The 57,671-nt window shown below is 63.2% G+C and carries 51 protein-coding genes and 1 tRNA gene (2 of these 52 only partly in view); 39 read left to right on the forward strand and 13 right to left on the reverse strand.

Annotated features, from left to right (window positions below; all coding sequences use genetic code 11):
- A protein-coding gene (locus SB659_RS06295; RefSeq protein WP_284978516.1) for a TetR/AcrR family transcriptional regulator crosses the window boundary here: on the reverse strand, positions 1-473 show its 5' portion. It extends 163 nt beyond the left edge of the window; only the first 473 of its 636 coding nucleotides appear in the window; the start codon lies at positions 471-473; its stop codon lies beyond the left edge, outside the window.
- 131 nt (positions 474-604) lie between these two features.
- Here SB659_RS06295 and SB659_RS06300 point away from each other — a divergent pair, with 131 nt between their 5' ends.
- The 4 genes from SB659_RS06300 to SB659_RS06315 all read left to right on the forward strand — a co-directional run bounded on the left by SB659_RS06300 (position 605) and on the right by SB659_RS06315 (position 5,889).
- Positions 605-1,957, forward strand: a complete 1,353-nt coding sequence (locus SB659_RS06300; protein WP_410549819.1) for an acetyl-CoA C-acetyltransferase — start codon at positions 605-607, stop codon at positions 1,955-1,957.
- Between the two features lie 8 nt (positions 1,958-1,965).
- Entirely contained in the window at positions 1,966-3,306 is a 1,341-nt protein-coding gene (locus SB659_RS06305) for a 3-oxoacyl-ACP reductase (protein WP_410549820.1), read from the forward strand.
- A complete protein-coding gene (locus SB659_RS06310) occupies positions 3,303-4,226 on the forward strand; it encodes a MaoC family dehydratase (protein WP_410549821.1) in 924 nt (307 codons plus the stop codon). Before SB659_RS06305 ends, SB659_RS06310 begins: the two co-directional genes overlap by 4 nt.
- 100 nt (positions 4,227-4,326) lie before the next feature.
- The gene (locus tag SB659_RS06315; protein ID WP_410549822.1) at positions 4,327-5,889 is read left to right on the forward strand and encodes a CehA/McbA family metallohydrolase; all 1,563 of its coding nucleotides are present in this window, start codon (positions 4,327-4,329) and stop codon (positions 5,887-5,889) included.
- 46 nt (positions 5,890-5,935) lie between these two features.
- On the opposite strand, the gene SB659_RS06320 is transcribed toward SB659_RS06315, so the two are convergent.
- The 5 genes from SB659_RS06320 to SB659_RS06340 all read right to left on the reverse strand — a co-directional run bounded on the left by SB659_RS06320 (position 5,936) and on the right by SB659_RS06340 (position 10,832).
- Positions 5,936-6,703 carry a glucosamine-6-phosphate deaminase gene (locus SB659_RS06320; RefSeq protein ID WP_284978344.1) on the reverse strand — a complete coding sequence of 256 codons (768 nt, stop codon included), beginning with the start codon at positions 6,701-6,703 and terminating at the stop codon, positions 5,936-5,938.
- A gap of 6 nt (positions 6,704-6,709) precedes the next feature.
- A complete protein-coding gene (locus SB659_RS06325) occupies positions 6,710-7,744 on the reverse strand; it encodes an ROK family protein (protein WP_410549823.1) in 1,035 nt (344 codons plus the stop codon).
- Complete coding sequence (locus SB659_RS06330) at positions 7,741-9,186, reverse strand: APC family permease (protein ID WP_410549824.1); 1,446 nt, start codon at positions 9,184-9,186, stop codon at positions 7,741-7,743. The genes SB659_RS06325 and SB659_RS06330 overlap by 4 nt, the downstream gene beginning before the upstream one ends.
- Positions 9,187-9,336: 150 nt before the next feature.
- The gene (locus SB659_RS06335; protein WP_410549825.1) at positions 9,337-10,512 is read right to left on the reverse strand and encodes an ROK family transcriptional regulator; all 1,176 of its coding nucleotides are present in this window, start codon (positions 10,510-10,512) and stop codon (positions 9,337-9,339) included.
- Positions 10,513-10,749: 237 nt separating this feature from the next.
- A tRNA-Leu gene (locus SB659_RS06340) sits at positions 10,750-10,832 on the reverse strand.
- A 256-nt stretch (positions 10,833-11,088) separates the two neighbouring features.
- Here SB659_RS06340 and SB659_RS06345 point away from each other — a divergent pair.
- Both SB659_RS06345 and SB659_RS06350 read left to right on the forward strand, forming a co-directional pair.
- The gene (locus SB659_RS06345; protein ID WP_410549826.1) at positions 11,089-12,393 is read left to right on the forward strand and encodes a M20/M25/M40 family metallo-hydrolase; all 1,305 of its coding nucleotides are present in this window, start codon (positions 11,089-11,091) and stop codon (positions 12,391-12,393) included.
- Between the two features lie 60 nt (positions 12,394-12,453).
- Positions 12,454-13,614 (forward strand): acyl-CoA dehydrogenase family protein, encoded by a 1,161-nt coding sequence (locus SB659_RS06350; RefSeq protein ID WP_284978339.1) that lies wholly within the window; start codon positions 12,454-12,456, stop codon positions 13,612-13,614.
- 20 nt (positions 13,615-13,634) lie between these two features.
- On the opposite strand, the gene SB659_RS06355 is transcribed toward SB659_RS06350, so the two are convergent.
- Positions 13,635-13,868, reverse strand: a complete 234-nt coding sequence (locus SB659_RS06355; protein WP_284974678.1) for a DUF5703 family protein — start codon at positions 13,866-13,868, stop codon at positions 13,635-13,637.
- A gap of 39 nt (positions 13,869-13,907) precedes the next feature.
- Here SB659_RS06355 and SB659_RS06360 point away from each other — a divergent pair, with 39 nt between their 5' ends.
- From SB659_RS06360 to SB659_RS06420, 13 genes are all read left to right on the forward strand, one after another.
- Positions 13,908-14,162, forward strand: a complete 255-nt coding sequence (locus SB659_RS06360) for a hypothetical protein (protein ID WP_284978338.1) — start codon at positions 13,908-13,910, stop codon at positions 14,160-14,162.
- 213 nt (positions 14,163-14,375) lie between these two features.
- Positions 14,376-16,058, forward strand: coding sequence for a sugar transferase (locus SB659_RS06365; RefSeq protein ID WP_410549827.1), 1,683 nt, complete (start codon positions 14,376-14,378; stop codon positions 16,056-16,058).
- 97 nt (positions 16,059-16,155) lie between these two features.
- Positions 16,156-17,265 (forward strand): Gfo/Idh/MocA family protein, encoded by a 1,110-nt coding sequence (locus tag SB659_RS06370; RefSeq protein ID WP_284978336.1) that lies wholly within the window; start codon positions 16,156-16,158, stop codon positions 17,263-17,265.
- The gene (locus SB659_RS06375) at positions 17,262-18,281 is read left to right on the forward strand and encodes an NAD-dependent epimerase/dehydratase family protein (RefSeq protein ID WP_410549828.1); all 1,020 of its coding nucleotides are present in this window, start codon (positions 17,262-17,264) and stop codon (positions 18,279-18,281) included. Before SB659_RS06370 ends, SB659_RS06375 begins: the two co-directional genes overlap by 4 nt.
- Positions 18,278-19,498, forward strand: coding sequence for a DegT/DnrJ/EryC1/StrS family aminotransferase (locus SB659_RS06380; protein ID WP_410549829.1), 1,221 nt, complete (start codon positions 18,278-18,280; stop codon positions 19,496-19,498). Before SB659_RS06375 ends, SB659_RS06380 begins: the two co-directional genes overlap by 4 nt.
- On the forward strand, positions 19,495-20,157 hold the full coding sequence (locus SB659_RS06385; RefSeq protein WP_284978333.1) for an acetyltransferase: 663 nt from the start codon (positions 19,495-19,497) through the stop codon (positions 20,155-20,157). Before SB659_RS06380 ends, SB659_RS06385 begins: the two co-directional genes overlap by 4 nt.
- Positions 20,158-20,162: 5 nt before the next feature.
- Entirely contained in the window at positions 20,163-21,203 is a 1,041-nt protein-coding gene (locus SB659_RS06390) for a glycosyltransferase family 2 protein (protein WP_410549872.1), read from the forward strand.
- The gene (locus SB659_RS06395) at positions 21,200-22,726 is read left to right on the forward strand and encodes an oligosaccharide flippase family protein (RefSeq protein WP_410549830.1); all 1,527 of its coding nucleotides are present in this window, start codon (positions 21,200-21,202) and stop codon (positions 22,724-22,726) included. The genes SB659_RS06390 and SB659_RS06395 overlap by 4 nt, the downstream gene beginning before the upstream one ends.
- Positions 22,723-23,628 carry a DUF6492 family protein gene (locus tag SB659_RS06400; RefSeq protein ID WP_410549831.1) on the forward strand — a complete coding sequence of 302 codons (906 nt, stop codon included), beginning with the start codon at positions 22,723-22,725 and terminating at the stop codon, positions 23,626-23,628. The genes SB659_RS06395 and SB659_RS06400 overlap by 4 nt, the downstream gene beginning before the upstream one ends.
- Positions 23,625-24,881, forward strand: a complete 1,257-nt coding sequence (locus tag SB659_RS06405; RefSeq protein WP_410549832.1) for a glycosyltransferase family 1 protein — start codon at positions 23,625-23,627, stop codon at positions 24,879-24,881. The genes SB659_RS06400 and SB659_RS06405 overlap by 4 nt, the downstream gene beginning before the upstream one ends.
- Complete coding sequence (locus tag SB659_RS06410; RefSeq protein ID WP_284978329.1) at positions 24,878-26,383, forward strand: O-antigen ligase family protein; 1,506 nt, start codon at positions 24,878-24,880, stop codon at positions 26,381-26,383. The genes SB659_RS06405 and SB659_RS06410 overlap by 4 nt, the downstream gene beginning before the upstream one ends.
- The gene (locus tag SB659_RS06415; RefSeq protein ID WP_410549833.1) at positions 26,371-27,267 is read left to right on the forward strand and encodes a chain-length determining protein; all 897 of its coding nucleotides are present in this window, start codon (positions 26,371-26,373) and stop codon (positions 27,265-27,267) included. Before SB659_RS06410 ends, SB659_RS06415 begins: the two co-directional genes overlap by 13 nt.
- Entirely contained in the window at positions 27,264-28,613 is a 1,350-nt protein-coding gene (locus tag SB659_RS06420) for a hypothetical protein (RefSeq protein ID WP_410549834.1), read from the forward strand. Before SB659_RS06415 ends, SB659_RS06420 begins: the two co-directional genes overlap by 4 nt.
- Here SB659_RS06420 and SB659_RS06425 read toward each other — a convergent pair whose 3' ends face one another.
- The 4 genes from SB659_RS06425 to rfbB form a co-directional block, all read right to left on the reverse strand.
- The gene (locus SB659_RS06425) at positions 28,614-29,504 is read right to left on the reverse strand and encodes a glycosyltransferase family 2 protein (protein ID WP_410549835.1); all 891 of its coding nucleotides are present in this window, start codon (positions 29,502-29,504) and stop codon (positions 28,614-28,616) included.
- Complete coding sequence (locus SB659_RS06430; protein WP_410549836.1) at positions 29,501-31,330, reverse strand: WecB/TagA/CpsF family glycosyltransferase; 1,830 nt, start codon at positions 31,328-31,330, stop codon at positions 29,501-29,503. The genes SB659_RS06425 and SB659_RS06430 overlap by 4 nt, the downstream gene beginning before the upstream one ends.
- A gap of 215 nt (positions 31,331-31,545) precedes the next feature.
- Positions 31,546-32,952 carry a sugar nucleotide-binding protein gene (locus tag SB659_RS06435; protein ID WP_410549837.1) on the reverse strand — a complete coding sequence of 469 codons (1,407 nt, stop codon included), beginning with the start codon at positions 32,950-32,952 and terminating at the stop codon, positions 31,546-31,548.
- 3 nt (positions 32,953-32,955) lie between these two features.
- A complete protein-coding gene (gene rfbB, locus SB659_RS06440) occupies positions 32,956-33,954 on the reverse strand; it encodes a dTDP-glucose 4,6-dehydratase (RefSeq protein ID WP_284978323.1) in 999 nt (332 codons plus the stop codon).
- A 53-nt stretch (positions 33,955-34,007) separates the two neighbouring features.
- On the opposite strand from rfbB, the gene rfbA reads away from it, so the two are divergent.
- Positions 34,008-34,874, forward strand: a complete 867-nt coding sequence (gene rfbA / locus SB659_RS06445) for a glucose-1-phosphate thymidylyltransferase RfbA (protein WP_284978322.1) — start codon at positions 34,008-34,010, stop codon at positions 34,872-34,874.
- Positions 34,875-34,920: 46 nt separating this feature from the next.
- On the opposite strand, the gene SB659_RS06450 is transcribed toward rfbA, so the two are convergent.
- Positions 34,921-35,853: an aldo/keto reductase gene (locus SB659_RS06450; RefSeq protein WP_410549838.1), complete on the reverse strand. Its 933-nt coding sequence runs from the start codon at positions 35,851-35,853 to the stop codon at positions 34,921-34,923.
- Positions 35,854-35,905: 52 nt separating this feature from the next.
- Here SB659_RS06450 and SB659_RS06455 point away from each other — a divergent pair, with 52 nt between their 5' ends.
- Positions 35,906-36,739: an undecaprenyl-diphosphate phosphatase gene (locus tag SB659_RS06455; RefSeq protein WP_410549839.1), complete on the forward strand. Its 834-nt coding sequence runs from the start codon at positions 35,906-35,908 to the stop codon at positions 36,737-36,739.
- Between the two features lie 15 nt (positions 36,740-36,754).
- A complete protein-coding gene (gene mshC / locus SB659_RS06460) occupies positions 36,755-38,080 on the forward strand; it encodes a cysteine--1-D-myo-inosityl 2-amino-2-deoxy-alpha-D-glucopyranoside ligase (protein WP_410549840.1) in 1,326 nt (441 codons plus the stop codon).
- Between the two features lie 14 nt (positions 38,081-38,094).
- Here the strand turns inward: mshC and SB659_RS06465 are convergent, their stop codons facing one another.
- Entirely contained in the window at positions 38,095-39,000 is a 906-nt protein-coding gene (locus SB659_RS06465; protein ID WP_410549841.1) for a PAC2 family protein, read from the reverse strand.
- Positions 39,001-39,030: 30 nt separating this feature from the next.
- On the opposite strand from SB659_RS06465, the gene SB659_RS06470 reads away from it, so the two are divergent.
- The 17 genes from SB659_RS06470 to SB659_RS06550 all read left to right on the forward strand — a co-directional run.
- On the forward strand, positions 39,031-39,870 hold the full coding sequence (locus SB659_RS06470) for an HAD family hydrolase (protein ID WP_410549842.1): 840 nt from the start codon (positions 39,031-39,033) through the stop codon (positions 39,868-39,870).
- Entirely contained in the window at positions 39,871-41,034 is a 1,164-nt protein-coding gene (locus SB659_RS06475; protein WP_410549843.1) for a site-2 protease family protein, read from the forward strand.
- Positions 41,035-41,148: 114 nt separating this feature from the next.
- Positions 41,149-42,222, forward strand: coding sequence for a tRNA (adenine-N1)-methyltransferase (locus SB659_RS06480; RefSeq protein ID WP_410549844.1), 1,074 nt, complete (start codon positions 41,149-41,151; stop codon positions 42,220-42,222).
- A 97-nt stretch (positions 42,223-42,319) separates the two neighbouring features.
- Positions 42,320-44,128, forward strand: coding sequence for a proteasome ATPase (gene arc, locus SB659_RS06485; RefSeq protein WP_284974653.1), 1,809 nt, complete (start codon positions 42,320-42,322; stop codon positions 44,126-44,128).
- A 50-nt stretch (positions 44,129-44,178) separates the two neighbouring features.
- Positions 44,179-45,816, forward strand: a complete 1,638-nt coding sequence (dop, locus tag SB659_RS06490; protein ID WP_410549873.1) for a depupylase/deamidase Dop — start codon at positions 44,179-44,181, stop codon at positions 45,814-45,816.
- Positions 45,817-45,917: 101 nt separating this feature from the next.
- Positions 45,918-46,121, forward strand: a complete 204-nt coding sequence (locus SB659_RS06495; protein ID WP_284974652.1) for a ubiquitin-like protein Pup — start codon at positions 45,918-45,920, stop codon at positions 46,119-46,121.
- 80 nt (positions 46,122-46,201) lie between these two features.
- Positions 46,202-47,011: a proteasome subunit beta gene (gene prcB, locus SB659_RS06500; RefSeq protein ID WP_284978314.1), complete on the forward strand. Its 810-nt coding sequence runs from the start codon at positions 46,202-46,204 to the stop codon at positions 47,009-47,011.
- 1 nt (position 47,012) lies between these two features.
- Complete coding sequence (gene prcA, locus SB659_RS06505) at positions 47,013-47,720, forward strand: proteasome subunit alpha (RefSeq protein ID WP_284978313.1); 708 nt, start codon at positions 47,013-47,015, stop codon at positions 47,718-47,720.
- Between the two features lies 1 nt (position 47,721).
- Positions 47,722-49,086 (forward strand): Pup--protein ligase, encoded by a 1,365-nt coding sequence (pafA, locus tag SB659_RS06510; RefSeq protein WP_284974649.1) that lies wholly within the window; start codon positions 47,722-47,724, stop codon positions 49,084-49,086.
- A 109-nt stretch (positions 49,087-49,195) separates the two neighbouring features.
- A complete protein-coding gene (locus SB659_RS06515; protein WP_410549845.1) occupies positions 49,196-50,125 on the forward strand; it encodes an FKBP-type peptidyl-prolyl cis-trans isomerase in 930 nt (309 codons plus the stop codon).
- A gap of 84 nt (positions 50,126-50,209) precedes the next feature.
- The gene (locus SB659_RS06520) at positions 50,210-50,605 is read left to right on the forward strand and encodes an FKBP-type peptidyl-prolyl cis-trans isomerase (protein ID WP_026540707.1); all 396 of its coding nucleotides are present in this window, start codon (positions 50,210-50,212) and stop codon (positions 50,603-50,605) included.
- 118 nt (positions 50,606-50,723) lie between these two features.
- Positions 50,724-52,745 (forward strand): helix-turn-helix transcriptional regulator, encoded by a 2,022-nt coding sequence (locus SB659_RS06525; protein WP_410549846.1) that lies wholly within the window; start codon positions 50,724-50,726, stop codon positions 52,743-52,745.
- 9 nt (positions 52,746-52,754) lie between these two features.
- Positions 52,755-53,114 (forward strand): hypothetical protein, encoded by a 360-nt coding sequence (locus SB659_RS06530; RefSeq protein ID WP_410549847.1) that lies wholly within the window; start codon positions 52,755-52,757, stop codon positions 53,112-53,114.
- Between the two features lie 36 nt (positions 53,115-53,150).
- The gene (tatA, locus tag SB659_RS06535; RefSeq protein ID WP_284974645.1) at positions 53,151-53,420 is read left to right on the forward strand and encodes a Sec-independent protein translocase subunit TatA; all 270 of its coding nucleotides are present in this window, start codon (positions 53,151-53,153) and stop codon (positions 53,418-53,420) included.
- Positions 53,421-53,426: 6 nt separating this feature from the next.
- A complete protein-coding gene (gene tatC, locus SB659_RS06540; protein ID WP_410549848.1) occupies positions 53,427-54,263 on the forward strand; it encodes a twin-arginine translocase subunit TatC in 837 nt (278 codons plus the stop codon).
- A 24-nt stretch (positions 54,264-54,287) separates the two neighbouring features.
- A complete protein-coding gene (locus SB659_RS06545; RefSeq protein ID WP_410549849.1) occupies positions 54,288-57,272 on the forward strand; it encodes a DEAD/DEAH box helicase in 2,985 nt (994 codons plus the stop codon).
- Positions 57,273-57,329: 57 nt separating this feature from the next.
- Positions 57,330-57,671: the 5' end (the start) of an amidohydrolase gene (locus tag SB659_RS06550; RefSeq protein WP_410549850.1), read on the forward strand. Its footprint extends 1,353 nt past the window's final position; the window shows 342 of its 1,695 coding nt (coding positions 1-342); its start codon is at positions 57,330-57,332; the stop codon falls past the right edge of the window.

Consider the following 57,671-nt stretch of genomic DNA (forward strand, 5'->3'; position numbering starts at 1 on the left):
ATGACGGCTTCCTTCTCTGGTCCGAGAAATTCCCGCATGGGCGTGGCGATCATGTCGCTGACCTGCTCAAAGAAGTTGCCCAGGGCCCCGGATGCGGCAATGGCGTCTTGGCTGGACGCGTCTCCCGGGCTGGGCCGGGTAATGAACGCGTAGACGTTGGGGCTCGAATCGGCCATTTGGAGGTACGCGGAGACCATGGCGAACAAGCCTTCGCGTGGCGTTTGCGCAAGCTGGGCGGCTTCCTGCATGCGGCGCTGCATCTGGCCCAGGACGAGCTCGCCCATAGCTTGCTGCAGCCCGGCTTTGTCCCCGAAATAACGATAGAAGACCGACTTGGACGTCCCTGCGGCTCCAGCGATGTCCTCCATGGAGGCATCGCTGCCGAACCGGTGCACCGCTTTCCGTGCTGCCTTAATGAGTTCCCTGCGCCGCTCTTCACGATGGGATTGCCAGCGCACGGACCGGCCATCCATTCCGGGGATTGGCTCATTGGTGTCCGCACGGTTCGGCAGGGTGTCGGCTTCCGGGGATTGGCTGTTCACGATACCCAGCGTATCAGGTACGCTGGGTATCAGTAACTGGCATTCGATCGAAGGAGACATCCATGGCTGCAGCGGACATGACCACCGGAGGAGATCGACAGGCACAGCAGGCGCCAGGAACAACTCGCAGGGCGTTCATCGTGGGTGGCAACAGGATTCCCTTTGCCCGCACGGGAGGTGCCTACGTGAAGTCCTCCAACCAGGACATGCTCACGGCTGCCCTTGAAGGCTTGATCGCACGGTTCGGGCTCCAGGATGAGCGGATCGGAGAGGTTGCCGCCGGCGCCGTCTTGAAGCATTCCCGCGACTTCAATCTCACCCGCGAGGCTGTGCTGGGCTCCTCACTGGCCCCGGAAACTCCCGCCTATGATCTTCAGCAGGCGTGCGCCACGGGACTTGAAACAGTGCTGGGCCTGTCCAACAAGATCAGGCTCGGGCAGATCGACTCCGGAATTGCCGGTGGCGTGGACTCGGCCTCCGATGCTCCCATTGCCGTCAGCGAAGGCCTCCGGGAAATCCTCCTTGACCTCAACCGCGCCAAGACGCCCGCGCAAAAGCTCAAGGTCATCAGCCGGATCCGTCCCAAGGATCTCGCTCCCGATGCGCCCAATACCGGCGAGCCGCGGACCGGGTTATCCATGGGTGAACACCAGGCGCTGACCACCGCCCAGTGGAAAGTCACCCGCGAGGCCCAGGATGAGCTCGCCTACAACAGCCACCGCCACCTCGCAGCCGCCTACCAGAGGGGGTTCTTCGATGACCTCCTCACCCCGTACCGGGGCCTGAACCGCGACTCCAACCTCCGCGCCGACACCTCGCTGGAAAAGCTGGCCTCCTTGAAGCCCGTATTCGGTAAGACCCTCGGCTCCGAGGCCACTATGACAGCAGGAAACTCAACGCCGCTCACTGACGGTGCCGCCACCGTCCTGCTGGCGTCTGAAGAGTGGGCAAACAGCCGCGGCTTGCCCACGCTTGCCACCGTGGTGGATGGTGAGGCGGCCGCCGTCGACTTCGTCCACGGTAAGGATGGCCTCCTCATGGCACCCGTGTTCGCGGTGCCACGCCTGCTGGCGCGCCAAGGACTCACCTTCGAGGACATCGACTTCTTCGAAATCCACGAAGCCTTCGCTGGAACGGTGCTCAGTACCTTGGCTGCCTGGGAAGACGAAGAGTTCGGCCGTACCCGGCTAGGCCTGCCGGGCGCGTTGGGGAAGGTGGACCGGGCCAAGCTCAACGTCAACGGTTCCTCCCTTGCCGCCGGACACCCCTTTGCCGCCACCGGTGGCAGGATCGTGGCTTCATTGGCAAAGATGCTGCATGAAAAAGCGCTCACTGAAGGCAGGCCAACGCGGGGGCTAATCTCAGTCTGCGCTGCGGGCGGCCAAGGCGTCGTTGCCATCTTGGAATCAGCGTAGGGGGGACAGTGACAGACAAATACACGCAGATGGTCAGCCGTGGACTGGGTAAGGATGTTGCGAAACGGCTGGGCCTGCCGCAGCCTGTGGTCCTCCGGCGCTACGAACCCGGGGCTCCGCTTATCACCGGTCCGGTCCTCGTCAGTGGTGACAGTGCAGGCGCCGACGACGTCGCTACCGCCCTTCTCGGTTGGGGCCTCGATGTACGCCGCAACGCATTGCCGAGGGAAAAGCTCGGCGCCATAATCCTCGTGCTCGATGCCTTGCAGCACCCGGGTGATCTGGGCAAGCCAGTGCTCACGGCGGGGGGATCTCTGCGGGATCTTGCGGCCAACGCACGCGTGATCACCATGTCCAGAACGCTGCTGTCAGCGTCGTCGCCGTCGGTCGCGGCAGCTCGCCAGGGCGTGGACGGGATGCTCCGCTCGCTAGCAAAAGAGTTGCGGGCGGGTGCCACCGCCAACGGCGTCCTCCTCGCGGAGGAATTGGCAACGACCAGCCCCTCGGCTTTGGGTGCCTTGCGGTTCTTCCTCTCGGGACGATCTGCTTATGTGGATGGGCAGTTCCTGACCGTTGCGTCCGCGTCGGGGAGCATGCCTGCGGACACGGACAAGCCGCTGGCCGGCAAGGTGGCCGTGGTGACAGGTGCTGCCCGTGGAATCGGTGCGGCGATCGCCCGGACCCTCCACCGCGACGGCGCGAAGATCGTGGCCGTGGACATCCCAGCTGCGGGGGACCATCTTGCCGCTGTGGCCAATGAGGTCCGGGGGACGGCGCTCCAGCTGGACATCAGCAATGACGACGCCGGACACCGGATTATCGAGCACGCGGTGGAACGACATGGGCGCTTGGACATTGTGGTGCACAATGCCGGCATCACCCGTGACAGGCTCCTGGCCAACATGGACGAGGCGCGATGGAATTCAGTTATCGCCGTAAACATCGCTGCCCAGCTGCGCATCAATGAAGCACTGCTCCGATCGGAGCATTTCCGGGACTCTCCGCGAATTGTTTCCGTGGCGTCCACGAGCGGCATCGCAGGGAACCGTGGGCAGACAAACTACGGAGCGTCCAAGGGCGGCGTGATCGGCATGGTCAGGTGCACGGCGGCGTTGATGCAGCCGTTCCACGGGACCATTAATGCTGTGGCCCCGGGCTTCATCGAAACCGAGATGACGGCCCGGATGCCATTGGCCATCCGTGAAGCAGCCCGTCGGCTGAACTCGCTCAAGCAAGGTGGTCAGCCGCAGGACGTGGCGGAGGCCATCGCCTTTCTGGCAAGCGACGCCGCCGGTGGCATCTCCGGGGAAGTGCTGCGCGTTTGCGGGCAACAACTGGTGGGAGCATGAGCAACCTGCAGGAAATCGGCCTCACCGAACTGCCCTCATTGTCCAAGTTGTACCTCAACGCTGCAGCCACGGCTGCCAGGCGGAGGATTCTCGGGGGATCGGCGGGTGAGCCCGCGCTGCCGGCAGTGAGCTACCACGTCCGGAACATTCGGGCCGACGTCGACAACTTGACCGCCTACCAACACCTGGTGGGGGAGTCGGCCAGCGATACCTTGCCGGCGGGTTTTGTCCATGCCCTGGCGTTTCCGGTGTCCATGAGCGTCATGAACCGGGATGACTTCCCGCTACCTCTTCTTGGGATGATTCATCTGCGGAACCGGATAGAGCAGAGGAGCCCGATCCACTTCGCGGAGGCCTTGGACGTTTGCGCTTGGTCGGAGAATCTCACCGGGCATAGGGCCGGCACGCAAGTCGACGTCGTGGCGGAGGTGACGCTGCACGCCACTGGGGAGACTGTGTGGCGGGGAGTGTCCACGTACCTTGCCAAGGGTGTCTTCCTTCCGGGAATCGACAAATCCGGAAACCACCATGCCGCCACCGGGCGGGAGGATTTCACCCCACCAGACCCCACGGCCCTGTGGCGGATCGGGCCGGATATCGGGCGAAGCTACGCTGCTGTTTCCGGGGACTTCAACCCAATCCATCTCAGTGTCCTGTCCGCCAAAGCGCTTGGCCTGCGAGGATCCATCGCGCACGGAATGTACTTAGCCTCCCGCGCCCTCGCCGACGTCGGGCCCGCCAAGGGTGACACGTTCAACTGGGACGTCGCGTTTGAGGCCCCGGTCTTCCTGCCGGCACGGGTGGCGCTTGATATCTCGACGACGCCATCAGGAAGCGGGGCATGGTCCTCTGACTACACCGCGTGGAACCCACGGAGCGGCCGGCGGCACTTCACGGGCAGGGTGGCGGCGCGGGGCTGAAAGCATAACTGCTACGCGGCTCCCAACTGATCACCACGGTTCAAGTGATATTTCCCATCACGTAGCCTGCCGTTCAGGGAGCGTGGTGAAACTCGGGCGAGTGAGTTCACCATGTAAAGCCCACGAGGCTGAGAGTGTTTTCCCGTCCCCTTCCCGCCGCGGATTCCTCGCCGCCGCGCTTGCCGGCGCCGCAGTGACCCTGGCACCGATGTCCTTCGCCGCTGCCGACACAGGCACCAGCAAGACCAAGACCATCACCGGCCACTTGGATCCGGGTGCCGCCGACTTTGTATACCTGCCGGTTGAGGTTCCTGCCGGCGTCAACAAGATCAGCGTGTCCTACAGTTACAGCAAGCCAACGGTCACGCCGGGCCTGCTCTCCAACGCCTGCGACATCGGCGTCTTCGATCAGAACGGCACCGACCTCGCCGGGAAGGGTTTCCGCGGCTGGTCCGGCGGATTCCGCACGGAGTTTTTCATCAGCGCCGCCGAAGCCACCCCCGGCTACTTGCCGGGTCCGGTCGGTAAGGGCACCTGGAACATTGCCTTGGGGCCCTACCAAGTGGCGGAACAGGGCATGGACTACACCGTCAACGTCACCCTCGACTACGGGCCCGACGGCACCCCGTTCTCCCCGCAGTACCCGCCAAAGCAGGTCAACGGCAGGGGCGCTGGCTGGTACCGGGGCGACGCGCACCTGCACACCATCTACTCCGACGGCAAACGCACCCCGGCCGAGGTTGCCGCCGGTGCGCGGGCCGCGAAGCTCGATTTCATGATCAGTACCGACCACAACACCCCTGCCTCCCACGGAGCCTGGGGCCCGCTGGCCGGGAATGACCTGCTGATCCTCACGGGCGAGGAAGTCACCACCCGGAACGGACACTACCTGGCACTGGGAATCGAACCGGGGGACTGGATCGACTGGCGCTACCGTGCCCGCGATAAGGGTTTCGAACAGGAGGCGCAGCACATCCACGCTTCCGGCGGCCTTGTAGTCCCGGCCCACCCCTACTGCCCTTACGTCGCGTGCCGTTGGAAGTTCGGCTACGACGATGCCGACGCCGTGGAGGTTTGGACCGGCCCCTGGACCGCGGACGACGAGTACGCCATCAACACCTGGGACTCCATGCTCGCAACGTCGATCCGCAACGGTGGCCGATGGATACCAGCCATGGGCAACAGTGACGCCCACAGTGAGCCACAGGTCATAGGCTTGCCGCACAATGTGGTCAACGCGACAGCGCTCTCCCATGACGCCATCCTGGAAGGCATCCGGAAGGGCCGCACCTGGATCGCGGAGTCCGCCGACATCTCCTTGGACCTCACCGTGGCCGGCGGCGGCGGGAAGGCAACCGTCGGGGAGCGGCTCGACGTCAAGGCCGACACCCCCGTGACCGTGACCATCAACATCAGCGGTGTCCCCAACGGCGTCATCCGGATCATCACCGACGAGGGCCAGACCCAGCAGGTCACGCTCCCGGCTTCCGGCCAAGGCACCCACACCTGGGTCACCACGCCGCAGCTCTCCGCCTATGTCCGGGCCGAAGTACGCCACCCCATGGTCGATGGCACCCCCAACAACGGAACCAACATGGGCACTACACTGCTGCTCGGGCCCATGGCCGCGTTGACCAACCCGATCTTCCTCGGGGCCAAGTAGGCCAACTCGCGCCGGACGACACACGCATGGAAGTCCTGGACGTGGACTAGCGGGCGGCAGCGGACGCTTGTGGTGCGTATTTCGTCAGGACCTCAAGCGGAAGCATGCCGGCCGCCGCCCGGTCCAGGACGAGGGTGACCTTAGGGTGCAGCTGCAGGAGGGACGCCGGCATTTCTTCAGTGACGGGTCCCAAGAGCGCACGGTTTACCGCCTGCGCCTTGTCCTGACCTGTTGCGACGAGCAGGAGGTGCCCCGCCTCTTGTATGGTTCCCAGTCCTTGGGTGATGGCGTGGGTCGGCACGTCGTCAAGGGAAGGGAAGAAACGGGAGTTCGCTTCGCGGCTGTCTTGGGTCAAGGCGACCACGCGGGTCCGCGAGTGAAAGCTGGACCCTGGTTCGTTGAACGCCAGGTGTCCGTTCCGCCCGATCCCCAGGATCTGGAGGTCGATTCCGCCAGCGGCCCGGATCCTGGCTTCGTATTCCGCGCTGGCGGTTCCGGCGTCGTCCATGGTCGCTTGTGGCACGTGGACGCGTGCGGAAGGAATAGCCAGGGGTTCACTGATGTGCTTGCGGACAAAGCCGGCATAGCTCTGTTCGTGGCCCGCCGGGAGACCCAGGTACTCGTCAAGGGCAAAACATGTGACTGCGCCGAAGTCCGGGCCAGGGTGGTCGGCCAGGTATTGATAGAGCGGAAGCGGCGATGATCCGGTTGCCACGCCCAGGACGGTGTGCGGCTCCGCCTGGACATGAGCCCAGACGTGCATAGCTGCTGCACGCCCGAGTGCGGCTGCTGATTCAGCGACAGTTATTCGCACGGTCTTTTACACTCCGGCTTCGACTGGCTGTGATGTGACAGAAGCGACGACGTCGGCCTCGCCTAGGGCGGTGGCCGGTACCTGCACGGTCGGGACCGGGATCTGGAGGCTGTTGTAAGCGAGAAGGAGCGCGCCCAACATCGACAGGTCATTTGCGGCCGGAGACACTGTGACCGCAGGGGGGTAGGGTACGAATTCGTTGAGGGCATCGCGCAGGCGCGGCATGAAGACGTCACCGGCCGCGGATACTCCGCCGCCGATCGAGATAACGTCAGGGTCCAGGGCGATCGCCAGGTTGCAGACAGCGTGGGTGATCTGATCGATGAATTCCTCGGCCAGCCCCGCTAGGGCGGGCTGCCCGTGATCGCCTGCGGATGCAATGACCGTGGAGGCCGGGAGGTGTTGGCCGGTTGCTTCCAGTGCCCGGGCACTGAGTGCCCGCCCGGAAACTGCATCTTCCAAGGGTGCGATTCCGCTGCGGTGTCCGCGGTGGTGCGTGGCTGTTGACGGGATCAAGTAACCAATTTCCAGCGCTGCGCCGTTGGCACCCAGCAGGGGCTTGCCATCGATGACGGCCCCCGCCGAAATGCCGGTCCCGACGTTGATGTAGAGGCCGCAGCGGGCGCCCTGCATCTCACCCCATTGGTAATCGGCCATTGCGGCGGCCTTGACGTCGTTCGCCCATGCGACGCTCCCGACCCCGAGCTGCGAGCTGATGGTCTTGGACGGAACGGCTGCGTCCAACCCAGGATTGTTGGGCGTAAGTTCGATGCCGTTTTCGCCCACCACGCCCGGGGTGACGAGCCCCACAGCGCTGGCGCACACCTCATCTCCAAGGAGTTGGGCCGAGACCTCCAACGCCGCGCCGAAGCATGCTTTGACATCCCTGATGACGTCCGAAGCGGCACGACCGGCGGGACCGCTGGCTTCGGCAATATGCAGGATAGTGCCGTCAAGGGTGGCCGCGCAGACTTTGACCTTGGTGCCGCCGATGTCGATGCCCACGGCCAAGGGCACTGGGCTGCTTCCATGGGCACTCATGCGCTGATCCCCGAACGGATTTCTTCGTCGACGTCGTTCTTTTCCACCGGCAGCGGACCGAAGGGCCAGGTCTTTTCACGCTTGGCCCAGATGAAGAAGCTGATCGCACCGACCGCCACCCATGCGAGGGACAGCTCGATGGGGTGCAGGCCGGGAGCGTTGATGTCGGAGTAGAAGTAAATGACCAGCCACCCAAGCCCTGCGACGATCAGCGGCGCCGGGTAGAGCCACATCTTGTAAGGCCGGACGACGTCGGTTCGGCGGCGGAGGACGGCGACCGCAGCTACTTGCCCGAGGGCCTGAACCAGAACCATGACCGCCGTAAGGAGTTGAATGAGCGCACCAATGTTGGTGGCCCGGCCGATGAGGAAGCCGACGGCGGTCATGACGCCCATGGCGACGAGACCCGCCACGGGAAATTCCTTGGTGGGGTGCAGCTTGGCAAAGACCTTGAAGAAGACTCCGTCCCGCGCCGCGTCGTAAGGAACGCGTGAGCCGGCGAGGAGGCCGACCATGAGGGAGGCGAAAGCCGTGATGAGAATGAAGGCAGTGACAACGAGGGCAACTTCACTTCCCCAGGTCCGCTGCAGGACCAGCGAAACGAGCGATTGGTAGGCCATGGAGTTGGTATCGAGCATTTCCTGCCACCGCACGACGCCCAGGACGCCGATCTGCATGAAGAGGTAGATGACCATGATTCCCACCACCGAGAAGACGACCGAACGGGGAATGGTCCGGCCTGCGTTTTTGACCTCAGCGCCCATGTACGAGGACGTGTTGTAACCGAGGTAGTCGTAGATGCCGATGGTCAGGCCTGCGACGAAGGAAACCCAGAAACCGCCGGAGGTGATATCGAAGGCTCCGGCCGGGAAATCCATCACCTGGGCAAGGTTGAAATGCGTGAGGCAAGCGGCGATGACGGTGAGGACCGTCAAGATCATGACCGCCCACAGAACCACGGTGAGTTTGCCCAGGGACTCGATGCGGCGCCAGAGGACCACCGTGATGAACACGATGAGGGCCAACCCGATGAGGGTCCCCGTCCCGTCATCCATGCCCGGTGCCAAGTACCCGAGGTACTGCACGAACCCGATCACGCCGGTGGACATCACGAGCGGTATGAAGAGCACGGCCGACCATACGAAGAGGAAGGGCATTAGGCGTCCGGTTCGGTACTTGAAGGCTTCCCGCAGGTAAACGTACGTTCCGCCGGAGCCTGGCATTGCGGCTCCCAGCTCAGCCCAGATGAGCCCGTCGGCCAAGGCCAAAACGGCTCCGGCGATCCAGCCAACCACGGCCTGGGGACCGCCGAAAGCAACGATCATGGCAGGAATTGTGATGAAGGGGCCGATCCCCACCATCTGTGACATGTTGAGCGCGGTTGCTTGGAAGGAACCGATACGACGGCGCAGCTGGGGTGCGCGCGCAGGAATAGACGCCATTGTGAATCCTTAGGAAAGGGGCTGGATCCGTGCCGGAGCGAGGGACGGAGAGAGCCGTAGAAGATTCATCAATCGTAAAACAGTTTTCCAATCATGGTCAAGGGTCAGTCCGGATTAAATTTCCAGCCCAAAATCTTCAGTTCCTGAGTGCTACAGGCCGGCGGCAAGTGTGTCCCACGCCAACTCGATGCCCTTCGTTTCCGCCCCGTGCAGGGTGGCTGCCTCACCCGCGGTGCTCACCTCCACCGGAGGGATGTTTACTGTGAGCAGCCGAGTGAGGTCGTTGCGAACGGCGTCCGCCAGTTCCGGGCCTCCTTGGAGGCCGATGCTGCCGGTCAGGACCACCAGCGGGGGATCGACGACGAGGATGAGGGCCGTGAGGGCGTAGGCAATGAGCCGCGATTCGGCGGCCAGGGCTTGTGTGGCAGCCGGGTCACCGAGTTTCGTCGCCTGCACCACTTCGTGGACCCCGGCGAATCGGTGACCAGCGTCTGCAGCAGAGAGCAATGCATCAACGGACGCGGCTTCTTCCAGTGGTCCGCGCGGGGATGGGTCGCCCGACTCGACCGGGTCCACGCGCAACGGCAGGAACGCGATTTCCCCGGCAAGCCCGTGAGCGCCCGGCATGGGTTGGCCCCCGAGTACCACCGCCGCGCCCACCCCGGCTCCCACCGAGAGCAGCACGAAGTCTTTAGTCCCGCTCCCAGCCCTCGCCTGGCCCTCTCCGAGCGCGGCCAGATAGACATCTTTCATGATCAGCAAATGGGGACCGAAAAGCTCCTGGAGGGCGGCTAACGTCGAGGGGGCATCCCACCCGGGAAGGTTGGACGCGTGCCTCAGCCGGCCCGACACCGGGTCCACCACGCCCGGACTGCCGAGCACGGAGTAGACCACCGAATCCCGTTCGGCGCCTGCTTCTTTCAGCAGGCGGCTCATGGCCCTGTCCAGGGCACGAAGGACGTCTTCGGCCGATCCCGACTCGGACCGCTCCCGGACGGCTCCGCGTGGGCGCCCGCTCAGGGTGCACAGCCCCAAACGGACCCATTGCGTTCCAATGTCCCCGGAGAGGACCAGGCCTGCGTGTTCGTCCACTGCCCAAAGGAGGGGTGCTTGACCGGACCGCCCTTCCTTAAAGCCTTGGGGGCTCACGAAGCCCGCAGCCTGGAGCGTCCGCAGGGCGGCGCCAACGGTCGGCTTGGATAGGCCGGTCCTTTTACCGATCTCAGGCGCCGTGGTCAGTCCCGCGATCCGTACGTCATCGAGGACGACTCGTTCGTTAGTGCGCTTCAGGTCCGTTGCCCGCACACCCTGGACCAATGAGTTCACCTGGACATCCTTATTATTTTCGACGGCGAAGTACGCGCGGGGAGCTGATCATTGGCCCCACCGGGTGCCCCGTTGGGGCCGCATTGTCGCTCGATGGGATTTTCCCGCCCTGCTCGACAATAACAGCGGACCTCGGTGCTGGAGCCAGCGACGCAGTCACTACCGTCTTGTGCCGCATCTTTGGGCGGAAACAGGAAAAACCCCTGGAATCCTTGAATTCCAGGGGTTTTTCGTTTGTGCGCGGAGGGGGACTTGAACCCCCACCCCCTTTCGAGGACTAGCACCTCAAGCTAGCGCGTCTGCCATTCCGCCACCCGCGCAGGTGGTATTCAAAGGGCTGTTCACACCTCGCGGTGCTTCACTTTCCTTCGAAGCAGCGAGAAAAACTCTAACACGCTTTCGGGTAGCTGAAAAATCGCGGATGATCACGGGTATAGGCAGTCATGATGCGACTCGTGGCCGCACGTTTCCGCGCGTCGAAGGCCAGTGGGTGAGTAGGCTGATGGGATACGGGCGGGCCGCCGAAAGGTGCCTGGCCTGTCGCCGCACCTGAACCCCAGCCGCGAGGAGAGCTCCATGTCTGTCATCCGCCCCGAAGACGAAGTTATCCGGATTTGCCAGGAGCTGATCCGCATCGACTCATCCAATTTCGGTGACGACACCGGGCCGGGGGAGCGCGCCGCAGCGGAGTACACGGCGGCGCTCATCACCGACGTCGGGCTTGAAGCGGAGATCTTCGAATCGGCTCCTGGCCGGGCCAACGTGGTGACCCGCCTGGCAGGTGAAGACCCTTCCGCTGACGCCTTGGTGGTTCATGGCCACTTGGACGTTGTTCCCGCGCTCAAGGATCAGTGGACGGTGGACCCGTTCAGTGGCGAGCTCAAGGACGGACTGATCTGGGGCCGCGGGGCTGTGGATATGAAGGACATGGACGCCATGATCCTTTCGGTCATGAGGGATTTTGCCCGGACTGGCCGCAAACCCAAGCGTGACATCATCTTTGCCTTCTTCGCCGATGAGGAAGCCGGGGGTAACTACGGCGCACGCTACGCTGTGGAGCACCGACGCGAGCTTTTCGACGGCGCCACCGAGGCGATCTCCGAAGTTGGCGGTTTCTCAGCGACAATCGGTGGTCAGCGGACATACCTGCTGCAGACCGCCGAAAAGGGCCTTTCGTGGCTTCGGCTGTTGGCCCATGGCCGTGCTGGTCACGGCTCGCAGATCAACACCGACAACGCGATCACCCGGCTTGCAGCTGCTGTGACCCGTATTGGCGAGTACAAATGGCCCGTCGAACTGACCCCAACCACCCGCCAGTTCCTCGACGGCGTCACTGAACTCACCGGCGTCGAGTTCGACGCCGACAACCCGGAGATCCTGCTCAAGGAGCTCGGCACCGTGGCCAGATTTGTGGGCGCGACGTTGCAGAACACCTCCAATCCCACGCTGTTGCGCTCGGGCTACAAGCACAACGTGATTCCCGAGTCAGCCGAGGCATTTGTTGATTGCCGGACCCTGCCCGGCCAACAGGAGCAGGTGCTGGAGACCATCAAGGAGCTCGCCGGGGACGGAATCGAGATCAGTTACGTCAATAAGGACGTCTCCTTGGAAGTACCTTTCGCCGGTAACCTCGTGGACGCCATGATTGACGCCCTGCACTCCGAGGACCCGGGCGCCAAGGTTCTTCCCTACACGCTCTCAGGCGGAACGGACAACAAGTCCTTGAGTCGAATCGGCATTACGGGTTATGGGTTCGCGCCCTTGATGCTGCCTGAGGAGCTTGACTTCACCGGAATGTTCCACGGAGTGGATGAGCGCGTGCCGGCAGCGTCCCTCCAGTTCGGCGCACGGGTGCTGAATAAGCTCCTGACCAACTACTAAAGGGCACTCGCGCTGATACGGGACTCACGCTTCTAACCATTCACCAAGGAGGTCTTGCCCATGACGCCCGAAGAGATCCTGCCTGATGCCCTGCTCGAACGCCTGCGCGCACGCGCAGCCGAGTACGACCTCAAGAATGAGTTCTTCCACGAGGACCTGGCGGACTTGGCTGCCGCGGGATACCTCAAGTTGTTTGTCCCAGCCGACGACGGCGGCTTGGGGCTTGGCTTGGAAGCGGTAGCTGCGTTGCAGCAGCGTCTCGCCACGGCGGCCCCAGCCACTTCGTTGGCTATTAACATGCACCTGGTGTGGACCGGCGTCGCCCGTATCATGGCGGCGCATGGAGACGATTCGCTGGCCTTTGTCCTGAGGGAAGCGGGTCAGGGGGAGGTCTTTGCCTTCGGGATTTCCGAGGCCGGCAATGACTCCATGCTCTTCGATTCTGGAACAATCGCTGAACCGCTGGCTGGTGGAGGCTATAGCTTCACCGGCCGGAAGATTTTTACCAGCCTCTCGCGCGGTTGGACCCGGCTTGGGACGTTCGGCAAGGATGCCAGTGCCCGGGACGGCGCGGGGGAGCTCGTCTTCGGATTCCTGCGGCGCGATGAGCCCGGCCACGAGACGCTCGATGACTGGAACACCATGGGCATGCGGGCCAGTGCCTCGAACACCACCGTGCTCCACGGCGCGGAGGTTCCGGCGGAGAGAATCTTCCGGAAGCTGCCAGTTGGGCCAAACCAAGACCTGCTGATCTTTGCCATTTTTGCTTGCTTCGAAACGCTGCTCGCTGCCGTGTACACCGGCGTGGCGGAACGGGCTTTCATGGTGGCAGTGGAGAACGTCAAAAAGCGCGTCTCTGCCAAGTACGGAGGTCGCAGTTACGCGCAGGACCCGGATATCCGGTGGAAAATCGCGGACGCAGCCTTGGCCTTGGACGGCATCTACCCCCAGATCTCGTCACTGGCACGGGACGTGGATTCACTGGTGGATCATGGCCCGCTATGGTTCGCCAAACTTGTGGGCCTGAAGTCCAGGGCCACAGAGAATGCCCGCCGTGTGGTGGATCTGGCCGTCAGGGTGTCCGGGGGCTCCAGCTACTTCCGGGGCTCGGAACTGGAACGGCTGTACCGGGATGTGCTGGCTGGGATCTTCCACCCGTCCAACGACGAGTCCGCCCACAACACCGTTGCCAATGCCTGGCTGGGGCCGTTGGAGAGCTAGTCCCGAGGACGGGAAACGTACTAAACAGTACGCTGGACCGAATAAACCTTGCGCCGCAGCCAAAAGCGCCGACCGCCCCCGAGGTAGAGGACGCTGCGTTCAAGCTCCCATTTGCCGTACTCGGAGTGTTCAGCGAGCCGGCGGCGGGCCTCCGGCAGCGACTCCTGGGGTCCGACGGTCAGTACCAGGTACTCGTACTGGCGGGCGTAGTCTCTTTGGCGCTCCACGGAGCTGCCGGGAAATTGTTCTCTCATCCCTCTCCATTTTCGTCTTTTTCCGGCTAACGTGAAGTCATGAGCATTGATCCGCGTGTCGCGCTTCAGTCACTGTCCGCTGCCCTCGAGGAACACCTTGTTGCCGCTTCTGCGCGTCGCGGCGAGGGCGACCCCAACGTGGAGGCAGCTTTTTTCGCCATCGCTGATGCGTTCGAAGTTTACGAAGACGCTCTGTACGAGGCCTACTCAGAGGTTACTCCCCTCCAGGTTTTCGAAGACGAAGAGGAAGACGAGGACTCCCTGGACGACGACCTCGAAAGCTTGGAAGACTAGCTCCCTTTCACGACCGGCCACCCTTGGGGGTGGCCGGTTTTTTGTTGCCCCTCCAAACCTTCGAACACGTAGTGCCCGGAACCGGAGCAAGTACTCACACGTAGGGCAAACGGGTCTCGCTGCTCAAACTTGAGTACTGACTACTGGTGCGCCTCAGTACCCTCACGGCTTCACTGGTATCTAGGCAGTGGCAGGTCTAAGAAGAGGGCTGACATGGTGAAAGTTTCCGTGATGCGATGGGGCAAGGCTGGGGTACCCAAGAGTGCCCACCGGGCCTCCATAATGCCGGACTTCCAAACAGCGCCTGCCTCGGTCACCGTCAATCCGCCGTCGTCTTCCAGGATTGACAAGTCCGCTGCTGCACAGCGGACTGAAAAGGCGGGGTTGGCGGTCTTGGGTTCAGGGGAGACAACCCTGGACTTCGGGCCGTCAGCCACCCACCGAGACGTGCCCGCACCCTTGCCGCACCGGGAGTCAACCAACTGGGTACATGTGCTGACCAACAGCCTCAGGTTCGCCGACACGGCCCTCGTTGGAGTTGCTGTCCTGGCCGGATACCTGCTCAACACTGAAGGATCCATCCCAGGCGACGGAAGCGCTGGCGACACCCGCCGCTTGCTGCTGGCCTCGGCCTTGGGGCTCGCGTGGCTCACGGCATTGGCCCTTTACCACACCAGGGATCCCAAAGTGCTCGGAGTAGGACCCGAAGAATACAAACGGATCCTCTCGGCGAGTGTCCGCGTCTTCGGTTTCTTAGGCATTGTGGCGGTTGTTTTCCGGCTGGAACCTGTCAGTTCTTTCGTGTTGGTTTCGCTGCCCCTTGGATTGGTGGCCCTGACGGGCACCCGCTGGGGATTCCGTCGTTGGCTCAGCCACGAGAAATCACGCGGACGCTGCCTCTCGCGCGCAATCGTCGTCGGCGAACCGCAGGACGTCCGGTATGTCATCAAGCAAATCAACCGCAGGTCCGGTGCGCCTTATTCGATTCTGGGAGCCTGCTTGCCTGGTGCCCGGCGTGGAGCCGTACTGGCTGTGGACCACTTGCGGGTGCCGGTCCTGGCGTCCATTTACGGCATCGCCAGCACTGTCCACCAAACCGGAGCCAATGCCGTGATAGTGGCGGGGCCAGTCCCTGGGGGCAACCAGTTCATCCAAGAGCTCGGATGGAGGCTGGAGGAAGATTCCGCCGAGCTGGTGCTGGCGGCAACCCTAACCAACGTAGCCGGCCCGCGGATACATTGGCGCCCTGTCGAAGGCCTGCCCCTGATGCATGTGGATATTCCCCACTACTCCGGCGCCAAACATACGCTCAAGCGCGTGATGGACATCGCGGTGGCCGCGGTTGCCCTGGCTGTCCTTTCGCCAGCGCTCTTGGTCCTGGCGCTCATTGTCCGGTGGGACAGCCCCGGGCCTGTCCTTTTCACCCAAGAACGCATCGGGAAGCAGGGCACCACCTTCCGGATGTTGAAGTTCCGTTCCATGGTGGTGGACGCTGAATCCCGGGTGGACGAACTGAGCATGCGTGACGAGGGCGCCGGCGTGCTCTTCAAGATCCGCGGAGATCCCCGCATCACCACGTGCGGGCGCTGGATGCGGAAGTACTCCCTGGACGAACTGCCGCAGTTCTGGAACGTCCTGGTGGGCGACATGAGCTTGGTGGGCCCACGTCCACCGTTGTCGCGCGAGGTCAACGGCTACGAACGCCATACGCACCGGAGGCTGCTCATCAAGCCCGGAATCACCGGGCTCTGGCAGATCAACGGCCGATCGGACCTGCCGTGGGACGAGGCGGTCCGTTTGGATCTCTACTACGTCGAAAACTGGTCCATCGCCGGGGACCTCATGATCATGTGGCGCACTTTTCGGGCCATGACCAGGCCGTCGGGGGCCTACTAGCCAGCCGGCGCCTCCCCTCAGCGGGAGCGGAAACGGCCCAGCCAACCAATGCGTCGGAAGCCAAGACACGGAAACAAAGAGAGAAGTCGAGTGGGAAATGAGTATACGAACTATTCCGTCAGGCCAACTCCATGGCACCGGCGTACGTCCCAAGCTGCGGATCGCTGTGGTGGGCGCAGGATACTGGGGACCCAACCTGGCCAGGAACCTCAAAGCGAGCCCTGATTGGGAGCTCGCAGCTATTTGCGATCTCGACGTCGAACGGGGCCTCAAACTCGCCGAGACGGTAGGCGCCGTGCCCGTCGTCGAGTCCTTGGACGAATTGCTGGACGACTACAACCTGGATGCCGTGGCCATTGCCACTCCCGCCCATACGCATCACGGAGTGGTGATGACGGCACTGCGGGCCGGGAAGCATGTGCTGGTGGAGAAACCACTGGCGGACAGCCGGGCCAAGGGACTGGAAATGGTGGAAGAGGCCAGGTCAAGGGGCCTGGTCCTCATGGCGGACCATACCTATTGCTTCACCCCGGCCGTCTTGAAGATCCAGGAGTTGGTGGCCAGCGGCGCGTTGGGAGAGATCCTCTATGTCGACTCTGTGCGGATCAACCTTGGGCTGGTGCAGCCGGATGTCAACGTGTTTTGGGACCTTGCCCCGCACGACCTCTCCATCCTCGACTTTGTCCTCCCCGGAGGCTTGCATCCCACCGAAATATCCGCCCACGGCGCGGACCCCCTGGGCACTGGCAGGGACTGCATAGGGCACCTTACCTTCGGGTTGCCCAACGACGCCCTGGTCCACATCCACGTGAACTGGCTTAGCCCCACCAAGATCCGGCAGATGATTATCGGCGGATCCAAGAGGACGCTTGTCTGGGACGACCTGAACCCGCAGCAACGCCTCAGCGTATACGACCGGGGAGTCAGCCTGGACCACCAGCCACGGTCCGCAGCGGACAAAAAGGCCACCGCTATTTCTTACCGGCTCGGTGATACCTGGTCACCGGCCCTCCAAGAGCGGGAACCCTTGGGCCAAGTGGTAGCTGAGCTGGCCTCATCCATCCGAAGCCACACTGCCCCACGCACCAGCGGGGAATCCGGGCTCCGCGTCCTGTCTGTATTGGAAGCTGTCTCCCAAAGTTTGGAAAGTGACGGCCAGGCCACTTTGGTGGCGGGCAACGAGGCAGAGCTCCAGGTTGTGCTGTGACCGGCCTGTCCGGTGCGGCCGTCCTCGTAACCGGTGGTGCCGGGACCATCGGCTCCACCCTCGTTGATCAACTGCTCGACGCCGGTGCAGGCCAGGTGGACGTACTGGACAACCTCGTCCGCGGCCGCCGTGACAACCTTAGCCAGGCATTGGCGAGCGGCCGTGTCAGGTTGGTCGAAGGCGATCTCCGGGACCGCGACCTGGTTCATGACCTTATGCGCGGCAAGGACCTTGTGTTCCACCAAGGAGCTATCAGGATCACCCAATGCGCTGAAGAACCGCGGCTTGCCCTGGAAGTACTGGTTAACGGTACATTCAACGTTTTCGAGGCAGCAGTGGCGCACAACGTGGACAAAGTCATCGCTGCCTCAAGCGCATCCGTCTACGGGCAGGCCGAGCTTTTTCCCACCAAGGAAGACCACCACCACTTCAACAACGACACCTTCTACGGTGCAGCGAAATCCTTCAACGAGGCGATGGCCAAAAGCTTCCGCGCCATGTCCGGCATGGACTACGTGATGCTGCGCTACTTCAACGTTTACGGACCCCGTATGGACGTCCATGGGCTCTATACCGAGGTACTTGTCCGTTGGATGGAGAGGATCGTGGACGGACTGCCACCGCTGATTTTTGGCAGTGGTGAACAGACCATGGATTTTGTCCACACCACGGACGTCGCCCGGGCGAACGTCCTCGCCGCGACGAGCGACATACGCGAGGGCGTCTACAACGTGGCCAGCGGCGTTGAAACCAGCCTGGCCGAACTCGCCCACACCTTGCTGGCGGTCATGGAATCACCCCTCCACTTGGAACACGGTCCTGAACGTGCCGTCAACGGTGTGGCCCGCCGCCTGGCCGATACCGTCGCTGCCCGGGAAGACCTCGGGTTCGAAGCAACGGTGGGCTTGGAAGAAGGGCTGCGTTCCTTGGTTTCGTGGTGGCGTCCACTCCGGGAGGACATTGCGGCGTCGAGGCCTGAAGGCAGCGTCCAGGCCCCACCTGTGGGTGCGCGATGACTACCTCGGAGACGCGGCTGGCCCGCATAGACGTCATGAAACCGTGGCTGGGAGCAGAAGAAGCCATGGCTCTCGCGAACGTCATCGCTTCGGGCTGGGTGGCGCAGGGGCCCAAGGTCCGGCAGTTCGAGGAAGCCTTCGCCAAGGAGCAGCGTGCAGGCTTCGCGGTGGCGACTTCAAGCTGCACGTCCGCTTTGCACCTTGCCCTGGCCGTAGCCGGAGTTGGTCCTGGCGACGACGTGGTGGTGCCGTCGTTCTCGTTCATCGCCACAGCAAACGCCGCGACGTACGTGGGCGCGCGTCCCGTGTTCGCCGACGTCGACATCCGCACCGGCTGCGTCACTGCGGACACCGTGGCAGCGGCACTGACTCCAGCCACCAAAGCCGTGATTGCCGTGGATCAGGGCGGGGTGCCGGTGGACCTTGAACCGATCCGGAACCTTTGTGATCCGTTAGGCATCACGGTTGTGGAGGACGCCGCTTGTGCTATCGGTTCCCGCTACCGGGGTAGCCCTGTGGGGGCCGGCGCGCAGCTCGCAGCGTGGTCGTTCCACCCCCGCAAGATCCTCACCACAGGAGAAGGCGGGATGCTTTCGACGTCGGATATGGGCTTTGCGGACAGGTCACGCCGGCTGCGCGAACATTCGATGAGCGTCTCCGCCGCTGATCGGCACGCCAGCGTCCTCCCACCCGCGGAGGAGTACCTCGAAGTCGGTTTTAACTACCGCATGACCGATCTCCAGGCGGCCGTCGGCCTCGTTCAGCTGGGCAGGCTCCGGGAGGTGGTGCAGCGGCGGCGGGAACTGGCCTCGATCTATGCGGAGGCCTTCTCCGGACTCGAGGGACTGCGCCTGGTCAGCGACCCGGACTACGGCACCAACAACTTCCAATCCTGCTGGGTGGAAGTCGGTCCCGCGTTCGCCGTCGACCGCGACTCATTGCTGGCCTGCTTGGCTGAAGACGGCATTTCCGCGCGGCGCGGGATCATGGCGGCCCACCGGCAGCCGGCGTATGCGGGAAAGGACACAGGTACCGCCACACTTGTTGCCACCGAACACCTCACCGACACCACGCTCATCCTCCCGCTGTACCACCAGCTGACCCGGCAGGACCAAGCCCGGGTCATCGATTCCGTCTACCGTGCTTCCCGAGTTTCCCGTGCGGCTGGATCCGCTTCGGCTTCTGGTTCCCGGCCGGACCCGGGGGAGTCCCCATGAGCGAGCTCTTGCTCATCGCGGCCAGTGGCTTGGCGCGCGAGGTGCTGGCCATGGTCCGCAGCAGCGGACCGTTCGACGTCATCGGCATCCTCGACGACGACGAGGACAAGGTAGGGCGCGTGGTGGACGGCGCCCATGTCCTCGGACCTATCCGCGATGCGTTGAACTTTCCCTACGCGTTATTGCTGGTGTGTATCGGCAACGGCAGCGGGCGCGAGAGCGTGGTCATGCGGCTACGAGCACTCGGACTCGCCGAGGACCGGTACGCTACGGCCATCCATCCCTCCGTGCTTGTCCCTGAGGGCTGCGTCATCGGGCGAGGCAGTATTCTCTTGGCGCACGTCACCATGACGGCCTCCGTATCCCTCGGAAGCCATGTAGTGGCCATGCCGGGGGTGACTTTCACTCACGACGACGTTGTCAGCGATTTCGCGACGCTTGCCGCCGGAGTTTCCTTGGGTGGGGGTGTTCGCATCGGCCGGGCCGCTTATATCGGCATGAACGCCAGCGTCCGCGAGGGCCGCTCCGTCGGTGCCAAGGCCACGATTGGAATGGGCGCTGCCGTGCTTAGCGATGTCCCTGCTGATGAGACGTGGGTGGGCGTTCCGGCGCGGGTGATTAGGCGCGGCGATTCGCCGGCATTGGAGGACACCCGGTGAAACTGATGCGGCCACGCCCCTTGATCGACCGACCCGGCGTTTCGGTGGTGGTACCTTGCTACAACTACGGCCGCTACCTGCCGGACGCCGTCCACAGTGCCCTGTCCCAGGACGGTGTCGATGTCGAAGTCATCATCGTCGACGACGCCTCCACCGATGACACCGCCGCGGTTGCCCACCGACTGGCTTCCGCGGATGCACGGATTTCAGTGGTGATCCACGAGGACAACCAGGGGCACATCTCCACGTATAACGATGGGCTCTCACGCGCGGCACAGCGCTACGTCACCTTGTTGTCCGCCGATGACCTGATCGCGCCCGGAGCCTTGGCCCGGGCTGCCGCCCTGATGGAGGCGAATCCGCGAGTGGGGATGGTCTACGGGCTTCCCCGGGACTTCACCGACCAGCCACCTCCCGTCGCAGCGGAAGGGCGCAGCACCTGGACAGTGTGGCAGGGCAAGCAATGGATCTCCCTGGCCTGCACCAGGGGACACAACTTCATCTTGTCGCCGGAAGTGGTGATGCGGACCGAGGCCATGGTGGGCATCGGGGCATATAACAAGGCGCTGCCGCACTCGGGAGACCTCGAGTACTGGTTGCGTGCTGCAGCTGCCTGGGATGTAGGCCGCATCAACGGACCTGTTCAGGCCTACTACCGGGTTCACGGAGCCAACATGCACCAAACGGAGTACGCGGCCGCCGCCGTGGACCTCAGGCACAGGTTGGATGCCTTCCGAGTCCTGGAAGACCCACGCTTGGGCGTGTCCGCGGAGTTCCGGGCCCGGCAGTTGCGACGCGTGGAGCGGGCACTGAGCAAGGAAGCCTCCACTTTGGGGTTCCGGGAGGTCGCCGACGGCGGTTCGCTGGCCGCCGTCGAACTGCGGAAGTTTATTGAGGGGCTGCAACAGGTCCCGGGCAATGTCCACCGAGCCAACACCTTGCAGGCGGCCATAGTCCGTGGCCGGCGCGATCCGCACACGGCTTATGCGCGCAAGCAGCTGGACCGCCTGCGCTGGCGCATCTGGTCGATGACGGGAATCTCGTGAGCACCACCAAGGGGCACCAGCGAACCAAGGGGCACCAGCGCACCTTGGGCAGCCGTGCTGCGAGCGCCACTGTGTGGGGTGGGGTGAACATGGCGCTGGGTAGGGTGGTGCAGTTCAGTACCACCATCATCGTTGCCCGTCTCCTTGCACCGGAGCACTTCGGTGCGCTCGCGGTGGCCTTGGTGGTCCAGACGATCGCAACGAACATGGCCGAGTTGGGTGCCACAGCTTCGTTGGCCCGCGGTAGCGGGGATCCGGACAGAATTGGCCCGACAGTGTTCACCATTGCCCTGGTGACCAGCGGTATCATGACAGCAGCTGCGGTGGCCTTGGCTCCTGTGCTGGCTGCGGTCTTCGAGGATCCGGCAGCTACCCCGGTGATTCAGGTGCTCTCCCTGACTATCCTGCTGCAAGGTATCGCTGCTGTTCCTTCCACCATGGTGTGGCGGGATTTCCTGCAAAAGCCGAGGGTCGTCGTCGACGTCTCCAGCGCCGTGATGGTTCTGGTCCTGGTGGTTCCCATGGCCTTGGGCGGTTGGGGCGCCATGGCGTTGGCCTGGTCCAGGGTTGGCGGCCAATTGCTCGCGTTGGCGGGGTATTGGATCATCAGCCCCATAAGGTATGCACCCGGTTTCGACCGGGACGTGGCCAAGGAAGTCCTCCGGCTCGGTGCACCGCTTGCCCTGGCGAACCTCGTAGTGTTCGTGACGCTCAACCTCGATTACCTGATGATCGGCAGGATGCTGGATCCGACGGCGTTGGGGCTGTACTTGTTGGCGTTCAACCTGGCAGGTTTGCCGAGCTCGGTGATAACCGCCGTCATCCGTGCCACGGCTGTGCCCACATTTGGCCGTCTCTTTGCTGAGGGAACGTTGGGAGCGCTGGCTGGCCGGTTCGTGGCAGGCGTTTCGTTTTGCGCTTTCCCGATCTCGGCAATGCTCATCGCCTTGGCGCATCCACTGATCGTTACTGCATACGGCGCCCCTTGGGCTCAGGCCGGGATCGCCTTGGCAACGCTGGGAGTGTTCGGAGCCATGCGTATCCTCGTGGAACTCTTCGCCGACCTCAGCGTCGGGGCCGGGAAAACGGTGTGGCTCTTTTGGGTGCAAGTGGCCTGGCTCATCGCATTAGTGCCTGCGCTCTATGGGGGAATCTCCTGGTGGGGGATCGCCGGGGCCGGGATTGCCCATGCCACGGTCGCCTGTCTGGTGGTCATCCCGCTGTACGTCAAGGCCTTGACCTCGGTACTGGGAACCGCGGCACGGGAACTGCTGGGCGGCAGCCTCCCGTCCCTGCTCGCTGCCATGGTGGCAGGGGTGGCCGCATGGGCGGCAGGTTCGATGGTGACTGCCCCGGCCCTTTCGCTGGCAACGGGTGGCCTGGTCGGTGTCTCGGTGTACACGCTGCTCGTGTTCCGTCAGGGCCGGCGGCTGGTTGCGGACATTCGGGTTTTGTTCAAGAACGACGACGACGGCGCCAAAGGGGTTCCGCAGCCGGAAGCGGAAGGAGGCGTGGCGGTATGAGCACTCCCAACGTGGAACTGGCCGTGGTCACGCCCAGCTATCTGCCCGACCTCGAGCTGTGCACGGACCTGAACCGCTCCGTCATGGAGATGACCGAACCCGACGTCGTCCATCACATCATCGTGCCGGGCAAGGACCTCAATGCCTTTGGGCAGCTGGCCTCTGAGCGGACGCGGATTCATGACGTCCGTGAATACCTTCCCCGCACGTTCCTGAAGCCCCCACGGTTGAACCTGTGGGTCAACACCAAGCACCCGTGGCCGCCTATCCGCGGATGGATCGCCCAGCAAATCATCAAATTGGCAGTCGTGGAGCAGCTGGACGTGCAAGGCGTTTTGCTCTTGGACTCGGACAGTGTCCTGATCAGGCCTACCACCTTGGACACGTTCCGCGTGGGCGGGCACATCGCTATGTACCGGAAGCCATCCGGCGTGGACAGCACCCTTCCCGGTCACAGGTTGTGGCATGACTCAGCCCGCAAGCTCCTCGGCGCGGCCGCAACCCCGGAGGGGGACCTGACCGATTACATCTGCTGGCCATGCCTGTGGGAACCGCGCGTGGTGCGTTCCCTGTTGCGGCATGTTGAACGTGCCACGGGCACAGCGTGGGCCACCGCCGTCGGATCCCAACTGCACTTCTCGGAAATGATGCTGTACGGCATTTACGTTGACAAGGTACTCGGCGGAACAGATGCCAGTGTTACCGAGATGCAAGGGATCGTGTACTCGGCGGAATTCCCCCTGACCCGGACAGAAATAGACCACCTGCTGGCATCTGCACCGCCGGACAAGATGGCGGTAATGCTCTCTGCTAAGTCCGGCATCGCGTTGGAAACCCGGCGCAACGCTATCAGGGACTTCACCGCGGCCCTCCCCACCCCGTTATGGAGGGAGGACCAATGACCATGTCCCGGGTACAGCTCCGGCACCTCGCCCTACGGCTTCGGCAGGACGGCTGGGGCCAGGTGGCGCGGCATGGAACGGCAAAGGCGGCTACATTCCTGCAGGAGAGGTGGGGCTTGGCCGAACCGGGACTTCCACTGCGCCCAGAAGACATCGCCGACCCTTCCGACCCCGCTGTTCAACGCCCCGCTGTTCAACGCCCCGCCTTCACGTCCCCCCGGAAGCCAGCACCATTGAGCATCGGCTGGGTTTGCACCCCGCCCGGGCCGGGCTCCGGCGGCCACACCACCCTGTTCCGGATGGTCCGGGCCATGGAAGAGCGCGGACACCGGTGCACACTGTTCCTCTATGACCGCAGCTCCGATGACGTCTCCCGGCATGAACCCGTCATCCGCCGGCATTGGCCCATCAGCGCCGAGGTGCGCAGCGCCACTGATGGAATGGCTGGAATGGACGCCCTGGTTGCGAGCTCATGGTCCTCAGCGCATGTGATCGCCGCCCGCGCACCCCGCCAGCTGCGCGTCTTCTACTTCATCCAAGACTACGAACCGTACTTCCATCCGCGCGGGATCCTGTACGCCCTTGCCGAGGACAGCTACCGCTTCGGGTACACGACGGTCGCTCTTGGCGACATGATCGCTGAAGTCATGAAAGCCGAACTCGGAACACCCCCCGACGCCGTGGTGCCCTACGGATGCGACACCACCACCTACCGCTTGCTCCCAACCACGGGCGCCTGGCAGCGGACGGGCGTGGTCTACTACGCCAAGAGGAACGTGGACCGGCGCGGCTACCTGCTCGCAAAACTTGCCCTGGAAAGATTCCACCAGCTGTGTCCGGACCAAGAGATCCACGTATACGGCGACATCGTCAGTAGATGGAAAATTCCGGTCACCAACCACGGAAACCTCCCTCCGCGCGATTTGAACATCCTCTACAACCGCACCATTGCCGGCCTGGCCATCTCCTTTACCAACATCTCCCTTGTTCCCGGCGAACTGTTGGCCGCAGGCAACGTGCCGGTCCTCAACCAGGCACCCTTCGCCTCCGGCCTCCTCACAGACCCAGACGCCGTATGGGCACCGTCCAGGCCGGACAGGCTCGCGACCGCGCTCGCCGAGGTAGTGCGCAGCCCGAATATCCAGGAACGCGCGGCGCGGATCGGCAGCGGCCAGCGACTGGACTGGTCGGTGACGGCGGAAGCGTTCGGCAACCTGGTGCAGGAATCTCTCGTGGGGGAGGGGCCGGCATGAGCTTCCTGAAGGCCAAGCCGCTGCTTCCCAAACCGGTGCTGGACGTGGGCCTCACGGACCTTGAAGTCCACCCGGGGAAGCACGCCACCGTCAGTTTCCTGCTCCGGGTTTCCGCGTTCAGCATCTTCTTTTTCCCGTCCAACATGGTGCTGAAACCCCTGGGAGCTGTCGGGACCGTGCCACTGATGCTGGCCCTGCTGCTGTTGCTGGTGTGGCTTTGCTCGTCGTTCTTTGGGCTCCAAAACCCCTTCAGGGCCAGGAACCCGGGACGCTTGGGAATCGGCCTGCTGTGGCTGGGAACCTGTGCCTCCTACGTCGCAATGTTCTCAGGGCTAACAGGCAACACCAGCATCGCTTCCCAAGCGTCCGCTGACCGCTGGCTCATCCTCATCCTCGCCAGCGCAGGCATCGTCCTTGCAGTCAGCGAGGCGGTACGGACCGTGAACGATGCACTCATGCTGGTCCGGGCGCTCTTGGCAGGGGCCCTGTTCTGCTGCCTCGTAGCAGTGGTCCAATTCGTGCTCCGGATCAACCCCATGGTGTGGATCCAGGACGTCATGGTGGGATTCACGGACAACGGCGGCAACACAGTCTTCCAAGTGCGTGGACTCCTGACCCGCGTGGCCGGAAGCACCTTCCATTCCATCGAACTGGCCGTGGTCTGCTCCATGATGCTGCCGCTGTCCATCTGGCGCGCGATCTACGATTCCACAGGGCGGAAGTGGCTGCACTGGGCAGTCACCGCCTTGCTGGTGTTTGCCATCGCCTCCACGGTGTCCCGATCAGGGGTCTTGGGACTCACCATCAGCATGATCGTGCTCATCCCTTTCCTGCCAACAATGGCGCGCCGGTGGGCCCTGGTGATGGCGCCGGCCGCGCTTGCCGCCCTCTTCGTGGCGGTACCCGGCTTGGTCGGTACGCTCACCTCACAGTTCACCGCCGGAAGCAGCGACCTGTCAGTCTCCACGCGGACCAACAACTACCCGCGGGTTGCCAAGCTCTTTGGTGAACTGCCGTTCCTGGGCCTGGGCCCCGGCAACTACCGGCCCACAGACGCACTCCAGATCCTGGACAACCAATACCTCAATTCCCTTGTCACCTTGGGGCTGGTGGGTTTCTTCGGCATGGTCGCCTATCTTGTCCTGCCGGCCTGCTCAGCCTTCATCGCAGCCCGCGCTTCCCGTATACCGGCGCTGCGCGCACTCGCCGGGGCTTTGGCGGCCTCCGGGGCGGTGGCGGCAGGCTGCTCGCTGACTTTCGACTCCATGTCCTTCCCGGTCTTCGCGCTGGCCTATCCGGTCGTCGTCGGCCTGTCCGGGGCAGTGTGGAACATGGTCCGGCGCGAAGCCAATCTAAGGGCCCCAGGTCCTGACAGGGGCGTCAGCGACAGACCGCCCCGGCAAAGATTCAGGCCAAGGCCCATGATTCCCGACCCAGCCCACCGTGCAAGCCCAAGAAGCCGAGCCAATTCAGGAAACGAGGGAATCCCATGGACCCGCTAGCTGTCATCAAAGCACTGTGGCACCACAAATTTGTGGTCATACCAGCGCTGCTCCTGACCGCCTTCGCGGCCGTGTATGTGTATGCCTTCGCACCGAGGTCCTATCAAGCACAAGCTACGTACGCGATCGTCAACCCCAAGGTTCCTACTGCCAGCGAACTCGAGCGAAACCCGTCGTTGCAGGATCTCAACTCGGACAATCCCTACTTGCGGGCCTCGGATTCCTCCCTGATCGCCCAAGTGGAAGCAACCCGGCTAAAGGCAGACTCCGTGGGGAGCGCGTTAAGCAAGCAGTCCTTGAGCACTGACTACACTGTGGAACGTTCCCCCAACTCCTTTCTTCTGGATATCTCAGCCGTGTCGCCCAAGAAAGAGGTAGCCACAGCAACCGTTCAAGCATTGGGCGCCAAGATGCAACAGGACCTCAAACAGATTCAGACCGTCAACGGCGCCGCCGACCGGTTCCTGTTCACCACCGTAGTGGTCACCCCGCCGGACAACGCCATAGAACAATTCTCCAGCCGGCTCCGTTCCTTGATCGTGGTGATTGTCGGCGGCCTGGTGCTCACATTCGGGGCAGTCTCGGCAGCGCGGGCCTTGGAGACGGCACGCATGAAGTCCGCAGGGGCCGGCGCTACCCCAGGGGATGCAGCGGCAAAGAGGGGACGCCGCCATGCCAGCCACGGCGAGGCCGCCCCGTCCCACAAGGACGCCGTCGAAATACCCTTGGAAAAGCTGGGGAGTATCCCCATGGGCGTCCTCCAGAAACCCCGAAAAGTCAGTGAAATGCTCCCGGTAGCACTGGACCCGCAAGAGGACGCCCCCACCACGGAATCGAACGGGAAAGGGCACCCGGGCATTAAGAGCCCCGTGGGAAGGACGTGAAACGGAAGACCCTCCTGACCGGCGCCACGGTAGGAGCGGGACTCCTACTGGCCACAGCGGCAGTCAGTGCCGTGCTTCCACTGAACCAGCCTGCGGCCACCCCTTCCAGCCAAGCCGCCACCACCGCAACAACGACGCCCGGTGTAGCGCTGCGCCCCGTCGACGGCGGTCCCGACTACTACGCCCGCTTCGCCCACGGCCTTCCCACAGACCCGTCATACTTTCCACTGGGAGTGTGGTCCGAAAGCGTGGTGGATCCCGGAAACGTGGCCCAGGACAAACAAGCCGGCCTGAACACCTACGTTGCACTCACGGCCAACTCCGACATCCAGTTGGCGCTCGACTCCGGCATGTATGCCATCCCCGGCATTGGAGCCCCCGCGGCGAACGGACACCCCCCAGCCAACGGATTCCTGCTGACGGACGAGGTGGACATGTGGGCCGGCCCAGGAAGCGGCGCGTGGTCAGGACACTACCCCGGGGAAGGTCCCATCTGCACCCCTGCAGCGTCCCAGTGTGGCTACACAGTCCAAAGCGAACGGCACAAGGCCGCACCTCCCGGAACCATGCTCTACGCCAACTACGGCAAAGGCGTGGCCTTCTGGGAATCCGACGCCGAGGCCCAAGGCTTTTTCAACGGCGTCCAAGACCTCGTATCCGCCGACACGTACTGGTTCACCGATCCCGGCATCTGCTCCCGCACAGAGGGAGGGGCCGTGGTGAAATACGCCAGGGACCTCACCCCCGCGGAATGCCGGCTGGCAGCAAACTACGGCTGGACAGTGGACCGCATCAGGAAACTCAGCCACAGCGGGAACCCCACTCCGGTGTGGGCCTTTGTGGAAGCCGGCCACCCCTTCGACAACGCCCCAGCAGCACTGACCATAACAGGACCACAGCTGCGCGCCGCCGTGTGGAGCAGCCTCATCCACGGCGCCCGGGGAATCATCTACTTCAACCACAGTTTCGGAGGCCAATGCGCCACACAACACGTCTTGCGTGACTGCCCGGGAGAAGTGCAGCAAACAGTGACCTCCCTCAACAAACAAATCACCGGCCTCGCTCCCGTCCTCAACGCCCCCTTCCTCGACGGCGCCACCGTCACCACAGGACCCGTGGACACCACGACGAAAGTTCTCGATCACACCGCCTACGTCTTCGCCGGGGCCAATACAAGCGACGGCGGCACAGCAACCATCCACCTGGCCTGCGGCGGCAGCTCCGCCGTCGTCATCGATGAAAACCGGAGTATCCCGGTAGTGGATGGAACGTTCACCGATACATTCTCCGACGGCAACGCCGTGCACCTCTACCGCATCCAGGGCAGCAGCGCCTGCGGCTTCTGACTACCGGCTGCTCTCATCCCTTTCCCAAACGGGTACCAGCCCGGGGGACACCACCTCGGTAGAGACCTGCCGCCGGGACTTAAGCGAACGACGACGGCCCGCCACGGCGAACACCGCGTAAACGGCGGCATCTCCAGCGGACAACGGCCCCCGGACGGAGGCCAACAATTCCCAAAGGGTGCGGGCGGCCGAAGCACCCACAAAGCCAGCGTCCTGCTGGGCGTTCCCGCGGTAGGTCCGTCGCAGGACAGCCAGCAACGCTGCGGACGTCCGAGGAGTCCGGACAACCACAGGCTCCGTATCAAGGACAGCCTTCTCCCGGGGACCAAACAGCCGGTCAACGTAGTAATCGTCCCCTGTCAGCAGCGGAAACGCCCCCAAACGCTCATGCCCCGCAACGCCCAAGGCATAGGCCCCCGAACCCCACAGGCCCCGCGCATTGCCCGGCACCCGGCTGCGTGCCCGATAGTATGCCCGCACAAGAAACGACGCACCTGCGTAGTCGTACCTGAAAGCGGGGCGCGCAGCAAGAACATCGCCGCGCTCCAAAGCCTCAAAAACAGAACGCACGGCACCCGCGCTGACCTCGATATCAGCATCAAGGTAAAGCCGCGGCCACAGCCCGGTCGCTTGATCGCCCGCATTCAGCGCCGCAGCCTTCGACGCCTGTCCAACCTGCAGCACGCGCACCCCCGCATACTGGGAAGCGATCACCTCGGTTCCATCCGTGCAACCGTTACAAGCCACGATGACCTCAACCGTTCCCCAACCAAGCACCTCAGCCAGTGAATCCAAGGTCCGGGCAATAACAGCGGACTCATTATGCGCAGGGATGATGATCGCCCCTGACGGAACAGAACTCTCCACCGTCATGCCACCACCCATCGTCATGCCCCCGTCCCGGTGGCCATCGGCAAACCACTCCGGCGCCTCCGACTCATGACGGCCAAGGCTGCCTCCCGATGCCCTGGCTTATCGACCCGTGCCACCTCGGCGGCCAGGACGGCAGCACCAAAAGCCAGCCGACGCCCACGCCCCATGTACTTGTCCGCGTACCTGACCCGGTTGACCGCCATCAACGCAACCAACCCCGGTGAACTGCCCGACCCGCCACGTTCATGCCACATCCGGGCCGCAGGCTCGAACCAAATCCCAAAACCCGTCTCCCGCACCCTGCGACAAAAGTCGGTCTCCTCCGAATAGAGGAAGAACCGCTCATCCCACGCGCCCACCGCAGCAGCCGCCTCAGCAGAGATCAGCAGCGCCGCCCCCGTAGCCCACTGCACCCGATGGCCATGGAGATAACTTTCCGGTTCCCAGTCCATCTCCGCCAGCCACTCCGGGCGTTCCTTCCAATGGCTACCCCACACTGCGTCCCCCAGCGCTCGCAGGACACTCGGTTCCCGGCGCAGTGATGGGTAGACGCTGCCATCGTTATCGAGGAGGACCGGCACTACCACACCGGCGCCGGCCTCGGCGAGCCGGCGGCGCATCGCCCGCAGCGCGCCGGCTTCAACGCGAAGATCCGGATTGAGGACGAGGTAGCTCTCCGCCTCGCCGGCAGCGCTCAGCGCGACGTTGATACCACCGGCATACCCGAGGTTTCCACCAGTGCTTACGGCAATAACGTCCGGGTACTTCGCCAGCTCATCGAGCGTGCGCTTGTCAGGGGAGTTGTCCGCGACCACGACTTTGATGCTTTGCTCACGAGTTTCCTCGCGGAGGCTCAAAACCAGGGGCCCGACGTCGGACGCGTTGTTGTAGGTGACAATCACGACGGCGACGTCGGCCTTCTCCGCCGGCGAGACAAAACGCCTCCCGGATCGTGGCTGGTCCGCCTGCTCCTGTTCTTGGGACTGCTCGTGCGCGGACACCGTGGGCGGAGCATCCGGGTGACCAGCACTCCGTTGATGCGCGGCATCAGGGGTGGGCACGCTGCTGGAGCGCCGCAGCTTCACGTACGACTCCGGGCCGTCCACCAAATAGCGCCGCGCAAGCCTGCGGGGTTCGAGCATCAAACGCCATGCCCATTCCAGGCTGTTGGAACTCATCCATGCCGGAGCGCGGCGGATCTGGCCGGCAAGGAAATCGACCACAGCGCCGAAGGCCAGCAACACCCTTGCTCCAGTCAGGTGTCCGTATTCAGAGATCCACAGTTCCTGCCGCGGCTTGCCCAGGCCCACCACCAAAATGTCCGGTGCGGTCTCTGCTATCTCTGCCGCCAAGCGCCGGGAAGCGCTTTCGTTCCCCAAGACCGGCCGGTCCGGGGACCACCATCCGGCAATCCGGAGGTTTGGCCGTTCCGCCGCAAACTGGCTCTTGATCCGCTGGTGGGTGGAGGCGGACCCACCCAGGAAGCCGACACGCAGGCCGAGCATCGCGGCTTCGTCCAGCAGGGGTCCGACGAGGTCGCTTCCCGCCAAGCGGGGCCATTGCCGGCCAGTGAGCCGACGGGCCTGGGCCGCCAGCGGAGCGCCGTCGATGAGCGTCAACCACTCCACCGGTTCAGAGGCGTCCAACGTTCCCAGCCATCTGCTTCCGGCACCGAAGTGACGGATGTGATCCAGGTTGGCCGAACACACACCCAGCGGGCGTGAAGCCGGGGTGGCGGCCCTGTTCGTGATCTCGTGGACGGCTGTGTCCATCGCCAGGAGCTTCACGGCAGCGCCGCCGAGGTTCACCTCCGATGGCTGCTCCATGAACTGGGGGGTGCGCATCAATTTAGGTAGCAGCATTCTTGGCTCTCCAGCCTCGGGTCCTCAGGGCATGTTCAAGTAATCCACCGTCCGAGGCCGCTGCACTGCCTGGACGGCGGGGGCGGGATACCCCGCCAGACCAACTTGTTTACTTGAGATGTCTCCCGGCCCACTGCTGGCTGCCGTAGGGCCACTTTAGGCCGAATTCATGCCGCGCACCAGAGCCGGATCTTGGGTTATGTGCCTTTACCGAGGTACTCCGCCAACCGCTCCGACGCCGAAGGCGGGTTAAAGCCAGCGGCCCGGATTTTGGAAAGATCCAGTACGCTGCTGCGCGGACGGGGCGCGGTTCCCTGTTTCGCATAATCGTCGGTGCTGATGCCTGCGACCAGGGTGGGGGTGGCGCCGCGCAGGGCATAGACCTCCCTGGCCACTTGCGCCCAGGACTGCGGTTCACCGTCGTTGGTAACGTTGTAGGTCCCCGGAGCGGCATTGTTTTCCAGAAGGTGGCGGATGCCGGCTGCGATGTCATCGGCGAAGCTCAACCGTCCCCATTGGTCGTCCACGACCCTTGCGGGGACTTCCTTGTCAGCGAGCGCCGCCATGGTCCGAACGAAGTTCCGTCCCTGCCCGACCACCCAGCTGGTGCGCACGATGTAATGCCGGGGCACGGTCGCTGCCGCGGCATCGCCGGCTGCTTTGCTTTGGCCGTACACACCCAAGGGGCTCGGTGGCTCGACTTCCCGGTGAATCGCGGCGGTGCCATCAAAAATGTAGTCGGTGGAAATGTGGACTAGCGTCAGTGAATGTTCGACGGCGGTCCGCGCCAACCGGGTAACGGCACTGGCGTTGATGGCCCAGGCAGCAACCCGGCCCTCCGCCGTCTCTGCCGCGTCAACGGCCGTGAAAGCTGCGCTGTTGATGATCGTGGAGTACTTTCGCCAGTCCATGGCCTGGTAGGACTCCTCGGAGGTGATGTCGAAATCGCCTCGGCCCAAAAAGTCCACGGTGCCCTGCCCCTGGTAGGCGCGCCTCAAAGCGGCACCCAGCTGGCCGTCAGCGCCCAGCACCAGTATTCTCCGGCCCGGCATCGGCTCGACGTCGGCAAGGCGGGGATGTGTGCGGTCCTGCGGGGACAGTATGCACTCGTCCAAGCTGATGGGCCACGGCACCGCGATGTCCTCATCCGCCAGGTTCAAGAAGGTGTAGTTGGCCTGCGCCTCCGCGCTCCAATGGTCGTTGACGAGGTACGTGTACACGGTATCGCTCTGAAGGGTTTGGAACGCGTTCCCGACGCCGCGGGGAACGAAGACAGCCTCATGGGGAGACAGTTCGGCCGTGAACAAGGTACCGAAAGAGGGGCCCTCCCTCAGATCCACCCAAGCCCCGAAAATACGGCCCGAGGCAAGGGAGATGAACTTATCCCAAGGCTCTGCGTGGATGCCGCGTGTGGTGCCCCTCTGGGCGTTGAAGGAGATGTTGTTTTGCACGGGACCAAAGTCCGGCATGCCGGCGTCGATCAGTTTGCGCCGGTGCCAGTTCTCTTTGAACCATCCCCGGTTGTCCCCATGCACGGGCAGGCTGAACAGCAGGAGCCCTGGGATCGGCGTCGTGGTGGTCTGTATTTGCTGAACTTCTCCCACCGGTCAGTGTCCCTGTCCGGCGTATTTGGACTCGGTTGCCTTCTTTTGCGGACGCCACCAGTGCTCGTTGTTCCGGTACCATTCCACGGTGCTCCGGAGCCCGGCTTCGAAGTCCGAATACTGAGGGGACCAACCCAACTCCGCACGGAGCTTGCTGGAATCTATGGCGTAACGCAGATCGTGGCCCGGCCGGTCGGTGACGAGATCGTAAGCGTCGGGGGAGTGGCCTGTGAGGGCCAACAGCATCTCCACTACCTCGCGGTTGGAGCGTTCACCATCGGCGCCGATCAAGTATGTTTCCCCGATATCGCCGCGTTCGAGGATCATGAGGACGGCGGACGAGTGGTCCTCCACATGGATCCAGTCCCTGACATTGCTGCCGCTTCCGTACAGCCGGGGCCGGGCACCGTCCAGGATATTGGTGATCTGCCGGGGGATGAACTTTTCCACGTGCTGGAAGCGGCCGTAGTTGTTCGAGCAGTTACTGATGGTCGCCTGCAGCCCGAAGGACCTCACCCACGCCCGGACCAGCATGTCGGAGCCAGCCTTCGTCGCCGAGTACGGGCTCGTAGGGCGGTATACGGATTCCTCGGTGAATCGCCGTGGATCGTCCAACTCCAGGTCGCCGTAGACCTCGTCCGTGGAGACGTGGTGGAACCGCGTGCCGGACTTTCGGGCAGCCTCGATCAGGGTAAAGGTACCCACGAGGTTCGTGTCCACGAACGGCCGGGGCTCCGCCAGTGAATTGTCATTGTGGGACTCGGCAGCGAAGTGCACCACGGCGTCCGCCCGGGACACAAGGGCTTCCACCAACGGGGCATCACAGATGTCGCCTTTGACGAAGTCAAAGCGCCCCGAGGGCACCTCCGACAACGATTGAAGGTTGCCTGCATAAGTCAATTTATCCAAGACCGTGACATGGAGTGGAGTGTGCTCCATGATGAAGTGGACAAAGTTGCATCCAATGAATCCGGCCCCGCCGGTGACAAGGATTCTCTGCATGGCCCTAGAGTAGCCGTCCGCGGCTGGACTGGGCACGGATGAGGACGGCAGATTTGCGAGGGATTGTTCTGGCAGGCGGCACGGGTTCGCGCCTTCACCCGATCACGTTGGGAATCAGCAAGCAACTGGTTCCCGTCTTTGATAAGCCCATGATCTACTACCCGCTGTGTACGTTGATGCTTGCCGGGGTCCGGGACATCCTGGTCATCACCACCCCTGCCGATGCCACGCAGTTCCAACGGCTCTTGGGTGACGGATCCCAGTTTGGAATCAACCTCACCTACGCGGAACAGCCGACGCCGGACGGACTTGCCCAGGCGTTCATCCTGGGGGAGCGGCACATTGGTGCCGGCAACGTAGCCCTGATCCTCGGGGACAACATTTTCAACGGGCCCGGAATGGGAAACCAGTTGCGCCAGTATGCCAACGTCGACGGCGGTGCCATCTTCGGCTATTGGGTCAAGGATCCGAGCGCATACGGCGTCGTCGAATTCGATGGTGACGGCCTGGCTGTCTCCATCGAGGAGAAGCCCGCCAACCCGAAAAGCAACTACGCCGTCCCTGGCCTTTACTTCTACGACAACGACGTTGTTGCCATGGCCAAGGAACTGGTGCCATCCCCTCGTGGCGAACTCGAGATCACCGACATCAACCGGCAATACATGGACATGGGCCGGCTCCACGTCCAAAAATTTCCCAGAGGCACTGCATGGCTGGACACCGGTACCTTCAGTGACCTCAACGATGCATCCAACTACGTCCGGACCACCGAAAACCGGCAGGGCCTGAAAATCGGTGCGCCCGAGGAAGTGGCATGGCGTATGGGCTACTTGACTGATGATGAATTACGGGAACAAGCGGGAAAGCTGGCCAAGAGCGGATACGGCAGCTACTTGATGGACATTCTGGACCGGGCCTAACGTGACCGGGCCTAACGTGACCGGGCCTGATGTGGCCGGAGGGGGACTAGGCCGCGGAGACGTCCTCCAAGGCGCGCGCGATCTCGGCGGGCAGCGCCGTCAGCTGTGAGTCCAGGAGCTCCTTGAGCTGCACGGCGTTCCGTGGGCCCACGATTCCCGTTGCGACGCCCGGACGCGACAAAAGCCAGCTGAGTGACACATCCATGGCAGACCTGCCTAGGCCTCGCGCAGCCATCGCCACCGCTTCGACCACGCGCGAAGCCTGCGGCTCAAGGTAGGGAGCCACGTAACCGGCCAACCGGCCATCGGCGGCACGGGAGTCGGCGGGAATCTGGCCCCTGTACTTCCCGGTCAGCACCCCGCGGCCCAAGGGGGCCCAGGCCATCAGCCCCAAACCGGCATCTTCCACCGCGGGAACAAGCTCGTCCTCAGCTTTGCGCTGCAGCAGGGAATATTCGGATTGGTTAGCCACCAGGGTGAACCCTGCAACCGCTGCCGCCTTGGCTGTCTGCCACCCGTTGTAGTTGGAGATACCCACGTAGCGGGCGCGGCCGGTTCGTTGGGCAAGCTCCATCGCTGAGAGCGTCTCGTCCAAGGGCACGTTCGGATCCCAGTCTTGGGCAAACCATATGTCGATGTAGTCGGTGCCCAGCCGGGCGAGGCTGGCGTCCAGGGTAGCCAGCATAGCGCCGCGGGAAGCGTTGATGCTTCGCCGGGAGTCCGACGTCGTCAGTCCGGCTTTCGTCGAAATCACCAGTTCGGAGCGGGCCACGACGTCTCCCAGCATCGAGCCGAGCATGGCTTCTGCTTGGCCTTGGGCGTAGGAGGCTGCGGTGTCCACCATGGTGCCCCCGGCAGCAACGAAAGTGTTCAGGAGCTCGGCGGCGTCATGCTCATCAGTCTCCTGGGCCCAAGACATGGTTCCAAGGGACAAAGAAGACACACGGAATCCGCTGTTTCCGACGTAACGCTGCTGCATAGCAGCAAGCTTACGGGCAGTAGGCCATCTTTATGACGTAGGGTCTATTCACGTGAACTGGATAGAAGCAGCCTTCCTTGGCCTGGTGCAGGGCCTCACCGAATTCCTTCCGATCTCCTCGAGCGCGCACCTGCGGATCGTGGGTTCCTTCCTTCCGGATGCGGCCGACCCTGGCGCAGCGTTTACCGCAATCACGCAGCTGGGAACGGAGACCGCGGTCCTTGTTTACTTCTGGCGCGACATCGTGAGGATCGTCCGGGCTTGGTTTGGCTCCTTGAGAGGGAAAGTAGACCGCAACGATCCCGACGCGAGAATGGGTTGGCTGGTCATCATCGGCAGCCTCCCCATCATCATCCTTGGGCTGTTGTTCCAGAACCAGATCGAATCCGTGCTGCGCAGTATGTGGATCGTGGCCACCATGCTCATCGTGTTCGGCATGGTGCTCGCCGTTGCTGATGCCATTGGCCGCCAGGAGAGGCAGCTGACGGACCTGACATACAAGCACGGCATCCTGTATGGCCTGGCCCAAGCCATGGCCTTGATTCCCGGTGTTTCCCGGTCCGGCGGCACGATTACCGCGGGGCTCCTGATGGGTTATACCCGCGAGGCGGCAGCCCGCTATTCCTTCCTTCTGGCCATACCCGCAGTGTTCGGCAGTGGGCTCTATGAGCTCTACAAGTCGGTTTCCAAGGGTGGCCTGGCCGGCCCCTTTGGTCTTCCCGAAACAGCCTTGGCCACCATCATCGCTTTCGCGGTGGGTTATGTGATCATTGGCTGGTTCCTGAAATACGTCTCCACGCATAGCTACCGCGCGTTCGTCTGGTACCGGATCTTCCTTGGGCTCGCCTTGTATGTCCTGCTCGGTTTCAATGTGATCAGCGCTTAGCACTAAGGTTGAGTCGTGAAATCGTGGAGTACCCGCCCTGTCCCTGAGCTGCCCGGCAGCATGCCCACGCTACGGCTTTTCGATACGGCGGCGGGTGGCTTGGTGGACATCGGCCAGCATCCTGAGCAGTCTATGTACGTCTGTGGGATCACTCCTTATGACGCCACGCACATGGGGCACGCTGCGAGCTACGTGGCGTTCGACCTCTTGAACCGCGCCTGGCGTGACGCCGGGACCTGCGTGGCGTACGTACAAAACGTCACCGACGTCGACGATCCCTTGCTTGAGCGGGCCACGGCGACGGGAGTGGATTGGCGCGACCTCGCGGCCAGCCAAATCGAGCTCTTCCATACTGACATGGACGCTTTGAACGTCATTGCCCCCGACCACTACATTGGCGCAGTCGAGGCCATCCCGGACATCGTTCCCGCCATCGAGCAGCTCATCGCTGACGGCCTCGCATATCGGGTGGAGGGTTCCGACGGCGAGCCGGACGGCGACGTCTATTACGACGTCGAAGCCGCTGGCAAGCGCTCTGACGCCACGGATGCCTGGACTCTGGGCGACGTGTCCGGACTGGGCGAGGCGGAGATGCTTGCCCTGTTCGCGGAACGTGGCGGCGACCCCGCCAGGGCGGGCAAACGCCAAGCCCTGGATCCCTTGTTGTGGCGGGTAGCCCGCGAAGATGAACCGAGTTGGCCCGGAGCGACGCTCGGTGACGGCCGTCCCGGCTGGCACATCGAGTGCACGGTCATAGCCCGGAAATACCTTCCCGCACCCTTCACGGTGCAAGGTGGCGGCTCCGATTTGATCTTCCCGCATCACGAGATGGGCGCAGGGCATGCGTACTCGCTGTCCGGCGTCCCGTTGGCCAAGCACTACGCGCACGCCGGCATGGTGGGCCTGGATGGCGAGAAGATGAGCAAGTCCAAGGGCAATCTGGTCCTTGTCTCCAAACTCCGGGCGGCCGGCGAGGATCCGGCGGCTATCCGCCTTGCCATTCTCGCCAACCATTACCGCTCAGACTGGTCGTGGACCGACGAGACGTTTACGGCGGCGAAAGAACGCCTGGAGCGCTGGCGCCGGGCTCGCAGCCGCGCCACGGTGAAGGTGGCACCGGGTGCTGAATCTGTCGCTGGATCGGCGGCTGAACCGGAATCCGCATTGGGGCTGCTCGCTGCCATGCGCCGGGAACTGGCCGAGGACCTCAACGCACCCGGAGCGATTGCCGCCGTCGACCGTTGGGCCGAAAACGTGTTGAGCGGCGAAGCCGACATTCCCGTCGCCGAAGGAACACTGATGGCGAATGCGGTCAATGCCCTTCTTGGCGTGGAGCTCTGAAGCCGGTTACCGGCTCAGGGGCGGTCTTTTCCGCGTCGCTTCAGGTACCGTTCGAACTCACGGGCGATTGACTCCCCGGACGCTTCCGGGAGGTCCGCGGTGTCTTTGGCTTCCTCCAACTGCCTGACGTAGGCAGCGATCTCCGGGTCCTCGGTGGCGAGTTCATCCACACCCCGTTCCCATGCCTCGGACTCTTCGGCAAGGGCTTGGCTGTCCACGGGCACTTGAAGCAGGTCTTCAATCCGGTGCAGGATGGCGAGCTGGGCCTTGGGGGAGGGAGGCTGCGCCACATAGTGCGGAACAGCAGCCCACAGCGAGACAGTGGGCAGCCCCGCCAACAGCGCGAACTCACCTAACACGCCCACGATTCCCACTGGTCCTTCATACTGTGGAGCTTCGAGGTTCAGGCGTTCGCGCAATTCTCCGTCCTCGCTGGTTGTGCTGACCGGGATGGGGCGGCTGTGGGGCACGTCGGCCAGTAATGCGCCAACCAGGATGACAGAGTCCACCTTGAGCGCCTCAGCGTGGACAAGCAGTTCCGTGGTGTAGGCGCGCCAGCGGTAGGAGGGTTCCGTCCCAAGGACGAACACCACGTCAACGTTGCTGTCCGGAACCGGCGCCTTGTAGATCCGGGTGGAGGGCCACTTGACCTTGCGAGCACCCGACGACGTCCGGCGGACGGTGGGCCGGGTGAACTGGAAGTCGTAGTATTCCTCGGCGTCCACGGTGCCGACTTTCTTGCCTGCCCAGAGTTTGTTCAGATAGTGCAGGGCATCGCTGGCGGCCTCACCGGCGTCGTTCCAGCCCTCAAAAGCGGCGATCATGACGGTGACGCGCTGGCCCTCCGCGGGTTCCTTGAGGAAACGCTCGGGCTCCGCTGTGATGTCCTGTCCTTCGGGTGTCCCGTCCACACTGTTCATCCACTCACCCTACGTCCAAGACCCTTGGGGATGCATGGCATTTCACCCCATAGCGTGTCCACGCTTCGCGCAGAGCGCAATGCGCGCGAAGCCGCACCCCAGCTTCCACGTAGACTTGAAACCATGCATTCGTTACCCGGACAGCCCCTCCTCAAAGCCGTGCTCTGGGATATGGATGGCACGCTCGTGGATACCGAGCCGTACTGGATCGCCGCCGAGCGTGCGCTGGTGGAATCCCACGGCGGCACGTGGTCCCATGAGCAGGCTATGCAATTGGTCGGTCAATCCTTGTTCCACTCAGCCGCTGTCCTGCAGCGAGCCGGGGTGGACCTTGAGGCCCGTGACATCGTGGATACCCTGAGCCAACAAGTCATCAGTGCGATCCGTACCGAGGTTCCATGGCGTCCGGGTGCCCGCGAGCTTCTTGACGACCTGTTTGACGCCGGTGTTCGGTGTGCCTTGGTCACCATGTCCGAAGGTCCCCTTGCCGGCGTGGTGGTCGACAGCTTGCCGAAGCCATACTTTGAGTTCATGGTCACGGGAGACACAGTGACCCACGGAAAGCCGCATCCGGAAGCGTACCTCACTGCTGTTGAGCGGCTTGCCTTGGAGGATCCCGCTGTCACGGTAGATCACTGCGTTGCGTTGGAGGACTCTGTTCCGGGCGCCACTGCCGCCATGGCTTCGGGAGTTGTCACCGTTGGAATACCCCACCAGCTCCCGCTTCCCGAGGACCCTCGGATGACCCAGTGGGAAACGTTGGTGGGACGAACCAGCGAGGACATCAGCGCCTTAGTGGCAGATCGTTTCGGCGGATCGCGGTCACGGTGGTTCGCACCTGAGGACGCGCTCCTTGAAGGGTCCAACTAAATGAGCAACTCCGCGCCCCACCACGCCGCAGCCGCGAAGAAGGACGGCATTCGCCTCGGAAGGGTAGCTGGAATTCCGGTCTACCTGGCCTACTCATGGTTCGTCATTGCCGCGTTTACCGTGATCGTCTATGGGCCGGCCCTCTTGGCTCGGACACCCCATCTGGGCATCGCTGCCTATTTAGTGGCGTTAGGTTATGCGGTCCTGCTGGCTATCTCTGTACTGGTGCATGAGCTTGCCCACGCCCTCAGCGCCAAGTCGTTCAACTGGCCCACCGAGAAGATTGTGCTAAACCTGTGGGGCGGCCATACGCAATTTGAGAACTTCACGGCCTCGCCAGGGCGGTCGGTCATTGTGGCCTTGGCTGGACCGGCGTCCAATTTTGTCTTGGCGGGTGTCGTGTGGGGTGTCATCTCGGCAGGCTTGCTCAGCGGCGTAGCGGAAACGTTGGCGAACATATTGATGTGGGCCAATCTTCTGATCGGCCTGTTCAACGTGTTGCCGGGCTTGCCCCTGGACGGCGGCCGCTTGGTCGAGTCAGCTGTTTGGAAGGCCACCGGAAGCCAGGATAAGGGCACCATCGCCGCGGGCTGGGCTGGCCGCATCATCGCCGTCGCACTCGCTGTATGGTTCGTTGGCCTTCCCTTGCTGAGTCGCTCGCCGTTGGACCTGAACTTGGTCTTGATCACCGCCCTCGTGTGCGGTTTCCTCTGGATGGGGGCGTCCGGTTCCATCCAGGCCGCTAAACTTCGCAGCCGCCTCTTCCTGGTCAGTGCCGCAGGTTTGGCCGAGCCCGCCGTGGGTATCCCGGGGTCAGCGTCTGTAGCGGATGTCCTGGCCATTTCCCCCGCCGGGCACCCGGTGGTAGTGATGTGCGCTCCTGACGGCAAACCGCAGGGCGTGGTGGACCCGGATGCAATTGCAGCAGTTCCGCCTTATGCTGCCAGCACGACGCCGGTCGCGGCGGTGGCGCACGCCCTGGCCGCTGGGGCTTACGTTCCTGAGTGGTCCAAGGGGCAGGAATTGATCCAGTACTTGGCTCGCCTCGAAGGGGCCGAATACGCTGTGGTGGACCAGAATGGACTTGTCACTGGCTTACTCCGGCAACAGACTGTCGTGACAGCCATTACAGGCAAGGAAGCCCGCGGAAGCGGGCGGGCCTGACCTTGGCCCGGTAGAGTTACTTGCCGGCCGTCCAGCCGATCCGACCACCATTCTTTGGCGCCCGTCCGGTGCGACACAGCGCGACCCAGCCGTAACAAGAGCGAGGAACACCACATGAGCAGCGAAACCGCCGCCCTCGAAGCAAGCGCCGGCCCTGAAAAGCCAAACGCGTCAAGCGCTGCCCAGGCCGCGCAGCCGACAGGTGCCGCACGTCGCCGCGGCCCTTTCCGCGTGGGGGAGCGGGTCCAGCTCACTGACGAGCGGGGACGCATGAACACCATCACGTTGGAAGTCGGCGGAGCATTCCATACGCACCGCGGCTTCCTCAACCATGATGAGATCATCGGTAAAGTGGACGGCTCGGTGGTCAGTAACAACGTCGGGCAGCAATACCAGACCCTGCGGCCGCTGCTTTCGGACTTCGTGCTTTCCATGCCACGCGGCGCAGCGGTGGTGTACCCGAAGGATGCCGGCCAGATCGTGACCATGGCGGATATCTTCCCCGGTGCCCGCGTCGTCGAGGCGGGCGTGGGCTCGGGGGCCCTATCGATTTCGCTGCTGCGTGCAGTGGGCGACGGCGGCTACCTCCACTCGTTTGAACGTCGCGAAGAATTTGCGGACATCGCACGCGGGAACGTTGAAACTATTTTTGGTGGCCCGCACCCTGCGTGGCAGATCTCGATCGGCGACTTCCAGGAGGAAGTTGTCAGGGCCGAAGCTCCCGGTTCCGTCGACCGTGTGGTGCTGGACATGCTGGCTCCCTGGGAATGCCTGGACGCCGTCGCCACAGTCCTTGCGCCCGGTGGGGTCTGGATCAACTACGTGGCCACCGTGACGCAGCTCTCGAGGACCGCTGAGGCCATCCGTGCCGACGGGCGCTTCACGGAGCCCGACGCTTGGGAATCCATGGTCCGCGGATGGCACTTGGAAGGCCTTGCCGTCCGTCCCGACCACCGCATGGTGGCGCACACCGGATTCCTCCTGGTGACGCGCCGTCTCGCAGATGGAGTCACGGGAATTTCCGTCAAGCGCCGCCCATCCAAGACGGAGTTCAGCGAGGAAGACCTCAACGCGTGGACACCGGCGGCAGTAGGCGAACGGGCAGTTTCTGACAAGAAGCTCCGCCGGGCCGCCCGTGACGCCATCGCCGGAACCAACGTCCAGGACGACCCGACAGTCACAAACTGACCAAGGTCACAATAGAGTCCGCATTGCGGATGTCTCCGACCCCCTAGGACTTTTCCGGACTAAGGTCTTGTTAAAGCTCAGGAAGGGGTTGATGATCGTGGATACGCCTAACAACGACCTTGGACGGCCGACGCCGGAAGAACCAAACGCTGCATCCGACGAGGCAGCGAGGCGGAGACTCGCCGCAGTTCAACCGGCGTCGAGCTCCAGCGAACTCACCGTTGCCGAGCGGCAGATCAACATCCTCCGGGACAAGCTCCGCCACATCGACCGCCAACTGGCGGCCGCCACCCAGAACAACGGCAAACTCGTCACCATGCTGGAGGCAGCCAAGGCCGAGATTCTCCGGCTGAAAGGTGCGCTGGAGCAGGAGGGGCAGCCGCCCTACAGCTTCGGAACCGTGCTCCAAGTGAACCCGCGCCGCCAGCCCGCTGCCGGCAGCTCAGGCCAAGCCGCCACCGAGGAATCAGTGGACATCTTCAACGCCGGCCGGAAGATGCGGGTCGGGGTGAGCCCATTGGTCAATCTCAACCAGCTTGCCGTTGGACAGGAAGTGCTGTTGAACGAGGCACTCCTGATCGTTGCGGGCCTCGGTTACGAACGTGCCGGTGAACTGGTCACCCTCAAGGAGTTGCTGGGCAAGGACCGCGCCTTGGTGGTTGGCCGCGCCGACGAGGAGCGGGTTGTCAGGCTCTCCGGAGCCCTGCAAGGCACCCATTTGAAGGTCGGGGACGCTTTGTCCCTCGATGCGCGGACGGGCTACGCCCTGGAGAAAGTCCCGCGCGCAGAAGTGGAGAACCTCGTCCTCGAGGAAGTCCCGGACATCACCTATGAGGACATCGGCGGGTTGGGGCCCCAGATCGAGCAAATCCGCGACGCCGTCGAACTGCCCTTCCTCCACCCGGACCTGTACCGCGAACACGGCCTCAAAGCCCCCAAGGGCATCCTCCTTTACGGCCCTCCAGGGTGCGGGAAGACCCTCATCGCGAAGGCAGTTGCCAACTCCTTGGCTGCCCGCGCCGCTGAGCGCGCCGGGAACACGGACCTCAAGAGCTACTTCCTGAACATCAAAGGTCCCGAGCTCCTGGACAAGTACGTGGGCGAAACCGAACGGCACATCAGGCTGATCTTCTCCCGCGCCCGCGAGAAAGCCTCAGACGGCAGCCCCGTGGTGGTGTTCTTCGATGAGATGGACTCGCTGTTCCGTACCCGCGGGACCGGGGTTTCGTCCGACGTCGAAACCACCATCGTTCCCCAATTGCTCAGCGAAATTGATGGGGTTGAGCGGCTGGACAACGTCATTGTCATTGGCGCATCCAACCGCGAGGACATGATCGACCCCGCGATCCTGCGGCCCGGCCGTCTGGACGTCAAAGTCAAGATCCAGCGTCCCGATGCCGAGGCGGCGGCCGACATCTTCGCCAAGTACATCACCACCGACCTTCCCTTCCACACCCAAGACCTGGCCGAGCATGGAGGCGATCCACAGGCGACGGTGGATGCCATGATCCAACGCACGGTTGAAGCAATGTACTCGACAGAGAAATCAAACGAGTACTTGGAGGTGACATACGCCAACGGCGATACAGAAATGCTCTACTTCAAGGACTTCAACTCCGGGGCCGTGGTCCAGAACGTGGTGGACCGCGCCAAGAAATATGCCATCAAGGACCTCCTGACCAACAACCAAAAGGGCCTTCGGATCGATCACCTTCTGCGGGCCGTGGTGGACGAATTCCGGGAGCATGAGGACATGCCGAACACCACCAACCCTGACGATTGGGCCCGGATATCCGGTAAGAAGGGCGAGCGGATCACGTACATCCGCACCATCGTCCAAGGCAAGGCCGGGCAGGAACCGGGCAAGTCCATCGAGACCACAGCCAACACGGGTCAGTACCTGTGACCCCAGGAATCCAGGGTACGGCAGCCGCGAACCTGCCAGTTGGTGGAGCGATGCGGGTCATGGGCGCCGAAACCGAATATGGGATCCACGCGCCGTCGGCACCCGGTGCCAACGCCACCATGATGTCAGCCCGGATCATCCAGGCCTATGCCACGGTGACCCGGCAGCGGGCAGCGGGCGGGGCCGAAACACGCTGGGACTATACCGACGAGGAGCCATTGCATGACGCCCGCGGATGGACCTTGGAGAGGTCAGCCGCGGATCCCAGCCAGCTCACCGATCAGCCGCCAGTGCTCGACGCCGAAGCGGTCGCCTTGGCCTACGGACGCCAGGAACTGGAGTTGGACGGCGGTGACGAGTCCGGTTCCTTGCTGATGAATATGGTCCTCGGCAACGGCGCCCGGCTGTACGTTGACCACGCGCATCCCGAGTACTCAAGCCCGGAGGTCACCAACCCACGCGACGCCGTCATCTGGGATGCTGCCGGAGACTTGGTGGCGTTGGCTACCGTCCGAAAGGTGGCAGCTGACGCCAGCTTGCCACCGATCAACCTCTACAAAAACAACACGGACAACAAGGCTGTCTCCTACGGATCGCATGAGAATTACCTCATGCCGCGGTCCGTGCCCTTCGGCGACATCATCCGCGGCCTGACGCCCTTCTTCGTTTCGCGGCAGATCGTGTGCGGGGCCGGACGTGTGGGGTTGGGCCAGGACAGTTCAATGGCCGGCTACCAGATCAGCCAGCGCGCTGATTTCTTTGAGGCCGAAGTGGGGTTGGAAACCACCATCCGGCGCCCCATCATTAACACCCGGGATGAACCACACGCCACGGCTGACAAGTATCGGCGGCTGCACGTGATCATCGGCGACGCAAACCTCAGCCAAGCCTCGAACTTCCTGAAGTTTGGCACCACCGCCATGGTCCTGAGCCTGGTGGAAGCCAAGCTGGCTCCGCCGATCGAGGTGCACGAGCCCGTCCATGCTTTGCAAGCCATCAGCCACGACACCACGCTCACGGCCACGGTTCGGCTCATGGACGGTCGCCGGGTGACGGCGCTGGACTTGCAATGGATGTACTACGAGGCCTCAGCCAAGCTTGCCCAGGAAACGGGCGTGTCCGACCCGCTCACCGGGGACGGCCACACCCACGAGGTCTTGGCGCAGTGGGAGTCCACCTTGACCGGCCTGGGCAACGACGTCGACTCCGTTGCTTCTTCGGTTGAATGGGTGGCCAAGAAGTCCCTGTTGGAGGGCTACCGAAACCGGGATGGCCTTGCTTGGGACGATGCCAGACTCGGCCTCGTGGACCTCCAATGGTCCGATATCCGCCCTGAGAAAGGCCTCTACTACAGGCTGCTGGCGCGCGAACGCATGCAGAGGATTGTCGACGACGGCGACATCGCGCGGGCGGTGGGCGAACCGCCGTCGGACACCCGGGCCTATTTCCGTGGTCGGTGTGTTTCCCGGTTCGGCAAGGACGTGGCCGGGGCCAGTTGGGACTCGGTGATTTTCGATGTTCCGGGGCTCGGCAAGCTGCAGCGGGTACCCACGCGGGAACCACTGAGGGGAACGAAGGCGCTCACTGGAGCCCTCTTTGACCGGCATCAGGAGGCGGCCACTTTCCTGGCCGAACTGCTGGGACAGGAGCCACCTCCGCCCAGGAATTCCGGCGCGCCCGCCACGTGATCAGGAGGGCATCGCGAAACCCGTACGCAGCCACCCCGACCGTGGCAATATGGCAGTAGGAAGTCTCCACCACCGGGAGACTGACAGTAGGGAGAAAGAAAATGGCAGCTCAGGAGCAACAGCAACCACAGTCCCGGGAGTCCGAGACCGACGTGGATGTACCGGAGGCCCCTCCTGCGGCTCCCGAGGCCCAGGCTTCGGATGCGACGCAGGGCGTGGATGATCTCCTGGATGAAATCGACGGCGTTTTGGAATCCAACGCCGAAGAATTCGTTCGGGCGTTCGTCCAAAAAGGCGGCCAATAAGCGGAAGCCAGGAACACAACGGCCCGTCCGGCGTGAGGCCGGCGGGCCCCGGCAGGCATCAGAGTCGAAGGAGTGCAGCAATGCAAGACCCATCAACCGGCCCCTTGGCCGCTCAGGCAACGTCTTCGTTCACAGAGCATCTGCAACGTTCCAGGCCCGAACTCCTTCCCTTCTCCCAATCCCTGCCGGCCGGAACAGTGCCTGCATCACCACATGCCACCACCATCGTCGCCCTCACCTACGCGGGCGGCGTGCTGATGGCTGGTGACAGGCGCGCAACCATGGGGAACGTCATCGCCAGCCGGCACATTGAGAAGGTGTTTCCGGCGGACGAGTTTTCGGTGCTGGGCATCGCCGGCACGGCCGGTTTGGCGATAGACATCACCCGCCTGTTCCAAGTGGAACTGGAGCACTACGAGAAGATCGAGGGCACGCTCCTCAGCCTTGTGGGAAAGGCGAATCGCCTCGGTGCCATGATCCGCGGAAACCTCCCCATGGCGATGCAGGGTATGGCGGTGGTGCCCCTGTTTGCCGGCTTTGACAATGTCTCCGGCATCGGCCGCTTGTTTTCCTACGATGTGACCGGCGGGCGGTACGAAGAACAAGAACACCATTCCGTGGGCTCAGGTTCCGTTTTTGCGCGTGGGGCCCTGAAGAAGCTGTGGAAACCGAACCTCTCCGAAGATGACGCCGTGGCCGTTGCCGTTGAGGCCCTTTACGACGCCGCCGACGACGACTCCGCCACGGGCGGCCCGGACCCGGTCAGGCAGCTCTGGCCTGTGATCTACACGGTGAACCGTGCCGGTAACCGACGCGTCCCGGACCGTGAGCTGGCTGCCATTTCCGGTGCCATTGTTGAATCTCGCGCAGTTGCCGGACGAGAGGCCTGACATGACCCAGCAGTTCTACGTTTCCCCGGAACAGTTAATGAAGGACCGGGCTGACTTCGCCCGGAAAGGCATTGCACGGGGTCGGTCCGTCGTCGTCATGAGCTGTGCCGAAGGAATCGCGCTGATCGCGGAGAACCCCTCGCCGTCGTTGCACAAGATCGGCGAGATTTACGACAAAATCGCGTTCGCCGCCGTCGGCAAGTACAACGAGTTCGAGAGCCTCCGGCAGGCCGGGGTTCGATACGCCGATGTCCGCGGCTACTCCTATGACCGCGAGGACGTCACGGCCCGTGGCTTGGCCAGCGTCTACGCCCAAAGCCTCGGCGCCGTGTTCACGGCCGAGCAGAAGCCCTTCGAAGTGGAACTGGCCGTGGCCGAGGTAGGCCTGACGCAGCAACAAGACCACCTCTACCGGCTCACTTTCGACGGTTCCATCGCGGATGAGAACGGTTTCGTGGTGATGGGAGGCCTCGCCGACCAGATTACCGACGCCGTCCGCAGCGCATGGGAGCCGGAACTCAGCCTGGCAGGGGCAATGCGCCTGGCGCTGCGCTCACTGGCTACGGACAAGGAAGCCGAAGCGCTGGCGGCCACCGCCGTCGAAACGGCTGTCCTGTACCGCTCTTCCGAAAGCCATCTTGGCTCGCGCAGGGCGTTCCGACGGCTGTTGCCCGAGGACATGAACCGGCTGCTTACAGAGGAGGCTTGATATGGACAAGCGGATATTCGGCATCGAGACAGAATTCGGCATCTCGTATTCAAGCCCTGACTCCCGGCCCTTGGCACCGGAGGAAGTAGCCCGCTACCTTTTCCGAAAAGTGGTCAGCTGGGGGAGGTCATCGAATGTGTTCCTGACCAACGGCTCGCGCCTCTACTTGGACGTCGGATCCCATCCCGAGTACGCCACGGCCGAATGCGACGACCTCGCCCAGCTGATAGCGCACGACAGGGCAGGGGAGCTCATTCTTGATGACCTGGTGGACGAAGCCCAAGCAAGGCTGGCCGCAGAGGGGTTCACCGGTACCGTCTATCTGTTCAAGAACAACACCGACTCTGCAGGCAATTCCTACGGTAGCCACGAAAACTACCTCATACCCCGCCGCGGAGAATTCTCCCGGCTGGCAGAGATCCTGATCCCGTTCCTTGTCACCCGGCAATTGATTGCCGGTGCCGGAAAGGTCCTGAAAACCCCCCACGGAGCAACCTTCGCTTTCTCCCAGCGCGCGGACCACATCTGGGAAGGCGTGTCCTCAGCCACCACCCGTTCGCGCCCCATCATCAACACCCGCGACGAGCCCCACGCAGACGCCGAGTTCTATCGCCGCCTCCACGTGATCGTGGGGGACTCGAACATGTCCGAAACCTCTGCGTTGCTTAAGGTCGGAACGGTTGACCTCATCCTCCGCATGATCGAGGCTGGCGTCATCATGCGGGACATGCGGATGGAGAACCCTATCCGCAGCATTCGGGAGATCTCCCACGACCTGACCGGCCGGGCGCTGGTGCGGCTGGCGAATGGGCGGCAACTGACGGCGCTCGATATCCAGCGCGAGTACCTTGGCAAAGTGACGGAGTTCGTAGCCGCGAACGGCGCCCACAACAGCCACGTGCCCCTCATCCTGGACCTGTGGACCCGCACCCTGGACGCAATCGAAAGCGGCGACACCAGCACGATCGACACCGAGGTGGATTGGGCCATCAAGAAGAAACTCATGGATGGCTACATGAGGCGGCACCAGCTCAACCTCGATTCGCCCCGGATCGCCCAACTCGATCTCACGTATCACGATATTTCGCGCCAGCGCGGTATCTTCTTCCTACTTCAGGCCCGGGGAGCTGCCCGTCGGCTGGTCACCGAAACCGACATCAAGGATGCCGTTGACGCTCCGCCCCAGAGCACCCGGGCTAAATTGCGCGGCGATTTTGTCCGCAGGGCCCAGGAGCTCGGCCGGGATTACACCGTGGACTGGGTGCACCTGAAGCTCAACGACCGGGCCCACCAGACGATTCTGTGCAAGGATCCCTTCCGCAGTGTCGACGAGCGGGTGGACGCCCTCCTGGACTCTATGGGTTGATTCCCAGCTTCACCGGTTAGTCTGGGTAGTGCTCTCTTGCCAAGAGAGAAGCCGCTTGGATGCGCACTGCGCCGTTCCGAGTCTCCCTTGCCCCGACGAAAGTGTTTTTGTGCGCCGACTTTTAGCAATTCTCATTCCGGCCCTGTTGCTCATGACTGCGTGCGGGGGAGGAGGAAGCACTCCGGCTGCCGAGCCCACCAGCCAAACAGCTGGTGATACCTCCAAGCTTGCGTCAGTCAAGGTGACGGACAACGGCGACACCAAGGCCCCGGGCCTGGACTTCACCAAGCCGCTCACCGTCACGGAGCCCACCATCAAGGTGGTCAGTGAAGGTACCGGGGCTCGCGTCAAGGCCGGGCAAACCGCCCAGCTCGTCTACTTGGCCGTGAACGGCAGCGACGGTAAGACTGTGGAGGATGCCTACACCAACGGTCCGCAGCCCATCCAACTCAATGACCAGCTGAAGTCAGGCAACTCGGTCATCTACAACGCCATCGTTGGCGCCAAGATCGGTTCCCACGTGGCCTACGCCGCTCCCGGTACTGCCTCCGGCACCGAAGCTGCAACCACCCAGTTGGTAGTCTTCAAAATCGTTTCGGCCAAGGATGCAGCCCCCGTGCTTTCCAAGCCGGAAGGCACGACTGTGACGCCTCCGGCCGGGCTGCCGACCGTCAAGGATGACGATAAGGGCGTGCCCCAGATCTCCGTTACAGGCGTGGCCGCTCCCACCAAACTGATTGCCCAGGACCTTATCAAGGGCAATGGTCCCGCCGTCAGGGCGACCGACACACTCACTGTCAACTACGTGGGCGTCAACCTCGTCGGCGGCACCAAGTTCGACTCCAGCTTCGACCGCGGCCAGACGGCGAGTTTCCCCCTCTCCGGTGTGATCAAGGGCTGGACCCAGGGCCTGGAAGGCAAGACCGTAGGCTCCCGCGTGCTCTTGGTCATCCCACAGGACTTGGCATACGGCGCCGCAGGCCAGGGCGACGCGAAGGGCGATTTGGTCTTCGTGGTGGACATCCTCGGAATCCAGTAAGTCACCGTACCGGCGCCAGGACTACATGGCGCTGCCCTAAGCTTGTTCCCGACACCTCTTTATCCCTCACACCAAGGAGAATCCATGTCTTTTGGCCAGCGTGACTTCGACCGCACCAAGCCCGAAATCGACTTCCCCGAAGGCGACGTCCCCACCGATCTCGTCATCACCGACCTCATTGAGGGAACCGGTGCCGAGGCAAAGGCAGGAGACACCGTTTCCACCCACTACGTCGGCGTGGCCTGGTCCACCGGCGAAGAGTTTGACGCGTCGTGGGGCCGCGGTGCACCCTTGGACTTCCGCGTGGGCGTTGGCCAGGTCATCCAGGGATGGGACCAGGGGCTCCTCGGCATGAAGGTCGGCGGCCGCCGTCGTCTGGAAATTCCTTCCGAACTCGCGTACGGATCCCGTGGCGCCGGCGGAGCAATCAAGCCCAACGAGGCCCTGATTTTCGTCGTTGACCTCGTCGCTGTCCGCTAGGGCTGAGCCTCGGACTGACCCCAAGGCGTAACACTCAGCAAGGCGCGTCACCCCCGGTTTGTACCGGTCGGTGACGCGCCTTGCTGCTTTCTGCCCGGTCTTTAGTAACGTAGCAAGCGTGTCTGCATCCCGCACTGAACGCCTCCTGAACCTCCTCTTGGCTTTGCTCAACACCAAGGTAGGACTCCCGCGCGCCGTTCTCAGGGAGAAGGTCTACAAAGACTCTGCCGAGAACGACGTCGCTTTCGGGCGGATGTTCGAGCGTGACAAGGTTGACCTGAAACAGTTCGGTTTCGAAATTGAAACGATCGTTGACCGCAGCAGCTTTGGTAACGACGACCCCGGAACCACCCGGTATCGGATTGGCAAGGACTCCAACAGGCTCCCCGAGGTGGTCCTCACCCCGGCCGAGTCAACAGTGTTGCTGCTAGCGGCCCAGCTATGGGAGCGGGCGGCTCTCGGCACAGCAGCTGCCAGTGCCGTCCGTAAGCTCCAGGCGGCAGGCGGGTTCACCGACGTCGACCTCCCGGCGGGAGTCCAGCCCAGAATTAAACCCGCCGGGCAGGCGTTCGACGACGTCGTTGCGGCCATGCATGGTCGGCATACCGTCCGCTTCGGTTACCTGGCCGGCAGCACGGGCCGGGAGGAGCAGCGGGAAGTCGAACCCTGGGGTTTGGGCAGCCGCTTTGGTCAGTGGTATCTGGTCGGTTGGGACCGGGCCAGGGGAGCCAAGAGGTTCTTCAGGCTCTCACGCATGACCACCGCCGTCACAGCCGTGCCGGGAAGCTCATGCGAACCTCCGGCGGGATTCAACGCCCGGGCTGAACTCGATGAACTCAACGAACTCCCGTTGCGCCAAGCCACGTTGGAAGTGGACCTAGGCAGGTTGCTTGCGCTGCGCAGGCGGGCCGTGACCGCGCAAGAACCAGCCACGGGCAGTCCAGCCCGAGACCGCGTCGTGGTCGAGTTCCGTGATCCGGAGCAGCTCGCGGAGGAGCTTGCCTCCTACGGTCCCCGTGTCCTCGTCCAGGAACCGGCGGACTTGCGTGCCGCCGTCGTCCGCCGCCTCCAGGCCGCCTTGGACTTCCACACCAGCCCCGCCGTCGCACCCACGTTCCCCGACGCCGGCCGGGCACCGAGGGCCCGGAAGCGCACGTCCGAGGACCAGCTCGCCAGGATGTTGCAGCTGGTTCCGTTCCTGGTCCACCATCAGGGCCTGCACATCCAGGAGGTTGCCGACCGGTTCGGTATCAGCCGCAGGCAGCTCATCGACGACCTGAAAATCCTCATTTGTTCGGGGCTGCCGGGCGGTTACCCGGATGACCTGCTCGATATCCAGTGGGAAGACGACCACGTCTATATCTCCGAGCACCTGGACCTGAACAGGCCGGTCAAGTTCAGCGAGGACGAGGCTGCCGCGCTCCTCACGGGTTTGGCCATGCTGGGGGACTTGCCGCAGTTGGCCGGCATGCCCGAAGACCAACCGGGAAGTGCCTTGGAGTCCGTCACCATCAAGTTGACGGGCGCTGCGGGGACGGCCGGACGCCTCGCTGGTTCGGTCTCAGGGCAGTCGGTTGCCCCCGAACAATCGCAGTCCTTCGCCACTATTACCCAGGCCGTAAGGGACGGCCAGCAACTGCATCTCCGATATTTGTCACTCCAAAAGGACGAGATCACCGAGCGCGACGTCGATCCGCTTCGCCTGTATTCGCTGGACAACACCTGGTATTTCGAGGCCTATTGCCACAGCGCCGCCGGAATCCGGAACTTTCGGCTGGACCGGGTGGAAAGCCTCGCGGCCAATGGCCGGGCAGCTTCCCACACGGCGAGCACCGGGCAGGATTTTCCGGCGCGGCTGTTCACGCCAAGTGACGACGACGTGCTGGTGACACTCGAACTGACGCGGCAAGGTGCCGGGCTGGCCGATGACTATTACGCCGAACGCACCGCGCAGCGTCCCGACGGCGGACTGCTCGCCGAAGTCCGCTTCGGCAACGCCGGTTGGGTGCCGATGTTCATCTCCCAGCACGGCGGCGCGGCCAGGGTGCTGGCCCCGGAAGCAGTTCATACCGAGACCGGAACGTGGCTCAAAGCGTCCCTTGCCCAGTACGAGTCGGCCGCCGGCAGCGTGGCTGGCTAGACTACTCAGATGCCTTGGTGGTTCTGGATCCTGTTATGGATCGCGCTCATAGCCCTTTCCCTGCTCCTTCACGTGACGCTGGGATATCGCCTGTACCGGAAGATGATGTCTACCGTCCGGGAGTTGGGGGAGGCGGGCAAGAAGTTCAGTTCCTTGCCGGCCGCCCGCATCGACCCCGACATCGAGGCTCACGATGCGCCGAATGAGCGCCCCGAACAGGGCTCTGCGGTTTTTGCCTCCCCCGAGCAGATGCGTCATGATTACGTGACGGCCAAAGCCGCCCGCCAGGAAGTTCGACGCCGGAAGCGCATCCAGCGCAAGGCCGAGCGGGGTCAGCCACAATCCCTGCACGACATCGAATTCAGTTAGACGTAGGATGTACCCAAAAGGAAAGGACCTCCCCACATGAGGCTCGAAGGCTGGCATCTCATCATCATCATCGTTTTGGCGCTGTTGCTTTTCGCTGCGCCAAAATTGCCCTCCATGGCACGCAGCATCGGTCAGTCGATGCGTATCTTCAAATCCGAAGTCCGTGAAATGAAAAAGGACGGCTCCTCGGAGAAGAAGGACGCCCCGGAATCGACTGACGCCGTAGAAGGCACCGTCGTCGGCCACCCTGACGTCAAGACCAGCAGCAAGGGCGAGACCGACGTTCCGCCCGCCACCCGCGTCTAAAGAGAAGTGGTAGAAACGAAGGGGCGCAAGGCCAACCCCGAAGCCCGGATGGGCTTGCTTGACCACCTCAAGGAGCTCAGGAACCGGCTCTTCAAGGCTGCCATTGGCGTTGTCCTCGGGACCGTCGTGGGTTTCATTGTCTACCAGCCCTTGCTGACGGCGTTGATCAAACCGATCACGGACCTGAACCACAAAGAAGGGCGCGCGGCCACGCTGAACTTCGACGGCGTCGCTAGTTCGTTCGATCTCATGGTCCAGGTTTCGGTCTTCCTGGGGCTTATCCTTTCCAGTCCTGTCTGGATCTACCAACTCTGGGCCTTCATCGTGCCCGGGCTCCACAAGAAAGAGCGCCGCATGGCGCTGTCCTTTGTGGCGACAGCGGTGCCATTGTTCGTTGGCGGCGTGCTGTTGGCGTGGCTCGTGCTCCCGAACGCCGTCCGGGTACTGACCGACTTCACACCCGCCGGCGGATCGAACTTCATCAGCGCGGACGTTTACCTGTCCTTTGTCCTGAGGCTACTGCTGGCCTTTGGCATCGCTTTCCTCGTGCCGGTGGTTTTGGTGGGGCTCAACCTTGCCGGAATCATCAAGGGCAAGCAACTCGTGAAGAGTTGGCGTATCACCATCTTCCTGGTCTGTTTGTTCGCGGCCATGGCGGCTCCCGGAGCGGACGCCATGAGCATGTTTTACCTTGCTTCTCCCATGCTCGTGCTGTTTTTCGCTGCAGTTGGCGTGTGCCTGTGGAATGACCGGCGTCGTGAGCGTCGGATGATCAGGCGTGAGGCTGAGACCGAGGCCACGGCGGATATCGCAACGCCCGCTGCGGAACTGGAGAATCTCTAGACCTCCGGCCACTAGGCTGGATGTATGTCCTCTACTTTCGGGTCGTCATCTCCAGCAGACCGTTACCAGGCTGCAGCCACCAGGGCAGCTGAGGCCAAGACGTACTTAGGTGCATTTGCCCGGTCACTGGACTTCGCCCTCGACGACTTCCAACGTGAAGCCTGCCGCTCGTTGCAGGAAGGCCGGGGCGTCCTCGTTGCAGCTCCGACCGGCGCCGGAAAGACAATAGTTGGAGAGTTCGCCATTTTCCTCGCGCTCCAACGCGGGTTGAAAGCTTTCTACACCACCCCGATCAAAGCCTTGAGTAACCAGAAATTTGCCGAGTTGGCGGCAAAATACGGGCAAGCGAACGTAGGGTTGCTGACCGGTGATACCAGCATCAACGGTGATGCCCCGGTAGTCGTGATGACCACCGAGGTGCTTCGCAATATGTTGTATGCGGACTCCGAGACTCTCGGTGACCTCGGCTTTGTGGTCATGGACGAAGTCCATTACTTGGCCGATCGATTCCGTGGCGCCGTCTGGGAAGAAGTGATCATCCACCTGCCCAGCGAGGTCCAGGTTGCCTCCCTGAGTGCAACGGTGTCCAACGCAGAGGAATTCGGTGCTTGGCTGGACACCGTCCGTGGTGATACCGATGTGATCGTCTCCGAGCACCGCCCTGTGCCGCTCTGGCAACACGTCATGGTTGGTCGGGAGATCGTCGACCTTTTTGCCGGTGATGTCACCTTCGATGCCATCGCTCCTGGCAGCGTGGCCGTGTCCGCGGCTGGCGATGACGTTCCCGGTCTCTCGGAGAGCGATGAAATCGGCGAAGAACCGGTTGCGGCTCGCCGCAAGCATAAGACGTCGGCCAAGAGTGCCGCAGCTGCTTCCGTGCGCCAAGCAGTGACCGGGCCTGAGTTTGAGGTGAATCCGGACCTGCTTGCAATGGCGCGTTCGGAAAGCCGGATGAACATGGGCGCGCGCTACAGCCACGGGAGCCGTAGCAGGCGCCGCCAAGACCGCTACCGTGACGAGCGGCAGCAAACCGAACAGCGCAGCCTGGTCAGGAAGGCAAGCCGCCCCCAGGTCATCGAGAGCCTCCGCCGCCAGGACCTGTTGCCAGCGATCACCTTCATTTTTTCCCGGGCAGGCTGCGACGCCGCGGTGGCACAGTGTGCTGCTTCGGGCTTGTGGCTGACCACCGAGCAGGAGCAGCAGATCATTGCCCAGCGGGTAGATGAGGCAAGCCATGAAATTCCGGCGGACGACCTCGATGTCCTGGGCTTCTGGGGCTGGCGCGACGGCTTGCTCCGCGGCTTCGCTGCACACCATGCAGGCATGCTTCCCACCTTCAAAGAGGTGGTGGAAAAGCTCTTCGCGGATGGCCTGGTCAAGGCGGTCTTCGCAACGGAAACACTGGCCCTCGGCGTCAACATGCCCGCCCGCTGCGTGGTGTTGGAAAAGTTGGAAAAGTTCAACGGCGAAGCGCACGTTAACATCACCGCGGGGGAGTACACCCAGCTCACCGGACGCGCCGGCCGGCGCGGCATCGACGTCGAAGGCCACGCCGTGGTTCTGTGGCAACCGGGAACGGACCCGGCAGCAGTTGCGGGCCTAGCCTCAAGGCGCACCTACCCCCTCAATTCGAGTTTCCGGCCCACCTACAACATGAGCATCAACCTGATTGCCCAGTTCGGCAGGACTCGGGCGCGTGAGATCCTGGAATCCTCCTTTGCCCAGTTCCAAGCGGACCGCTCCGTGGTGGGCCTGGCCAGGCAGGTCCGTGGCCGCGAGGAGTCACTGGCCGGCTACGCAAAGTCGATGCAATGCCACCTGGGCGACTTCACGGAGTACGCCAAGCTTCGTCGCGAGCTCAGCGACGCCGAGAACTTTGCGGCCCGTGACCATCACCGGGCCCGCAAGTCCAGGGTGGCCGACTCCTTGACGCGGCTCATTCCGGGAGACGTGATCACGATCTACAGCGGGCGGTTGGCTGGCCACGCGGTGATCCTCGACGTCGATCCGAACGCCCGCGAGCCCCGGCCGTCGGTTCTGACCTCCGATAACCAGCTTCGCCGGATCGGTGTGCATGACCTTGACGGACCTGTCTCTCCCGTCACGAGGATCAGGATCCCCAAATCGTTCAACGCCAAGGTCCCCAAGTCGCGCCGGGACCTCGCAGCGGCGATGCGGCACGCCATCAGCGAGGACGCTCCGCAGAGTCCCCGGAACAGCAGGCATGAGGACTTTGGGTTGGGCGCAAGGCTTCCGGACCAGGAGCAGCACATCGCCGACCTCAGGCGCGCACTCAGGGCGCACCCATGCCATGGATGCAGTGAGCGCGAAGACCATGCACGGTGGTCCGAACGTTGGTGGAAACTCCGGAAAGAAACGGACGGCCTGGTTCGGCAGATCCAAGGCAGAACCAACACTATCGCCAAGACTTTCGACCGGGTCTGCGACGTCCTGTCTGCATACGGCTACTTGGAAACGAACGACGCCGGACGCGTCACCATCAGCGACCACGGCCAACGGCTTCGCCGCATCTACGGCGAAAAGGACCTTCTGATCTCACAGTCTGTCAGGCAAGGGGCACTCAACGATCTCGATGCTGCGGAGCTTGCCTCTTTTGCCACGACGTTGGTGTATCAGGCCAAGCGCGAAGACCGCGGACTCCGCCCCCGAATGCCTTCCGTGGCTTTGGAATCAGCGGTGGACATCGTGGTCCGGGAATGGTCACAGCTGGAGGACACTGAGGAACACTACCGGCTTCCCCTCACGGGTGAACCCGAACTCGGGCTGATGTGGCCCATGTACCGGTGGGCCAGGGGCCGGCATCTGCAGGATGTCCTCCACGGCACCGACCTTGCTGCCGGTGACTTTGTGCGCTGGGCCAAACAGGTGGTTGACCTGCTGGACCAGCTCGCCAAGATTCCCCAACTGGATCCTCGTGTGGCGCGGATATGCCGTGAATCCATTGACCTGGTGCGGAGGGGCGTCGTCGCCTACTCAACCGTGGCCTGAACCCCGCAGCCTGACGTCTTCCCTCCGCTCAAGTACTACGCTCAAGGAGCACAAAGCATGAACCAGCCAGGCGTGTCCACCGGCGCCCCCGAGGAATCCAACCGCCGTAAAGTCACCATGTACCGGAACGGTTCCATCTACACCGCTGCTGACCCTTTCGCGACAGCCATGGTGGTGGACGGCGATACGGTGGCGTGGGTGGGCTCCGAACAGGCTGCGACGTCCATCGCTGACTCCTCCATGGAGATTATCGACCTACGCGGTGCATTGCTGGCCCCGGGTTTCGTCGACTCGCACATGCACCTGACCGAAACGGGGCTCGCCGCCAGTGGGCTGGACGTCGCGGGGGTCCGTTCCAGCCAAGAGCTGCTCGACGCCGTCGCTGCCGCCCCAGGGACG

It is taken from the genome of Arthrobacter sp. SIMBA_036, assembly GCF_046535135.1.
Taxonomy (GTDB): Bacteria; Actinomycetota; Actinomycetes; order Actinomycetales; family Micrococcaceae; genus Arthrobacter.

Bases quoted from the DNA above. Each gene is read 5' to 3' on its own strand.
- SB659_RS06300 (WP_410549819.1), top strand. From the start codon at position 605: ATGGCTGCAGCGGACATGACCACCGGAGGAGATCGACAGGCACAGCAG.
- SB659_RS06310 (WP_410549821.1), top strand. From the start codon at position 3,303: ATGAGCAACCTGCAGGAAATCGGCCTCACCGAACTGCCCTCATTGTCC.
- SB659_RS06325 (WP_410549823.1), bottom strand. From the start codon at position 7,744: ATGAGTGCCCATGGAAGCAGCCCAGTGCCCTTGGCCGTGGGCATCGAC.
- SB659_RS06330 (WP_410549824.1), bottom strand. From the start codon at position 9,186: ATGGCGTCTATTCCTGCGCGCGCACCCCAGCTGCGCCGTCGTATCGGT.
- SB659_RS06345 (WP_410549826.1), top strand. From the start codon at position 11,089: ATGTCTGTCATCCGCCCCGAAGACGAAGTTATCCGGATTTGCCAGGAG.
- SB659_RS06350 (WP_284978339.1), top strand. From the start codon at position 12,454: ATGACGCCCGAAGAGATCCTGCCTGATGCCCTGCTCGAACGCCTGCGC.
- SB659_RS06355 (WP_284974678.1), bottom strand. From the start codon at position 13,868: ATGAGAGAACAATTTCCCGGCAGCTCCGTGGAGCGCCAAAGAGACTAC.
- SB659_RS06360 (WP_284978338.1), top strand. From the start codon at position 13,908: ATGAGCATTGATCCGCGTGTCGCGCTTCAGTCACTGTCCGCTGCCCTC.
- SB659_RS06365 (WP_410549827.1), top strand. From the start codon at position 14,376: ATGGTGAAAGTTTCCGTGATGCGATGGGGCAAGGCTGGGGTACCCAAG.
- SB659_RS06370 (WP_284978336.1), top strand. From the start codon at position 16,156: ATGAGTATACGAACTATTCCGTCAGGCCAACTCCATGGCACCGGCGTA.
- SB659_RS06380 (WP_410549829.1), top strand. From the start codon at position 18,278: ATGACTACCTCGGAGACGCGGCTGGCCCGCATAGACGTCATGAAACCG.
- SB659_RS06385 (WP_284978333.1), top strand. From the start codon at position 19,495: ATGAGCGAGCTCTTGCTCATCGCGGCCAGTGGCTTGGCGCGCGAGGTG.
- SB659_RS06390 (WP_410549872.1), top strand. From the start codon at position 20,163: ATGCGGCCACGCCCCTTGATCGACCGACCCGGCGTTTCGGTGGTGGTA.
- SB659_RS06400 (WP_410549831.1), top strand. From the start codon at position 22,723: ATGAGCACTCCCAACGTGGAACTGGCCGTGGTCACGCCCAGCTATCTG.
- SB659_RS06405 (WP_410549832.1), top strand. From the start codon at position 23,625: ATGACCATGTCCCGGGTACAGCTCCGGCACCTCGCCCTACGGCTTCGG.
- SB659_RS06410 (WP_284978329.1), top strand. From the start codon at position 24,878: ATGAGCTTCCTGAAGGCCAAGCCGCTGCTTCCCAAACCGGTGCTGGAC.
- SB659_RS06415 (WP_410549833.1), top strand. From the start codon at position 26,371: ATGGACCCGCTAGCTGTCATCAAAGCACTGTGGCACCACAAATTTGTG.
- SB659_RS06425 (WP_410549835.1), bottom strand. From the start codon at position 29,504: ATGACGATGGGTGGTGGCATGACGGTGGAGAGTTCTGTTCCGTCAGGG.
- SB659_RS06430 (WP_410549836.1), bottom strand. From the start codon at position 31,330: ATGCGCACCCCCCAGTTCATGGAGCAGCCATCGGAGGTGAACCTCGGC.
- rfbB (WP_284978323.1), bottom strand. From the start codon at position 33,954: ATGCAGAGAATCCTTGTCACCGGCGGGGCCGGATTCATTGGATGCAAC.
- SB659_RS06450 (WP_410549838.1), bottom strand. From the start codon at position 35,853: ATGCAGCAGCGTTACGTCGGAAACAGCGGATTCCGTGTGTCTTCTTTG.
- SB659_RS06465 (WP_410549841.1), bottom strand. From the start codon at position 39,000: ATGAACAGTGTGGACGGGACACCCGAAGGACAGGACATCACAGCGGAG.
- SB659_RS06470 (WP_410549842.1), top strand. From the start codon at position 39,031: ATGCATGGCATTTCACCCCATAGCGTGTCCACGCTTCGCGCAGAGCGC.
- SB659_RS06475 (WP_410549843.1), top strand. From the start codon at position 39,871: ATGAGCAACTCCGCGCCCCACCACGCCGCAGCCGCGAAGAAGGACGGC.
- SB659_RS06480 (WP_410549844.1), top strand. From the start codon at position 41,149: ATGAGCAGCGAAACCGCCGCCCTCGAAGCAAGCGCCGGCCCTGAAAAG.
- dop (WP_410549873.1), top strand. From the start codon at position 44,179: ATGCGGGTCATGGGCGCCGAAACCGAATATGGGATCCACGCGCCGTCG.
- SB659_RS06495 (WP_284974652.1), top strand. From the start codon at position 45,918: ATGGCAGCTCAGGAGCAACAGCAACCACAGTCCCGGGAGTCCGAGACC.
- prcB (WP_284978314.1), top strand. From the start codon at position 46,202: ATGCAAGACCCATCAACCGGCCCCTTGGCCGCTCAGGCAACGTCTTCG.
- prcA (WP_284978313.1), top strand. From the start codon at position 47,013: ATGACCCAGCAGTTCTACGTTTCCCCGGAACAGTTAATGAAGGACCGG.
- pafA (WP_284974649.1), top strand. From the start codon at position 47,722: ATGGACAAGCGGATATTCGGCATCGAGACAGAATTCGGCATCTCGTAT.
- SB659_RS06520 (WP_026540707.1), top strand. From the start codon at position 50,210: ATGTCTTTTGGCCAGCGTGACTTCGACCGCACCAAGCCCGAAATCGAC.
- SB659_RS06530 (WP_410549847.1), top strand. From the start codon at position 52,755: ATGCCTTGGTGGTTCTGGATCCTGTTATGGATCGCGCTCATAGCCCTT.
- tatA (WP_284974645.1), top strand. From the start codon at position 53,151: ATGAGGCTCGAAGGCTGGCATCTCATCATCATCATCGTTTTGGCGCTG.
- SB659_RS06545 (WP_410549849.1), top strand. From the start codon at position 54,288: ATGTCCTCTACTTTCGGGTCGTCATCTCCAGCAGACCGTTACCAGGCT.